This is a genomic window from Anatilimnocola floriformis (genome assembly GCF_024256385.1).
In the GTDB taxonomy this organism is placed as follows: domain Bacteria; phylum Planctomycetota; class Planctomycetia; order Pirellulales; family Pirellulaceae; genus Anatilimnocola; species Anatilimnocola floriformis.
The window spans coordinates 3112828-3168340 of the sequence record NZ_JAMLFW010000001.1; the positions used below are offsets into that span (position 1 = coordinate 3112828).

General features: G+C 56.1%; 59 protein-coding genes (2 of these 59 running past the window's edge). 20 read left to right on the top strand and 39 right to left on the bottom strand.

Features of this window, described 5'->3' with window-relative positions; translation table 11 throughout:
- The 3 genes from M9Q49_RS11920 to M9Q49_RS11930 all read right to left on the bottom strand — a co-directional run.
- On the bottom strand, positions 1 to 224 hold the 5' portion of the coding sequence (locus M9Q49_RS11920; protein WP_254508968.1) for a hypothetical protein. Its footprint begins 652 nt before the window's first position; 224 of the gene's 876 nt are visible here — the first part of the coding sequence; it begins with the start codon at positions 222 to 224; the stop codon falls past the left edge of the window.
- A gap of 371 nt (positions 225 to 595) precedes the next feature.
- Positions 596 to 1093 (bottom strand): hypothetical protein, encoded by a 498-nt coding sequence (locus M9Q49_RS11925; protein WP_254508969.1) that lies wholly within the window; start codon positions 1091 to 1093, stop codon positions 596 to 598.
- Between the two features lie 39 nt (positions 1094 to 1132).
- Complete coding sequence (locus M9Q49_RS11930) at positions 1133 to 1705, bottom strand: hypothetical protein (protein ID WP_254508970.1); 573 nt, start codon at positions 1703 to 1705, stop codon at positions 1133 to 1135.
- Positions 1706 to 2004: 299 nt separating this feature from the next.
- On the opposite strand from M9Q49_RS11930, the gene M9Q49_RS11935 reads away from it, so the two are divergent.
- Positions 2005 to 2226, top strand: coding sequence for a helix-turn-helix domain-containing protein (locus M9Q49_RS11935; RefSeq protein ID WP_254508971.1), 222 nt, complete (start codon positions 2005 to 2007; stop codon positions 2224 to 2226).
- A gap of 82 nt (positions 2227 to 2308) precedes the next feature.
- Here the strand turns inward: M9Q49_RS11935 and M9Q49_RS11940 are convergent, their stop codons facing one another.
- From M9Q49_RS11940 to M9Q49_RS11955, 4 genes are all read right to left on the bottom strand, one after another.
- A complete protein-coding gene (locus M9Q49_RS11940; protein WP_254508972.1) occupies positions 2309 to 3790 on the bottom strand; it encodes an AAA family ATPase in 1482 nt (493 codons plus the stop codon).
- Positions 3791 to 4089: 299 nt separating this feature from the next.
- Positions 4090 to 4287: a DUF2997 domain-containing protein gene (locus tag M9Q49_RS11945; RefSeq protein ID WP_254508973.1), complete on the bottom strand. Its 198-nt coding sequence runs from the start codon at positions 4285 to 4287 to the stop codon at positions 4090 to 4092.
- A complete protein-coding gene (locus M9Q49_RS11950; protein ID WP_254508974.1) occupies positions 4284 to 4655 on the bottom strand; it encodes a DUF1257 domain-containing protein in 372 nt (123 codons plus the stop codon). Before M9Q49_RS11950 ends, M9Q49_RS11945 begins: the two co-directional genes overlap by 4 nt.
- Before the next feature lie 47 nt (positions 4656 to 4702).
- Positions 4703 to 5254 (bottom strand): hypothetical protein, encoded by a 552-nt coding sequence (locus tag M9Q49_RS11955; RefSeq protein WP_254508975.1) that lies wholly within the window; start codon positions 5252 to 5254, stop codon positions 4703 to 4705.
- Positions 5255 to 5562: 308 nt separating this feature from the next.
- Between M9Q49_RS11955 and M9Q49_RS11960 the strand changes: the two genes are divergently transcribed.
- Complete coding sequence (locus M9Q49_RS11960) at positions 5563 to 7098, top strand: hypothetical protein (RefSeq protein ID WP_254508976.1); 1536 nt, start codon at positions 5563 to 5565, stop codon at positions 7096 to 7098.
- Between the two features lie 159 nt (positions 7099 to 7257).
- On the opposite strand, the gene M9Q49_RS11965 is transcribed toward M9Q49_RS11960, so the two are convergent.
- The 6 genes from M9Q49_RS11965 to M9Q49_RS11990 are packed head-to-tail and all read right to left on the bottom strand — an operon-like array spanning position 7258 to position 11452.
- Positions 7258 to 8460, bottom strand: coding sequence for an AlbA family DNA-binding domain-containing protein (locus M9Q49_RS11965; RefSeq protein WP_254508977.1), 1203 nt, complete (start codon positions 8458 to 8460; stop codon positions 7258 to 7260).
- 15 nt (positions 8461 to 8475) lie between these two features.
- Positions 8476 to 9066: a HEPN domain-containing protein gene (locus M9Q49_RS11970; RefSeq protein ID WP_254508978.1), complete on the bottom strand. Its 591-nt coding sequence runs from the start codon at positions 9064 to 9066 to the stop codon at positions 8476 to 8478.
- Positions 9023 to 9700: a hypothetical protein gene (locus M9Q49_RS11975; RefSeq protein ID WP_254508979.1), complete on the bottom strand. Its 678-nt coding sequence runs from the start codon at positions 9698 to 9700 to the stop codon at positions 9023 to 9025. Before M9Q49_RS11975 ends, M9Q49_RS11970 begins: the two co-directional genes overlap by 44 nt.
- A gap of 42 nt (positions 9701 to 9742) precedes the next feature.
- Positions 9743 to 10018, bottom strand: coding sequence for a hypothetical protein (locus M9Q49_RS11980; protein ID WP_254508980.1), 276 nt, complete (start codon positions 10016 to 10018; stop codon positions 9743 to 9745).
- Positions 10019 to 10025: 7 nt separating this feature from the next.
- Positions 10026 to 10994, bottom strand: coding sequence for an ImmA/IrrE family metallo-endopeptidase (locus M9Q49_RS11985; protein WP_254508981.1), 969 nt, complete (start codon positions 10992 to 10994; stop codon positions 10026 to 10028).
- Between the two features lie 38 nt (positions 10995 to 11032).
- Positions 11033 to 11452 carry a helix-turn-helix domain-containing protein gene (locus M9Q49_RS11990; protein ID WP_315861199.1) on the bottom strand — a complete coding sequence of 140 codons (420 nt, stop codon included), beginning with the start codon at positions 11450 to 11452 and terminating at the stop codon, positions 11033 to 11035.
- Between the two features lie 158 nt (positions 11453 to 11610).
- Here M9Q49_RS11990 and M9Q49_RS11995 point away from each other — a divergent pair, with 158 nt between their 5' ends.
- The 3 genes from M9Q49_RS11995 to M9Q49_RS12005 are packed head-to-tail and all read left to right on the top strand — an operon-like array spanning position 11611 to position 14715.
- A complete protein-coding gene (locus tag M9Q49_RS11995; protein ID WP_254508982.1) occupies positions 11611 to 12819 on the top strand; it encodes an SAVED domain-containing protein in 1209 nt (402 codons plus the stop codon).
- Positions 12820 to 12827: 8 nt separating this feature from the next.
- The gene (locus M9Q49_RS12000; protein WP_254508983.1) at positions 12828 to 14000 is read left to right on the top strand and encodes a nucleotidyltransferase domain-containing protein; all 1173 of its coding nucleotides are present in this window, start codon (positions 12828 to 12830) and stop codon (positions 13998 to 14000) included.
- Complete coding sequence (locus M9Q49_RS12005) at positions 13993 to 14715, top strand: SEC-C domain-containing protein (protein ID WP_254508984.1); 723 nt, start codon at positions 13993 to 13995, stop codon at positions 14713 to 14715. Before M9Q49_RS12000 ends, M9Q49_RS12005 begins: the two co-directional genes overlap by 8 nt.
- A gap of 288 nt (positions 14716 to 15003) precedes the next feature.
- Here the strand turns inward: M9Q49_RS12005 and M9Q49_RS12010 are convergent, their stop codons facing one another.
- Both M9Q49_RS12010 and mobF read right to left on the bottom strand, forming a co-directional pair.
- Positions 15004 to 19734: an ATP-binding protein gene (locus tag M9Q49_RS12010; protein WP_254508985.1), complete on the bottom strand. Its 4731-nt coding sequence runs from the start codon at positions 19732 to 19734 to the stop codon at positions 15004 to 15006.
- A 249-nt stretch (positions 19735 to 19983) separates the two neighbouring features.
- Entirely contained in the window at positions 19984 to 20568 is a 585-nt protein-coding gene (mobF, locus tag M9Q49_RS12015) for a MobF family relaxase (RefSeq protein WP_254508986.1), read from the bottom strand.
- Positions 20569 to 20719: 151 nt separating this feature from the next.
- On the opposite strand from mobF, the gene M9Q49_RS12020 reads away from it, so the two are divergent.
- The 4 genes from M9Q49_RS12020 to M9Q49_RS12035 all read left to right on the top strand — a co-directional run bounded on the left by M9Q49_RS12020 (position 20720) and on the right by M9Q49_RS12035 (position 25158).
- Positions 20720 to 21730, top strand: coding sequence for a hypothetical protein (locus M9Q49_RS12020; RefSeq protein ID WP_254508987.1), 1011 nt, complete (start codon positions 20720 to 20722; stop codon positions 21728 to 21730).
- A 1-nt stretch (position 21731) separates the two neighbouring features.
- The gene (locus tag M9Q49_RS35735; protein WP_254508988.1) at positions 21732 to 23183 is read left to right on the top strand and encodes a patatin-like phospholipase family protein; all 1452 of its coding nucleotides are present in this window, start codon (positions 21732 to 21734) and stop codon (positions 23181 to 23183) included.
- Between the two features lie 640 nt (positions 23184 to 23823).
- Entirely contained in the window at positions 23824 to 24729 is a 906-nt protein-coding gene (locus tag M9Q49_RS12030; protein WP_254508989.1) for an ArdC family protein, read from the top strand.
- A gap of 72 nt (positions 24730 to 24801) precedes the next feature.
- Positions 24802 to 25158 (top strand): hypothetical protein, encoded by a 357-nt coding sequence (locus M9Q49_RS12035; protein WP_254508990.1) that lies wholly within the window; start codon positions 24802 to 24804, stop codon positions 25156 to 25158.
- Positions 25159 to 25325: 167 nt separating this feature from the next.
- Here M9Q49_RS12035 and M9Q49_RS12040 read toward each other — a convergent pair whose 3' ends face one another.
- Complete coding sequence (locus M9Q49_RS12040) at positions 25326 to 25580, bottom strand: hypothetical protein (protein ID WP_254508991.1); 255 nt, start codon at positions 25578 to 25580, stop codon at positions 25326 to 25328.
- A gap of 349 nt (positions 25581 to 25929) precedes the next feature.
- On the opposite strand from M9Q49_RS12040, the gene M9Q49_RS12045 reads away from it, so the two are divergent.
- Genes M9Q49_RS12045 through M9Q49_RS12055 form a run of 3 tightly spaced genes read left to right on the top strand, consistent with a single transcriptional unit; the run spans position 25930 to position 26645 of the window.
- Positions 25930 to 26136 (top strand): hypothetical protein, encoded by a 207-nt coding sequence (locus tag M9Q49_RS12045; protein WP_254508992.1) that lies wholly within the window; start codon positions 25930 to 25932, stop codon positions 26134 to 26136.
- Between the two features lie 49 nt (positions 26137 to 26185).
- Positions 26186 to 26467 (top strand): hypothetical protein, encoded by a 282-nt coding sequence (locus M9Q49_RS12050; RefSeq protein WP_254508993.1) that lies wholly within the window; start codon positions 26186 to 26188, stop codon positions 26465 to 26467.
- Complete coding sequence (locus tag M9Q49_RS12055; RefSeq protein ID WP_254508994.1) at positions 26454 to 26645, top strand: hypothetical protein; 192 nt, start codon at positions 26454 to 26456, stop codon at positions 26643 to 26645. Before M9Q49_RS12050 ends, M9Q49_RS12055 begins: the two co-directional genes overlap by 14 nt.
- Before the next feature lie 556 nt (positions 26646 to 27201).
- Here M9Q49_RS12055 and adhP read toward each other — a convergent pair.
- The 15 genes from adhP to M9Q49_RS12130 all read right to left on the bottom strand — a co-directional run bounded on the left by adhP (position 27202) and on the right by M9Q49_RS12130 (position 38740).
- On the bottom strand, positions 27202 to 28236 hold the full coding sequence (gene adhP, locus M9Q49_RS12060; RefSeq protein ID WP_254508995.1) for an alcohol dehydrogenase AdhP: 1035 nt from the start codon (positions 28234 to 28236) through the stop codon (positions 27202 to 27204).
- Between the two features lie 105 nt (positions 28237 to 28341).
- Entirely contained in the window at positions 28342 to 28917 is a 576-nt protein-coding gene (locus M9Q49_RS12065) for a Dps family protein (RefSeq protein ID WP_254508996.1), read from the bottom strand.
- A 108-nt stretch (positions 28918 to 29025) separates the two neighbouring features.
- Complete coding sequence (locus tag M9Q49_RS12070) at positions 29026 to 29757, bottom strand: hypothetical protein (protein ID WP_254508997.1); 732 nt, start codon at positions 29755 to 29757, stop codon at positions 29026 to 29028.
- Between the two features lie 99 nt (positions 29758 to 29856).
- Entirely contained in the window at positions 29857 to 30117 is a 261-nt protein-coding gene (locus tag M9Q49_RS12075; RefSeq protein ID WP_254508998.1) for a hypothetical protein, read from the bottom strand.
- Between the two features lie 136 nt (positions 30118 to 30253).
- A complete protein-coding gene (locus M9Q49_RS12080; protein WP_254508999.1) occupies positions 30254 to 30904 on the bottom strand; it encodes a BON domain-containing protein in 651 nt (216 codons plus the stop codon).
- Positions 30905 to 31215: 311 nt separating this feature from the next.
- Positions 31216 to 33120, bottom strand: coding sequence for a heavy metal translocating P-type ATPase (locus M9Q49_RS12085; protein ID WP_254509000.1), 1905 nt, complete (start codon positions 33118 to 33120; stop codon positions 31216 to 31218).
- A 110-nt stretch (positions 33121 to 33230) separates the two neighbouring features.
- Positions 33231 to 33866 carry a general stress protein gene (locus tag M9Q49_RS12090; protein WP_390843873.1) on the bottom strand — a complete coding sequence of 212 codons (636 nt, stop codon included), beginning with the start codon at positions 33864 to 33866 and terminating at the stop codon, positions 33231 to 33233.
- 30 nt (positions 33867 to 33896) lie between these two features.
- A complete protein-coding gene (locus M9Q49_RS12095; RefSeq protein WP_254509002.1) occupies positions 33897 to 34601 on the bottom strand; it encodes a hypothetical protein in 705 nt (234 codons plus the stop codon).
- A gap of 170 nt (positions 34602 to 34771) precedes the next feature.
- Positions 34772 to 35020 carry a dodecin family protein gene (locus M9Q49_RS12100; protein WP_254509003.1) on the bottom strand — a complete coding sequence of 83 codons (249 nt, stop codon included), beginning with the start codon at positions 35018 to 35020 and terminating at the stop codon, positions 34772 to 34774.
- 182 nt (positions 35021 to 35202) lie between these two features.
- Entirely contained in the window at positions 35203 to 35853 is a 651-nt protein-coding gene (locus tag M9Q49_RS12105) for a BON domain-containing protein (RefSeq protein WP_254509004.1), read from the bottom strand.
- Between the two features lie 310 nt (positions 35854 to 36163).
- Positions 36164 to 36547 carry a TraR/DksA C4-type zinc finger protein gene (locus tag M9Q49_RS12110; RefSeq protein ID WP_254509005.1) on the bottom strand — a complete coding sequence of 128 codons (384 nt, stop codon included), beginning with the start codon at positions 36545 to 36547 and terminating at the stop codon, positions 36164 to 36166.
- Between the two features lie 80 nt (positions 36548 to 36627).
- Positions 36628 to 37161 carry a DUF1269 domain-containing protein gene (locus M9Q49_RS12115; RefSeq protein ID WP_254509006.1) on the bottom strand — a complete coding sequence of 178 codons (534 nt, stop codon included), beginning with the start codon at positions 37159 to 37161 and terminating at the stop codon, positions 36628 to 36630.
- 80 nt (positions 37162 to 37241) lie between these two features.
- Positions 37242 to 37856: a response regulator gene (locus M9Q49_RS12120; protein ID WP_315861170.1), complete on the bottom strand. Its 615-nt coding sequence runs from the start codon at positions 37854 to 37856 to the stop codon at positions 37242 to 37244.
- Positions 37853 to 38326: a DUF2294 domain-containing protein gene (locus M9Q49_RS12125; protein ID WP_254509008.1), complete on the bottom strand. Its 474-nt coding sequence runs from the start codon at positions 38324 to 38326 to the stop codon at positions 37853 to 37855. The genes M9Q49_RS12120 and M9Q49_RS12125 overlap by 4 nt, the downstream gene beginning before the upstream one ends.
- A 27-nt stretch (positions 38327 to 38353) precedes the next feature.
- Positions 38354 to 38740 (bottom strand): response regulator, encoded by a 387-nt coding sequence (locus M9Q49_RS12130; protein ID WP_254509009.1) that lies wholly within the window; start codon positions 38738 to 38740, stop codon positions 38354 to 38356.
- A 283-nt stretch (positions 38741 to 39023) separates the two neighbouring features.
- Here M9Q49_RS12130 and M9Q49_RS12135 point away from each other — a divergent pair, with 283 nt between their 5' ends.
- Positions 39024 to 39419, top strand: a complete 396-nt coding sequence (locus M9Q49_RS12135) for a DUF2294 domain-containing protein (RefSeq protein ID WP_254509010.1) — start codon at positions 39024 to 39026, stop codon at positions 39417 to 39419.
- A 26-nt stretch (positions 39420 to 39445) separates the two neighbouring features.
- Here M9Q49_RS12135 and M9Q49_RS12140 read toward each other — a convergent pair whose 3' ends face one another.
- From M9Q49_RS12140 to M9Q49_RS12160, 5 genes are all read right to left on the bottom strand, one after another.
- Positions 39446 to 39850 (bottom strand): TspO/MBR family protein, encoded by a 405-nt coding sequence (locus tag M9Q49_RS12140; RefSeq protein ID WP_254509011.1) that lies wholly within the window; start codon positions 39848 to 39850, stop codon positions 39446 to 39448.
- Between the two features lie 11 nt (positions 39851 to 39861).
- Positions 39862 to 40713: a Na-translocating system protein MpsC family protein gene (locus M9Q49_RS12145; protein WP_254509012.1), complete on the bottom strand. Its 852-nt coding sequence runs from the start codon at positions 40711 to 40713 to the stop codon at positions 39862 to 39864.
- Complete coding sequence (locus tag M9Q49_RS12150) at positions 40713 to 42989, bottom strand: hybrid sensor histidine kinase/response regulator (protein ID WP_254509013.1); 2277 nt, start codon at positions 42987 to 42989, stop codon at positions 40713 to 40715. Before M9Q49_RS12150 ends, M9Q49_RS12145 begins: the two co-directional genes overlap by 1 nt.
- Before the next feature lie 1041 nt (positions 42990 to 44030).
- On the bottom strand, positions 44031 to 45185 hold the full coding sequence (locus M9Q49_RS12155) for a tyrosine-type recombinase/integrase (protein WP_254509014.1): 1155 nt from the start codon (positions 45183 to 45185) through the stop codon (positions 44031 to 44033).
- Positions 45182 to 46369 carry a tyrosine-type recombinase/integrase gene (locus M9Q49_RS12160; RefSeq protein ID WP_254509015.1) on the bottom strand — a complete coding sequence of 396 codons (1188 nt, stop codon included), beginning with the start codon at positions 46367 to 46369 and terminating at the stop codon, positions 45182 to 45184. The genes M9Q49_RS12155 and M9Q49_RS12160 overlap by 4 nt, the downstream gene beginning before the upstream one ends.
- Between M9Q49_RS12160 and M9Q49_RS12165 the strand changes: the two genes are divergently transcribed.
- A complete protein-coding gene (locus M9Q49_RS12165; protein ID WP_254509016.1) occupies positions 46334 to 47077 on the top strand; it encodes a sulfatase-like hydrolase/transferase in 744 nt (247 codons plus the stop codon). The genes M9Q49_RS12160 and M9Q49_RS12165 overlap by 36 nt on opposite strands.
- A complete protein-coding gene (locus M9Q49_RS12170) occupies positions 47077 to 47898 on the top strand; it encodes a sulfatase-like hydrolase/transferase (protein ID WP_254509017.1) in 822 nt (273 codons plus the stop codon). Before M9Q49_RS12165 ends, M9Q49_RS12170 begins: the two co-directional genes overlap by 1 nt.
- Positions 47899 to 47917: 19 nt before the next feature.
- On the opposite strand, the gene M9Q49_RS12175 is transcribed toward M9Q49_RS12170, so the two are convergent.
- Together M9Q49_RS12175 and M9Q49_RS12180 are read right to left on the bottom strand one after the other, a co-directional pair.
- The gene (locus M9Q49_RS12175) at positions 47918 to 48817 is read right to left on the bottom strand and encodes a ThuA domain-containing protein (RefSeq protein WP_254509018.1); all 900 of its coding nucleotides are present in this window, start codon (positions 48815 to 48817) and stop codon (positions 47918 to 47920) included.
- A 33-nt stretch (positions 48818 to 48850) separates the two neighbouring features.
- Positions 48851 to 50248 (bottom strand): sulfatase family protein, encoded by a 1398-nt coding sequence (locus M9Q49_RS12180; protein WP_254509019.1) that lies wholly within the window; start codon positions 50246 to 50248, stop codon positions 48851 to 48853.
- Between the two features lie 136 nt (positions 50249 to 50384).
- Between M9Q49_RS12180 and M9Q49_RS12185 the strand changes: the two genes are divergently transcribed.
- Genes M9Q49_RS12185 through M9Q49_RS12200 form a run of 4 tightly spaced genes read left to right on the top strand, consistent with a single transcriptional unit; the run spans position 50385 to position 54724 of the window.
- On the top strand, positions 50385 to 50864 hold the full coding sequence (locus M9Q49_RS12185) for a TspO/MBR family protein (protein ID WP_254509020.1): 480 nt from the start codon (positions 50385 to 50387) through the stop codon (positions 50862 to 50864).
- The gene (locus M9Q49_RS12190) at positions 50846 to 52432 is read left to right on the top strand and encodes a sialate O-acetylesterase (protein WP_254509021.1); all 1587 of its coding nucleotides are present in this window, start codon (positions 50846 to 50848) and stop codon (positions 52430 to 52432) included. The genes M9Q49_RS12185 and M9Q49_RS12190 overlap by 19 nt, the downstream gene beginning before the upstream one ends.
- A gap of 54 nt (positions 52433 to 52486) precedes the next feature.
- Positions 52487 to 53749 carry a hypothetical protein gene (locus M9Q49_RS12195; RefSeq protein WP_254509022.1) on the top strand — a complete coding sequence of 421 codons (1263 nt, stop codon included), beginning with the start codon at positions 52487 to 52489 and terminating at the stop codon, positions 53747 to 53749.
- 39 nt (positions 53750 to 53788) lie between these two features.
- The gene (locus M9Q49_RS12200; protein ID WP_254509023.1) at positions 53789 to 54724 is read left to right on the top strand and encodes an extracellular catalytic domain type 1 short-chain-length polyhydroxyalkanoate depolymerase; all 936 of its coding nucleotides are present in this window, start codon (positions 53789 to 53791) and stop codon (positions 54722 to 54724) included.
- Positions 54725 to 54728: 4 nt separating this feature from the next.
- Here the strand turns inward: M9Q49_RS12200 and M9Q49_RS12205 are convergent, their stop codons facing one another.
- Positions 54729 to 55301, bottom strand: a complete 573-nt coding sequence (locus M9Q49_RS12205; RefSeq protein ID WP_254509024.1) for a DUF1990 family protein — start codon at positions 55299 to 55301, stop codon at positions 54729 to 54731.
- A gap of 123 nt (positions 55302 to 55424) precedes the next feature.
- Here M9Q49_RS12205 and M9Q49_RS12210 point away from each other — a divergent pair, with 123 nt between their 5' ends.
- Positions 55425 to 55513 carry the 5' portion of an NAD(P)H-binding protein gene (locus tag M9Q49_RS12210; protein ID WP_254509025.1) on the top strand. It continues 871 nt past the right edge of the window, so only the first 89 of its 960 coding nucleotides appear in the window; it begins with the start codon at positions 55425 to 55427; its stop codon lies beyond the right edge, outside the window.

Here is a 55513-nt window from a genome sequence, read left to right on the forward strand (position 1 = left end):
CCGCTTTCAGGATAGGGGAGGGAAACTCCTCTCCAATAAGCAAGCGCACGGTGCCGCACCGCCGTCACTGCCTTGAAGGCTGGGTGCGACGTGTCCAGCAACTTTTTGCCAGCAGACAAATAGGCCCGCTCGGCGCCGAACGTGTCGGCCGCCTGGGATTTTTGTTCCTGCGTTAACGTCTTCCGGCTACCGAGCCAGGTAAACATCACGCGCACTGCGGCCATCGTGGTTCGCAGTCGATCGGACGGCGCGCTTTGATTTTGTGTAGCCGGTAGGTCTAACAAGGCAGTCATAAAAGTCTCCATAAAGAAGCAAAGAAGTAAGTAAATGCGATGACTGGCAGCAGCACTGCAGAAGTTAGCCTTACAGGGGAAGGCCGCATTAAGGTGTCGAGCAGCCGGTGCCAGATCAGGTTTGGCCAGAGAAGCCCTCGGCGGCAACAAGAAAGTTCAAGCCACCCGATCTCTGGCGCGCCACTCAATTCGGTTCGATCTGCTCCGAAGTGTGGCGATTGGCATAATCGCCTCGCTTACTGTGGGCGACGATGCGGATTCATTGCTCGCCCGACAGAAGGCGGCATATCGGAGGTCTTGCGCTAGGGTACGGTGCTGAGATTGGCCCCCAATAGACCAACCTTGATCCCCGCCATCTGCAAGGCCGAGGTGGCGCGATTGGTGAAGACGTACATTACGGCCAAGCTGATGCAGGGGAAGAACAGCCCCACGGCAAAAAACGCAATGGTGTGGACAGACATCTCAAGCGCCCGTCCGAGCTTAAAGAAGCACCAGACCCCAAACGCTGCGTTACCGAGGAATCCCAGTATTCCCAACGGCCAAAGCCAAGTTGTTTGAAAACAATACCAAATCGGCAGTTGGCTGAGGATGGTGATCAGCAGAGCGTAAAGCAACAGTTTTTGTCGATAAGCAATCTCCTGGAGCGGCGAAGGTTCAGATCCTAGGGAAACACGGGTGGCCACTGGGGGTGGCACAACGGTCTGCGGCAAGCGAACAGCCAGCGGAAAGCCGCATTGCGGACATGCGGGTGCTTGGTCGCTTACCTGACGCTGACATTCCGGGCAGGCAATTAAAGGCATAGTCTTCTTTCTGTGAATGTGAGAGGTATTTCAGTTCAGCTATTTGCTCCGCGGCGGAAACTGAATACTCGCTGTAATGTCGAGGAGTTCCTGCTGGCGAATTGCAAAATTCTCCGCCGTCGTGAACGCTCGGATTTGATAATACGTGAGCGGTGTGTCCACCACCGTGTGTAGAAATGTGAAACGCGTACCGTCTTGACTGGCTTCAATTCGGCTCTGGACTGCCGGATGTCCGCCGACCATCAAATGCACGGCGGATGTCTGCGTTCCGTCCTGCAATTCCTTCACCAGCAAATCGCGCAGAGCTCCGCCGTAGGAATCGAGGTTGGGGAAGGAACTAGCCACGGATGCCTTCTCTTCGGCGAAGCCTACGATTCCCAGATCATGTGCTGGATGCTTAATGAAAATCGTGCTTCCGGGGATGGCGGCAGGGTCGCTTGACCATTCCGAAGTGGCGATTATTTGCACGCGTCCCTGCTCATCGGCAAAGGTCTTGAGGATCGGCGCGGAAGTTGGCTGAACGTGCGGTGCCGACTGTCCCCCAGGTTGTGCGGGAAGCGCCAGAACGATCACGTTTAGCAGCAGTAAGAAAATGACGGTGCCATTGAGCACCCACCAAATGGCCGGCGGGATGCTGAAACGGGCTCGCGCAACTGTGAAGGGTCCCGAACTATCACCACCACAGAAAGGGCAATTGCCGTTTCCAGTCGGGACCGAACGGCCACAGACCTGGCAGGTTCTTGGGGTCATCAAAACATCTCCATTGGGTGCTTAGGAATTTTTGGGAAGCGGGAGCAAGCTTTCGGCATTGATCAAAATGGACAAGTACTTCGGCAGTGTAGCCAGCGCGGGATTGAAAAGATACTCATAGTCCGTCGACCGATAGGCATCTCCCTGACCATGATTCGGAGATGGCAAAGACGGCCGACATCTTGGAGAACTTCGGCCAGCGAGTACGCTCTTTACGCACTGCTAAGGGCTGGTCGCAGGAGGACTTTGCCCATGAGTGCCAGCTCGACCGAACCTATATGGGCGGAATTGAGCGCGGCGAACGAAATGTCGCCCTGAGGAATATCCAGCGCATCGCCAACGCCTTGGGGATTTCGATTTCCGAGTTGATGAAAGGCCTGTGAGTTTGAACGCTCGGCACTAAGCCGCGCGAACATACTGAATCAGCCGGTGAGGGCAACTGCTCGAATTGCTTAACGCCCCGTTTCAATTCTGCGACGGTTCGCGCGAAACCTTACGCCGCGGCGAAGTTTCACACTTGAAAATACCAGGTCGATCTGCGCTCAAGCAGCGACCGCTGGCCCAGTTCCTCAACTTTTCAATTGCTTCGCCCGCAGTACGAGCGATCGGCACGACATGCTGGGCTGCAGCATTGAGCGGCAGATCCAGCAGAGCTGCGAGCCGGCAGCAGGCGCGGATTTCTGCGCCGGTCCACTCGTCGTCAGTGGGAATTTGCTGGGCAGAATCCAATTGAAATCTTGCGATGTACATTTCCCAAATCTTTCGTCGCTGCGATTTGTCCGGTAGATCAATGAATGTCACGGCATCGAAGCGCTCTGCCCGCGCAAATTCCGGCGGTAGTCGCGAAATGTCGTTGCACGTCCCAACTAAGAAGACGTCGCTCGTGCGGTCGTTCAACCAAGTGAGCAATTGACCGAAAATCCGCGACGCTACTCCGGAATCTCCCGCGTTGCCACTGACTCCCGCCAGCCCTTTCTCCAATTCATCTGCGAAAAGCACGCACGGCGCCATCGCGTCTACGATTCTCAGCGCCTGGCGCATATTCCGTTCGCTTTCTCCCACGAGGCTCCCCAGCAGATTGCCAATTTCGAGGGTTAACGTCGGCCGGCCAGTTTCATTTCCGAGACTTTTTGCAAAGGCGCTCTTGCCACAGCCAGGCGGTGACAACAGCAACACACCGCGCGGGCGCAATAGTGGGTTTGCTTCACCTTGCCGGCGCATCGCCCGCAAGCAGAAAGCCTTTAGTGCATCCAGTCCGCCGACGTCTGCGAAGGTCTCGGTGCCGCGGTGCAGCGAGATCAGGCCGCTCTTCTTCAACATCTGGGATTTTTGTTCCCAGAGCACGTCCGCGCGTAGCTTCCCGTGCCGCACGAGCGACAAGCTGAAGGCCCCTTCAGCTTCGTACCGTGTCAACCCTGCTGCGGCGTCGATCACGCGATCGAACTCTGCCGGGGCGGGCAACTCATCGTGCTCGGTGGCAATGCCGCGGGCAATCTCTGCCAGCTGCTCGCGTCCGGGCAGATCGTGCTCGATCACCACGAAATGCTTTTCCAATTCCGCCGGTACTTGGACGATCGGCGATAAGATAACGACAAAGCTGCGGTTCTGTTTGCCATGGGCAATCTGCTTGGCAAGCGCCTGCACGATTTCGCCACTCTGCAGGAACCGATGAAAATTCACGAGCACGAACAGCGCGGGCTGATCTGAAGCCGCGAATGCGGAGAGAGCGCGAATGGCAGCCAGGGGATCATTGGTACCGGTATCCGCACCGGGGTTTTGGCCCTGCAGTTTGAGCCCTTCTTCAATATCCCAAGTGGCCAGCCGCCATTCTTCGCTACGGCAGAGCATGGCGACCTCTGCTAACGCATCTTCATGTTCGTGAGATTCAATCCACAGGCCGGTGAAACAGGCCCGAACCAATTCTGACAATCGCTCGGTGAGCGACATAGGCATTCTCCTGGAAAACGAAAAATGGCCGGTGCGCACTCCCTGGGGGATGCGCATCGGCCGTGGAATCTGAAACACGTCGGGACTTGCCGTTAGCGGGCGAGATGGCGCTCCAAGCGGGCGATGCGAGCGGACAGCCGATCCACCGTGTTGAAGGTCCGCTTGAGCCTGGTCATCCAGCGCCGCAGCGCCACTCGATCGGCTTCAAGCTGCTGTTGTTGGCGCACTTAGCGATGAATTTGCCGTGCAGTGGGCGAGCGATTGGGGTACAGGGCACAAGACTCGCCGACGCACCTAACTCATGCCTGGCCCTCCTTAATCGTCTGGTCACGAGCCTGATGTTGATGGAACTCCGCCGTGAGCTTTTCGCGCGCTTGAGCCCCTAAGGCTTGCTCGATAAAACGACTTGCCTGACGACATTCGCCGCCGACAAATCCCTTGGTTTCAATTTTCGTTTCGCCCTTGGGCGATACAATGACTTCGATGATTTTCGTCATGCGGCACCCCCAGCCACCTGGATGGTGAGTTTGATCGAACCGTCGGCGAGCGTTTGCTCGCTAACCATGTGACCCTTCTTGCGGGCCTCGATTTTTGCTAGTTCACACGCATATGCTTGCAGAAACCGATCCAGTTCCTGCTGTTTTCCCCAGCGTTCATTAAAGTTGTCAAACTTCAGCTGGCCACTGGTGAGATCGCAAACAACTGGATACTGCCATCCGGGGAGCTGGACGGTCAGGCCCTCCGCGGTGCTGGTGAAGAGCTTGGCAACCTTATGGATGGGCGGTGCTAGACCCAGCCGGCGGCAGGCAGCCGTGACGGCCGCGGCATCGCGCACCTGCGTTTGAATCTGTACGATGTGAGACAAGTTGAACCTCCTTTGACTTGAGGATTGCGGAACCAGATCGCTACCGGTCAGTGAGCATCGTTGACTCGAGCGCCAGGAGATGAACTGAGACGCGGGACGGCTGGAGAAATTTGCGTCGTCGAAATCTCCGAGATCAGGAGACTGTTGACTGCGGCTTCGTCCGGGCCACCCCGGTTGAGCGAATACAAGAGCAGCCCGATGATGAGGAAAGGCAGCAGGGCGGAGATGAGCAGCGCGACACCGCCAATCGCTTCCGCAATGATTGGATCCCGATGTCGCTGGGCAGCAATCGACTTTCGCTCGGCCTCCAGTTGCGCACGAGCTTCGTCGATCCGCTGGTAACTCTCGGCGATCTCGGATTGCAACTCTCGCCGAGACTGGGTGAACTGCTCACGGGCTTCGGCTTCTGCCTGGACCAACTCGCGCGTTGTCTCGGCAATTTGCCGGCTGTTTTCGGCGACAGCCTCGCTCTGGCGACTTTGTTGCTCAAGACTCGACTGGGCGAGTTCCGTCAGGCGTTGATCGGCGGGCCGGCAGCCGCAAGTCACTAACCCGGCCACCAGCCTCAGCAAGACTATGGCAATCTGATGAGCTTTCATGATCGTTCCTCCATTTGAAAAGGGTTCGGACGAGTAAGGTCTGCATTGCCCGCCGCAGGCGAATTTCACGTACCAGCGCCACGGTGAGTAGCAATGCCAGGAACGCGGCGGCTCCGAGCACCTGGGCACAGGGCATCGATAGCTCCTTTCAGAAAATTTGGAAAAATGTACTTTTGGTCTTGTACTCCGGTCAAAAGTGGTGCAGGTTCAAGTTTGGCGCTCAGGAGATTGGCAGTAATCGCAGCGCTCCGAATTGTTTTGGCAAGTGAAGAAGCTTGCCAAGGGTCGCGGCAAACAGGGAGGTGAACATGGTCAGCCGACTAGATGGCGGTTACTTCGGTCGAGTAACAGTACAAGAATCAACCGCCGATGCTGTGGGGCTAACGCGGCTTGCTCCGGCGACTCCGGTCCAGCGAATTTGTTGGCAAGTGCCTGCAAGGCTGGCGCGCAGTGGGTTGCCAATGAATTCACTCGAATTCCTCGGAGTCCGCGATCACTTCGGTAACTTGCGGATCATGCCCAAGGATGCCGGCGAGTTGATCAACTATTCGATACCCATCGGTGTCGAGATTCTCCGAGAAGCGAAATCACTGAGAGGCGACGAGATTTTTAGCCTGCGGGCGCATGTTCTGGCTTACCGCTGGCTGCGCGCGCGTGGAGCTAAACTGCGGCGCAGCTTTTCATCACCGGCTGATCTGCGGCTCCAAAGACCTGACCTGGTTACTGCCGATCATCGAGACGTTCTGCCAACAGACCTCGGCCTAGATAATCGCGGCCGGGGCCGCAAATGGAACATCGTAGAGCTTATGAAACATGGTCGAGAAGCGGCTGCCGAAGCAGGGATTGAACGGCCAAACAATGCTCAGATCATCGCGCACGGACTGGTGGTTGCCGCGCTACGAAATCCACTTGATTCAGCCCCAGAAAGTAGCCGGAGCTTGGTCCGAATGGCGCTCTTCGCGGCACCCGAGGGAAATGCGACGGACGACGTTCGCGAGGAGATCCGGTCGCGGTTTTGTGAGGCAATCGAAGAGCATGCTAACGATACTCGGGAAAAGTTCGACCCCTGGTACTCCGGAGCTCACAGCAACCTGCCCAAATCACTGGCCAATCGAAAAACCGAGAGGTTCGGCAAGTTGTCGATTGACGAGGTGAAGCGCGTCTTGCAAGACCTGGGATGGGAGTCTCACCAAACCATCGCGAATTGCGTGCACGCGACCATGCGCTGGGTCGAAAACAGTCTTGCCGACGCACTGTCTCCAGGTGCCCGGGGTTGGTTCGAAGATGTCTATCTTTGTCAGCCGCAGTACGGAGATCTCTCGCTCGTTATGCTCATGGATAGGGCAGTTTTGCTGAAACCGATCGTACTGCGACTTTGGGAATCGCCAAACGATCCGGCGCTGCTCGGAGCGTTCTGCCGCTTACTGCATTTCTACGAGTCGATGGTCGATACACGCCGTGCGGCAGATCGAGAATCCAAGAAGGCTCAGCTGGGCGACCGGATGACTACTTTCAACGAGAAACCATGTGACCGCAATGAGAAGCCGGTTGCTGCCGCAGACAGATTACGTGCCATCTCCGCTGTTGTCAAATGTGCTCGAAAAATCGCAAAGACCAAAGGAATTAGCTGCGCGAACTGCGGGCGGGAACTTGATTTTCAACCTGCCAATTTAGTGCTGGAAGATGCGAATTTGATCGAATGTTATGGCACGTGCGCTTGCACTTCACGGAAACAGGTGATTGAGATCCCATGGGAAGAGGCGATTGCGGCGGTGGAACCCGCGAGTCATCACGGGGACGCTTTGGCGGCGCATACGAAAGCAAGGACACATCGGCCTCGCTAAACAATCTAGCTTTCTGCGATCCCTGTCGAGTCGCTCGAAATGCTAAACCAGCCTCATTTATATATGACGCGAAATCGACCGATATTTAGCAGGGCCGCAAGTCCCGCAGCTGGATTGCGCGTGAAGTGTACCGGCATTGGCCACTACATCACGCTGCAACTAACGTGGTGGTCGAAAGACGCCATTGACCGTGTAATCAAAACAACGCTCATGCCCAGCAGCGTTCCAGAGTGCATCGAACACTGGCTTTAGCACAGTAGCGAAGTCCAATCCCTGCAACGCCTTGATTTCTACTTTCGGTAAGTCAATCCGGTTGCGATCAAAAGCCATTCCTGGGTTATGGTCGCCGAAGACGCGGACGCCACGAAAACCAAGAAGGCTCATGTAGAACCACAGCGGTGGTTGCGTGCCGAGGTTTGCCAGCGCCTTGATGTAGCTTGGCAGCCTCTGTATCAACTCGAACTCTTGGTACGTCGAAAATGCAGGATGCTTCTTCTCGGTATCTCTGACGTCGTGAAATACGTTGTCATAAGCATTGATGACTTCAATGACGCCGTTGCGAAAAACCTGAACGTATCCAGCAACTGGCGGAACTGCCGGGTTGTCGCACGTCACATATCCATCCAGTTTCGGGACGGAATACACCGCGCGGCTGGCCCTCAGTGGATGAAGGTCGTGAAACTGCGTAGCGATTTCTGAAATTGAGTGATCGACTGCCGACGAGAATGATTCCGTGGGGATGATGTGACATGCAATCGTCGGTGCTTTAGCGAGTGGAACCGGCGTGTGGCCGCTCTCTATAGCGAATATGCGGTCGTACCTGTATTTCGTAATCTCGTCGGCGAGAGATCTGGAACCGACGAAGGCTCTACGAAGCTCCGAGACGTCCATTCGGTACGCGTTCGCATCGCTCCTCGCCCAAAACTGGCCGGGCTGCTTCTGGTAGACAACGCGGTGAGGTGCAATCGTACTCTGGTGGACGCGGATGACGAGAACAATTCGGCCAGTGCTGTGGGGCACGACTGCCATCGAGACGCTGATGCGCGGTTCTAAATGCTGCTGCAGGATATCGGCGAGTTGAAGTTTCAGTCCATCAGGATTCGAATGAGTGAAACCACAAACGTCAGTCGGTACGCCGTCCTTCGCTTCGACTCCGATGATCACGTCGCCGCCGATGGTGTTCGCAAAACATGAGACATCTTTCAACAGCTCCTCGTGCTGTTTCCGCTTCTCGTCTGGATCTGCGTGATTCAGAACATAGAACGCCTTCTTGTACTCAATAACTTTGCTTTCGGGCACTGCATCGGTGACAAGCTGCTGAAGGTCGGCAAGCGTCACGTCGTCAAGTTTGCTTGGCAACATTTTTCACCTTCAGCGTCATTCACGCGTAACCCAACTAGCGATTGAGAATAGGTCGGATGTGGCTCTGCTCAACAAATCTGCAAAACGGTCCCAATTGAGTTCGCGATTCCGGGAGAGAACGGCGAACTTGGATTTCTCGCTTAGCTTCTTTCGATCACAGAGTTTTTCGTTGTGAAGGTTCATCAGGCGATCCCATGCGTCCTGGGCGAGCGGAACAGGATATCGCCCGTCCCAAATCACTGCAGCCGAGAGAATTTCGAGCAAATCTTTCTCGTGCGAGTCGTACGACACTCCGGCGAGGTCGGCCAGCCTCTTCAAGTCATGTGTTTTAGGAGGCATCTGATTCTTCTCGATGAGGATTGCCTTGAGAATTGCCTCAAGAGACATGCCACAGAGCATGAAATAGATCGATCGGCTTGGTGTGCGAATCGTCGTTTCGCCGACCGCGTTCGGCTTCGGGCTGTCAATCGCCGACCAAATTAGTGCCGCAGCGTTCCGGAGGTCCTCGGACTTATTCCACCAATACGTGGAAATTCTCTGCTCGTCTGAAAATGATCCCATGTCACCAGCTTTCGTCGCCGTAGTAGTCGGCCATGTCGCGAGCATGGTCTTGCTCCATTTCAAGTTCCCACCGCAACCCTTCCGCTTTTGCTTCTTCGAGATGATCAGCCCAATAACAACAACCCTCCAGGTGCTTGGCGACCAATTCCATTCGTTCGCCGAATACTTCGACATTGATCAGGCTAGTGTCTTGAAGGAGACGTTTGCCTTTGATGTCCTCCGGATACCGAAACGCGTCGCCGCGAGGATCTAGCTCGACGAAGTCCTTCAGAATCGCCTCAACCTCATCTAGCCCTTCGTCGCCGGCGTCCAACTCGGCTAAATAGCGGCGCGCAATTTTCCAGTTGTCGATCAAATTATGCGTGAGTTTCACTTCCGCGTCGTCATCGCACAGTGAAGGTAAAACCCGTACAAGATGCTTCAGGGCTGTTTCGATGCCGTGTCGGTAGAGCATCACGAGCGGATAGATTAGGCTGTCCACGCTGACCGAGTTTTCCTTCAAACTTGCGACCAACCGAGCGCCGGCCTCAAAATAGCCGCTCGCGTAGCGATCAAATCCCGCTGGTTCCCGATTCCTCCCGACACAGGCATTCAAGCGCATGGCGGGGCCGGGGCGGAACAAACTATTGTGTTTGGTGCCGAATGGACCGTGATCAAAGGTGGCTTTGCGTTTTGCCATAGGAATAAAGATGCCTTCTCGTCCGTTGGGTTCGCGCGCAACTTAGCGGCTGGATTTGAGCTTCCCGACAACCTCCAAAAGACGTAGAGCACAAGCCTTTGCCTTCTCGGACGTGTCGCACTCCGAAGTATTCACGCGCTCGACGTGAGCTCCTTCGTGCCCGAGCATCGTCATTCGGTTGTGTGCCTCCAGCGGCGTTTCTTTGCGAACCCTGTCGCCGTCGACTTCCACGATCATGATGATGCCATCTTTCAAAACGACGAAGTCGGGCTCGATCCGCTTATACGTTTCACCGCCCCGGACGAAGAAGGGCTGCATGCCATTGCTATGGCGCATCGAAGAGACTAGGTCCCACCTGCTTCTGCTTGTTCTTGGGCCTTTTTACATTCACCGGCCGGAGGACGGCGACCACGGAGTTCTCGCCTTTGGCACCAAGTTGTTCGGTTGGGGTCCAAAGGGGAATCGCCCAGACTCGATACGTTCCGGACGCTTGTCCTAAGTCGAGGTAGCAGTCGCCATCGGCCGGCTCGCCGGTTGCGGCGGCCTGATAAATCGGGCTGTCTCCATCAACGGACTTATCTTTTGGCAAAAAGTATCCGTCGTTGATAAACGTCGGACTTGGAATCGAGTACTCAATTCGCAAACGAATCGCTTCGCGAATTTCCTGCTCGGGTTCGATGCCGAGCAGGTTCGTTTGGTTTTGTCGTCCAATTGTTCCAAGCTGAGTCGGCTTCAGCTTCCAAATAAAGAAGACGGCAGCAACCGATTCGGAGCACGTTTCAGCGAAACGACGGATGGTAGCCTCTCGCGAAGCGTGGTAGGTCGACGCGAGTCGAGCACAGTCCGATGCTCCGGCACACGCAGCGGCATCCCGGCTAAACCACGGCTGCGGAAACAAAAGCTCCGCAGCGCCGATGTCACACAGCATCTCAAGGTAATCCTCGGGATTTTGGCGGTCACGGTATCGGGCGTCGGTGCGGCACCACGCCTTCGATGTGTAGTCTGGGAAAAACGTGTGACTAATTTCGTGCGCAACGCTGAAGCGCTGACGGGTTTCCGGCTGGTCGGGATTCACCCGCATCGTCATCCCACCCTTCCCATCAGGAACCAATTCAGCGTCGGGGCTTTGCACCGGCAACTCGGTGCTGCGCGAGATTCCTCTCAGGCTCGCGAGCACGTCCATGCTGATTGGCAACGACGGTTCGCCAAACGATGCCGCATGCACGTCTAGAAGTTCCTTGGCCTTCATCCGGATGGCTTCAGGCGCGTCGCTGCAGCCGGTTGAGCGAATCAATTCATCGATTAGATCCCTCGTGGATCGTGCCCGTTGCGTCATGACGGCTTTCTCCGAACGGTGTTCGCAAGAAACAAATACAACTGATGCCACTGGTCGGCGGTCTGCGGCTGCGCGCCGCGAAACTTCATCGCAGCCAATTCTTGAAGATCGTTGGGACTCAGCGGCGTCGACTGCGCTGCCATGCGGTCGCGGAAATCGCGCAACGAGGGCGGAAGTTCCACGGGGCCCTGGGGTGCCTGAACTGTCGCGAGGGACAAAATCTCCGCTAGTGTGGTTGAAAGTGCGGTAGCAATTCTCAGCAGCACGTCCGCAGAAGGCTTCTTCACTCCGTCCTTATCGCGCTCTAGTTCCCATAAGTACGTCTTCGAGATATTCGCCTTCGTTGCGACTTCGTCGAGCGATAAGCCTTGGTCTTCCCGTAACTTGCGCAATCGATCTGCCAGGGCCATAGCCATCACTTCGCTCGGAGAATAGGTGGACACGTGGCACCAATGTACCACGTGCGTTCGCTGGAACAAGATTCCCCGTCAGTTATAGTTGACTCCGCCCTGACGGATCGTTATGTTCGCTATAGCTAACACGACGCTAGCACGCTTCCTGCAGGAAAGTCACGATGAAACCCGCCTCAAAATCACGACGAAAGGCCTCTCCAAAACGGTCCAAAACTGCTGTTTCGGACGACACTCTGCGCGACGTGACGCGGCATATTCTGCCGACCGTGGAACGCTTGCTCTGGGGACGAGCGGCGGCCCGATGTGAGTTTCGCGGCTGCAACCAAGCCCTTTGGAAATCCCCGGTCACGCAGGAGGCCGTGAACCTCGCACAGAAGGCGCACATCTATTCATTCAGCAGCGATGGCCCCCGGGGTAATAAAGGGATTTCCAAGCGGAAGCTCAATGACTTCGCCAATCTGCTGCTGGTCTGCCACGGTTGCCACCAGAAAATCGACAAGCAAAAAGATGGCGGCCGGTATTCGGTGGACCTCTTGCGACAATGGAAGGAAGACCATGAACGGCGCGTCGAAATCGTGACGGGCGTCGATCCTCGTAAGAAGAGTCACGTCGTCCTCTATGGCGCGAACGTGGGCGACCATAGTTCACCGTTACAGTTCGCGGAGGCGGCACAGGCATTGTTCCCGACGCTTCATCCGGCGGACGACAGGCCCCTGACGCTGGGGATGATCAACAACTCGTACAACGACCGAAACCCGAAGTTTTGGGAGGTCGAGTCAGAGAATCTGTCGGTCAAATTCGAGCAGCAGGTGAGAGAACGAATTCGGTTGGGTGCCATTGCGCACCTGTCTGTGTTCGCTATAGCGCCGCAGCCACTGCTCATCCTTTTCGGAACCTTAATGAATGACATCATGAGCGCGGAGGTTTTCCAGCGGCACCGCGAGCCGCAGACATGGAACTGGCTGAAGAAGGCACCGCGCCTAGAATTCCTCGTCGAGGCACCGGCTTCGTTCAACGGGGTTCCCGCGCTCGTCCTGGCCCTGAGCGCGGAGGTGACAGACGACAGGATCACTGGAGTACTCGGCCCAGACGCAAACATTTGGAGGGTGACGGTGGCCAGACCAAACATGGACTTGATCAAAAGTCGCAAGCAGCTGTCGGCATTCAGGACGCTCATGTGCGCACTGCTCGATCGAATCAAGGCGGCCCATGGGCAAACGACCACCCTTCACGTGTTTCCGGCGACCGGCGTGTCGTCGGCGATCGAGCTGGGCCGCGTGCGGATGCCAAAGGCGCATATGCCGTGGCAGTTGTACGACCAGGTTAACGCTCGGGGTGGCTTCATCCCGGCACTCTTACTTCCTTCTTGAGAAAGAACATGGACGCACTTTCACCCGAATTCGACCGATTGCTGCAGCTTGTCGTTGAGCACATCAGCATTCCAAAATCGCTCTACGAAAAGGCCGCAGCACGACATCGCTCGCTGGGCGAATTCTTGAAACGGGACGAATCCGGAATCAAGAAGTACGACCCTGACATTCGCCCTCAAGGCTCGTTTCGGTTTGGAACCGTAAATCGGCCGCTCAACGCAGATGACGAGTACGATCTTGACAACGTGTGCGTGCTCACGAGGCTCGGGAAGGCGGATCTAACGCAGAAGCAGTTGAAGCAGCTCTATGGGGAGGAAATCAAGGCGTATGCCCGCGAACGCGGCATGCTTGCCCCCGTGCATGAACACAATCGCTGCTGGCGCCTGCAGTATGCCGACGACCTGAACTTTCACCTCGACTCGCTGCCGTGCGTGCCCGAACTTGAGGCGGTCATTCTTCGCCTCGTTGATGCAGGTGTTCCGGAGGAATTGGCGGGCCGCGCCGTCGCCATCACGGATCTTCGCCATCCGCAGTACGAAGCAATCGCTCTCACCTGGCTGAGCAGTAATCCCCGGGGCTTTGCGCGATGGTTCGAGCAGCGCGCGGCGCTTGGGCGCAGTCTCATGACGCGGAACAAATCCGTTCAGGCAACCGTCGAGGACGTGCCGCCGTACGAATGGAAGACGACACTGCAAGGAAGTATTCAAATTCTGAAGCGGCACCGCGACGTCATGTTCCAGGAGACGCCCGATCTGGCCCCCATCTCGATGATCATCACCAACTTGGCGGCACGCGCATACGAGGGGGAAGTCACCATCGCGGAAGCTATTGCCAACGTCCTCGACAAGATGCCGATGTTCATCCAGAACAATCGGCCACGAGTGTCGAATCCCGCGGATCCTGCTGAGGATTACGCGGACAAATGGGCGTCGAACCCAAGACTCGAAAAGAATTTTTGGGAGTGGTATTACGCCGCGAAGAGCGATCTGTCACGACTGGCGTCCGAGCTAGATCGATTTTCTCTCAGCCGCGAGGTCGCAAATGTTTTTGCGGTCACGCTTACGCAGTCCGAACTGCGATCGCTGCAGGGCAATGTTCCAGCAAGGGTATCTGCGGTCGCTCGGGCGGCACCAACGCTCGTCATTCCTTCGGCCCCGAAACCCTGGAGTGATCATGCCTAAATCGTTCCGGCAACGGTACGAGGCGCTGCAAATTGAAGCACTCCTCGCGCAATATCCCGGCCTAAGAATTGTGCCTTCGCAGGATGAGCGATTGGCGCTGAAAGGGACTTTGGATTTTCATGTCATCGGACCGGCGAATGAAGATATCGCGGATTCCTACGAGATAACGTTGACCGTTCGACCAGGCTTCCCGAAGGTGCTGCCGGGTGTCAGAGAGACCGGCGGGAGAATCCCAAAGGACTACCACAAGCTCCACGGAGGCGAGTTGTGTGTTGGGGCGCCCACCGAAATCCGATTGCGACTTCGCGAAGTACCGACCCTTCTCACCTTCGTAGAGGGTTTCGTCGTGCCGTATCTATATGGGTATTCCCACCGCGAAAGACGCGGCACCATCCCCTACGGAGAGCTTGCCCACGGAAATGATGGTATCCGACAGCATCTCGCCACGATGTTTCGTGCGAAATCGATCGAACAATCGGAGGAGTTTCTTCGGTTAGCAGGAATGAAGAAGCGAACGGCCAACAAACTGCCGTGCCCATGTGGAAGCGGACGACGACTTGGGCGGTGCCACAATCGAAGCGTGAATCAGCGGCGCAAGGAGATTGGACGGCACTGGTTTGCAGCCGAATACGAACAGATTGCAGAGCTCTTGAAGTTGTATGACGACGTCGAAACGCCCCTCCCTCCATTGCGCAAACACCGGCTAGCTCTTTAAGCATTCGTCCAGCGGAACCTGTCAGCGATGACGGGCAAAACGATTGCAATGGCCAATCAGAAGTGGCATTCCTTCTCGACGTAATGTTTTCGCACAAGCTGGCATGGGTGAGTGGGAAACTGAAGGAGCAGTCACTCCCTAATTTCGGCAAAGATCCTGTCCTCTCCGTTGAATCATCCGACGCCTGTCCGCTTCAGACCAAGATTCTCAGGGCATTGAGAATCAGGTTAGCGAATGCGAGAAGTTCCTGCAGACCACTATGGTGTGGCCAATGGACTTCGACTACCGCTATTTCTTGCGTCTCTGTCTGCGAGCACGATGGACAACGCCAACAGGTCTATTGTCCAACTCGCGGACAGTCTGCACGGTCTCAGTGAATCCCCATTTGAGAAGGCGTTCGAAGAGATCGAGTCCCGCAGCTCGACGACGTTCATCCCGCTGCAATGTAATTGCGATGCTCGTCAGCGCTGAGTCAGCAAGGTCAAAATCTCTCCGATGCTCATCTTCCCGTTGTGCTTCCAATTGATCCAACAGCGCGCTGGCAAGTTTAAGTACAGCGTCAGGCATGGACGCCGCAAACAGTTCAAGCATTTCGGCGAAGTGGTATGCGCTAACATCTCGAATAAGGCTTGGATTTTCAGCGGTGACTTGCAAAATGCGTTTCGAGTCCTTAGTCGGAACAAAAGCCGTGTTGAGGAAAAGTTCCGAAAGAGCACTATTCGCGAAATCCGATCCGCGCTGGGCGATTGACTCGAAAACTGAAGTCGCCCGTGAACGGCACCGAGGATTCGCCCATAGTCTTGCTGCAGCGAATGCAATGCCCTTTAGCAACGGGCCATCCATGATCGACGCGGGTTTCATCGCCTCTTCGACCTTCTGATCGACAGATTCGAAGCCGTCCAGCATGATGTAGCTGACGCCGAACAATTCGCCCTTAGCTTGTTGTGCGAATGACCAGTCGCTTTTTCCTAGTTCCTCGCAATATCTCGCATACACTTGTGCGCCGAGGAGTTTACGTATTCCGGCGAGAAGTCGCGCGCCAAATCGTGAGTCGCGAACGGACGGATATTTTGCAAACAGTTCCTCAAGAAACGCAATGGCAGCTGAACTATTGCAGTATTGGAGCATCCGCAATTCGTGGCAGAATACTTTCCAAACTCGCGCGCTCTCAGCCCGACCGACGTGGGATTGCAGTACTTCGAGCCATTCCTCACTTGCGGGTGGTTCTCTGCGAATCAACCCGTAGGCCAACGCACATAGAATCCAATATGTACCACGAGGAAGTGTGTAGGTGCCGCCTCCGTCGAATACGACGCTCCGTGTCCGTTCATCGTCGGATTCGCCAATATCGCCAGACTCATCGGTGCGAAATACCCACTGACTCAACCAGGATTTCAGCAGGTTGCAAATGTCGGCCGGTAGACCATCAGCTTGTCCGGCTCGACGAGTGCAGGAGCTCGCAACTGAATCTTGGAAGTCCTGCGAATTGAAGCCGAGACCCACCAGTTCGTGAATCAGAGAGAAATAGTCGATGGACGGAAAGGCTGTATCCCCAATCGACCGAATGACAAAAGATGCGGGTACTTGGTGATCTGTACTTCGAAGCTGCTTCAATATTTTGGCAGCCCGTTCAGGACTCGATTTGGCGAGTTCAGCCAACGCCGTCGACGCCTCCACCGTTCCACCTACCCCGCTGTGCCTGGGATGCCAGTCGGCGCCATCAGGCAATTCGTCAAACAACTTCAGAACTTGCGCGTCCTGAGCGAGGTTCATCTGCTCGGTCGACATCGGACTCAAGACTTTGCCAAATTCAGTTTCAGATGTAACTTCTTCCATTCTTTTCTTGACTGTCGGCAGTGCAGTTTCTTCTGCAGTTAAGGAAGCCTTGGACTCGCTTGAGAGCAGCTCAGTAGGAATTGATAGCTGCAGCCATAGGCGGGCCTCACGGTCCCATTGCCTTCTATCGCGTCGGGTCTCTACGTCTTCATCGGGTATGTTTGGCTGATATTCGGTCCAGTTGGCAATGCACTTTTCCAAGTCTCGCAGACGCGATTCGCCGAGTTCTGGCGAGATCTTCGCAATCAATGCACGCGTTTCGCTATGTGGTTCTTGGTAGTCGCCTACCATGAGCCGTCTGGAATCAGACATTAGGTACTCAAACGACAAAGATGCTGACTCCGGTGCCAGCTCAACGAGAGTTCGGCAGAGCAATCGTTGCACCAGCATAGAGTCGCTGACCATTGCTTTTCGAAAGAATCGTTCAAATGCTGGAAAGTCATGCTGACCTAGCTCCAACATCGCGACCAGCACCGCGCTCATTAGAGGGTGCCGCACATCGGAGTTGCTGTCGAAGTCATAGTGCACATGCGACGACCTGTAGCGGTTGATGATGTGATGAACGCCGTCAAGTGTTAAGTCGATTGCCTCAGTGAGTGCCGGCCACATTTCATTTAGAAACTCCATCGGGGCCGCTTCAGCAATCGCGGGCATGTCGTATCGGCCATCAGCGGAGTCAAGCAACTTGCAAATCGGGTTGTTGAGCCTTCGCGTAAACTCGGCGGATAATCGCTCGGCCAGATCGGCATTGTCTGGCACGGTATCACTCTGTGATGCTGCGGCAGTTCGCACTGCATTCAGTTGTCGTCGGAATTCGACTGCCACGATCCGAGGCGCTAGTTTGGGGGTGTACGCGGCGGCCTTGCTTGCGATGCTGGTAACAAACGACTCGTTGATTGTCGACCTGGCGACGATTTTGCAGATGATGGAAATTGCTCGTTCATTCCAGTGCGCAAATTCGTCGAAAATCCGGAATGTCAGTCGGTCCATATCCGGATCTTGGAGCCAATATTTCTCGATGAGGTCGAGAACGCTGCCAGGTGAATGATTAGCCGCGATTGATAACAATTGCACGATCTGCCATTCCGCACCGTGCGGGGTCTGCATCACGTCCGCAATGTGGCTGTCTCGCAGTCGATCGAACCATCCTTTACTATTCGAAATCGCTAACAGTGCGCGTCGTCGAAAGTCATCATTTTCCAGCCAATTCGTTAACCATGCTTCCTCTTCTCCATCCGGGTCCTGCAGCCGTCCAATAAAGTCGAGTAGCAGGTGTTGGACGTGTAGTCGCAGGGATTCCGAGCATAGCCGGGTCATCTGTTTTCGGTATGCATCCTTCGATGCCTCTCGTAAATAACCAAGTGTGCTCCAGAGCGTCGGGCGAATGAAAAGCGCGTGCTGCCGCTGAATTACGTATTCCGCAAAATCAGTTTGACCTTGGACGATTGCTCGCGCCCTCGCATGGCTGAGCAGAGTTTGGTGCTGGAAACCAAACTGGAAGCGGTTGTCCGAAATCTTCAAAATTCCATCGGCCACCAGCTGGTTCAACGTAGCCCGTCGTGCATCAAACTGAGCAAGTGGCAGCCAGAGCACTTCTCTGTTCGACATTTCTTCCGAAATAGCAGCAAGCAAGATAGACTTTGCGTCCGCATCCGCAGATCGTGTTACTTTTCTGTACCAGAGCTCTTCTAGCATCTGTTGATAAGAATCGAATACGCGTTGTTCAGACGAGTCGGTAAGCTGCTCAACGAACAACTTGAGATTCTGCGGGGCTCGCAAGACCTCTCTGAAATTCGCGGGCCAATTCTCAGCCTGTGTCCCGCGTTTTTGGAGAATAGCAGCGATGGTCTCCCAGCTCGGCAACGAAAGTACGACCTCCTCGGCGTTGATCGTTCGAAATCTGGCATCATGAGCGAATTCAAACGTTCGGCTCGATGCAATGACATAAACGTTTGGAGTTTCGGCCAGTTCGTGAATCAGATTCAGAAGTACGTTCAATCGACCCGACCGCAGATCAACTAGGTCGGCCACGGCATCTAGCTGATCAATTAGAACAACTACCTTTTCGGTTGCGGCCAAGGTCTTGACACAATCCGCAACGGTGCCAGAAAAATCGAGCCGTTCGGCGAGTTTCCCAAGAGTGTCTACATGCACATCTAGAGTGTCTGCTTTGATTGCCAAGCAAGTCACTCCACTTTCCCGAAGAGAAATTCCAAGTTGGGCTAGGAGTGCGGACTTACCGCTACCTGGTTCGCCGAGCAGAACGCTTACGAGGGTTGGTTTGGATTGAATGTCATTCAGGAGTATTTCGACTTCGGGGCGTTCGATCCAGATCTGCGCACCGAGAGTCCGTGGCCAACTTAGTAGCGTTTGCGAGGCGCTGGCAATCTTCTTCCGAATGTCGTGGATTGGGAGCGTTGTTGACGGAATCTCTGCAGATTGCCTATCGCTACTTTGCAGAACGCTTCGAATAGGTTCTAGGGCAATTTCGAGCTCATCGCGGATGTCGTTTCGGACATCCGCGCGGGTTGCATCAACTACTTTGCGAACTCCGAAGAAGCTGTCTAGGAGTGTGGGATCGTGGGTAAAAATGTCTTGCGTGATTGCGAGTCCACCTTGCCGATCACCAAATGGCCACCATTCGTTTGCGAACTGCAGCAGATCGTCGGAGGGGGCTTGCTTCAAGAATTTCGAGAGGTAGTCCTTCGCGTGCCTAGTCCACTCACTTTGATATTGAATTAGATCCTGTGATGTTGCCGTCAGGTCCCTGGATACGAAAAAGACGACCTCATCGGGTTGCTCGGGAATGGCTTTCGAGAACACATTGACGTACACCTTCGCCATCTCTGAGGCGACCTCAGATATGCTGACATTTGTTGCGAAGTTTTTGCATTGAATGAGCCGCGTGCGGCCACTCGTGGACACATGGATTATGTCGCGACCCATGTCCGCAGTCTTGCCGTAGTAGTAAATGCGATCGCTGGGAAACTGTTTCCGAAGGAGCAAAAAGCATAGGACTTCAAATTCGTCACCGCTCAGCTTCGAGAATGGCAGTGCGTGATCGGCCTGCAGCCAATCTGGCTTACTTCTTTGAGTAGGCAGCTCCCGAAGTGAATCATCGGGTGATTCCGTAGTTGTTCTCGACATGTAGCTGGCCCAGAGGAAAGGCAGGGAGAGATTCACAGATTCTACGGCAAATGCTCTAGGATTGGTTGCGACAACGCTGCACGAACGAGCGGGTGTGAAGGAGCCGAATCAGCACGACGGAGCGTTCGTCGGGAAGGTCAGGCGGGATTGGCCAGAGTACGCTGTATTCCGCGAACTTCACCTGATCTTCAGCCGTCTCTGGACAGGGGAAATACACATGTTCAAGAAGGATTGGCCGAAGTACCACGCTGGGTGGGCCAGCGTCGGCCTGCAGACCTGCGAGAGCTATGTAAAGATCGTCAGCAAGGTGCTCGCGGAAGAGGTGAACTGCGCGGCCTTCCAGTGTTCCTCCTGCCCGTCGGAGGTCTGGTTGAATACAAAGCAGTGTGCATGCAGGTGCGGATCGGGAATGCCTTCGACCGGCCGTGCCGTGAGATGTACGAATTCACCCCAGGCAAGATTGCCGGTGACACGTTCGTCGTCCCGGCCGCCGGTCCGCACGCGGGTTTTTACTTCCGCTTCGATGTCTTCCATCGTTTCGCGCACCGCGCCCTGGAACGGGGCCTGTATTCGCTCGTCGCCCTGCAGCAGGTACGCCAGCGAGACGCCTTTGGGCACGCTGAAGTTGAAGTCGTACCCGATCGTCCGGTCGGATTTGGTTCGCGGGCTTAAGCGGCCGCCGAGCCTTGGATCAAGATTGTCGCACAGCGCTTCGAAATCCCGCTGCTCGGTCTGGCCTTCAAGCCCCAGCAGCGCAGCACCCTTCCCGCCCCAGTATCCGGCGAGTTCCTGTCCTTCGGTGTAATAGTCGGCCTTGGAGTAGTAGCTCTTGGCACCTGCTGAAGACCGGTTCTGGATGATGCGGAGCATACTCAGTAATTAGCGCGAACCGTCAATCAATACCAGAAAAAAACTATAAGTCCTCGCCCCCATCGTAGCGATTCGATACATATCCAGTACAATTGCTGTCACTGCTAGCACCTATGGCTCGCGTTTACCTTTGTTTTGCAGCGGGGGCGATATGGAACTGGTCCGGATTCATGCCTATGAGGTAATACCTCAACGCCTCGCCAAGACACCAACGCCGCCGCGCGGCGGAGCGATTAACGCGGATAAAGACTTCGAGGCCATTCTCAACGACTATTTCCAGAAATCGAAACTGGACGCGCGGCCGATGGTGAACCTGCGCAAAGCGAGCAAGGGAAGCGGCTCGACCCATGAACTACGCGACCACGCTTTGGCGTATTGCTTTAGCTCCGCGCCGGCTGCCAAGAGCGCTGCTGTCGCGATCGCCACCCGGCTTGGAGATTCGATGGATGATCGCTCTGATTCGACGCTCCTCATGCTGGCCGCCTATAAGGATGATCCCGTGCGCCGGCTCGTGATGTGGGCCTTCCCAAAAGAAGAGCCCTTCCAGTTTTCTTCAAGCCAAGAACGGGCGCGGATCAAGGTACTCAAAAACGCTTTCAGCCGGTCCTCGTCATTTAAAAAGGGAGCGTTGCTCCAGGGCCCCAACACAAATGCGGCTTTCTGGACCGGCCGTGTTATTGACAAGCAGGGTGAAAGCGGGCCCGGCACCGCGGCCGATTATTGGGTAAGCCTGTTTCTCGACAGCGTGCCTTCGCTAAACGGCACTGCTGGAACGAGGGTGCTTGCGAAATGCCTGCGGTCCACGTTCGATTCGCTGGCCGATAAATCGGCTCGCGACCAGCTCACGCATGCGATTGTGGCCGTCCGCGCATCCACCCGCAAGCAATGGTCCCTGAATATGTTTGCCAACGAGTACCTGACGGATAAAACCAAGACGGCGTTTCTCGCTCATGCGCCTGCAGAGGCGCGCAGATCGGTTTTTACACTCAACAAAGACGAGTTTACGGAGAAGCTCCAGTACATGGTTTATACCACGCAGGACAACGTCGTCATTGCCGCGCCGTTTGCCACGATCAACCAGTCGGTAAAGATTCAGGACAAGGCGGCGCAGCGCCAGATTAAATACCAGGGCGTCGTTGTCGGCGAAAAATTGAGGGCCTAGCGTGACCGATGAACTCACTGACGCCTACCGCCTCCGGCGTCCGCTCTTGCTCGCCGCCGCGGCCGAAATCCAGCAGGAACTGGCGGAGTTCCTCGCGGATCAAAAGCTGGCTTGCCGCGCCAGCGCCACCGTCGCCACGGCCGAGGAATTCACGGCCGCACTCGCCCGGCGGAAAGACCTTTTGTCGCATCCGCTGACGGATGCGGATGACCAGATTGTTGGGCGGATCGACGTCTACGACTTCCAGAATGTCGCCGTCGCCGAAGACCTGGTGGGAAAGCTATACACCGTCCATTCAGCCGATTGGCTGGATGCGCAGGCCGGAAAGGCACCCGTTCGCCGACTCAGCTGTGTCGTCCCCCTTCAGGCCATGCCGGATGGCTGGAGTTCCAGGCGTGACGTCCCTGTTTATTTTCGCCTCGATATTGAGGCGACGCAGCAACCGCCGCCTGCCCTGCGTCCGCTGCCGCGCGTGGTATACCCTCCGGACCCGCATGCTCCACTGGCGCTGATCATGAAGGGAGGCGGCATCAAGGGCCTGGCGTATGTCGGTGCGCTCGAAGAGCTGACGAAACGCTATCGCTTCAACTGGTTCGTAGGCACGTCCGCAGGCGCGATTACCGCGATCCTGCTGGGAGCGGGATATACGCCGGAAGAAATGAAGAAGCTCATGAGCGAAAAGGACTTTCGCGACTTCTTCGACGCGTCCTGGTACATGTATCCCTCCAATTTAATCTTTCACCAGGGGCTACATCACGCGAACGCGTTCACCATCTGGCTGGATGAGTTGCTCGCGAATAAGCTCAACAGCCAGCAACGCGTCCGGCTTAAGGACCTGCCGCACCGGGTCACCGTCTACGCGTCACGCCGCGGACGCCGGACCCTGAAGTTCGATTCAATCGATGCCGACGCCGATGCGGCTTACGCCGCCCGGTGCAGCATGTCGATCCCTTACGTATTCGTTCCGCAGAAAGAGCAGGGCATCCATACCTATGACGGCGGCATCCACCAGAATTTTCCGGTGGAAGAGTTGCTTCGCGACCATCCGGGCACTGAATTCGTCAGCCTCTTCCTGGGACCGGAAATCTACGAGACGCCGAAATCCCGTTTCGTGATCAGCGACCTGCTTTCGATCTGGACGGAAGGCGCTGACATCGAAACCGTATCGCGCTACCGTGACCAAACGGTTGTCATCGATCCGCGTCCGGTGGGCACCCTCGACTTCGACCTCTCCGCCGACGAGAAAGAATATCTGCTCGCCTGCGGCCGGACCGGCGCCCTTGCTCACCTGGCGAGCGAAGCGGAATGCACCGCCGCACGAACCGCCCGTGACACGCTGAAGGCGACCATCCTGCCGATACGCACGAAGCGTTGGCGGTGGAAATGGGCTCGACGCACCCTTTATTGTGCGTTAGCCGGACTGGCCTATGTTGCCTATCGCATCTTCTTTTAACGCGGCGCTAGAACGAAGCGCTCATCGGCAACACACAGGCGGGTTCATCGGCACGGGCCGTCAGGTTGTACGGATTCCCTGAAGCGTCTGAAACGCCGTTCAAGCGATCGGCTTGTTCATCGCACTAGCTAGGCGAACCTGCCGCCATGACTTCTGCTGTGTTGAGACTTAATACAACCAGCAGGCTTGCGAACACGCTCCGCGGCAGACTGCCTCGTTTCGCTTTGGCAGACATTTTATTGCAGGCCATTAATACTCCAACGCGACCCACTTTTAAGACCGGCTGCTGCTCGGTTCCATCACACCGATAGCACCCCGCCCTCCATGGCGGCCGGGTGACTTTCAGGCTCCGCGTTCGCTGCGGTCCCGAGTACGGGACGGACGCCCGTCCCCTTCCCGCCCCCTGGTGCATGAATACCGGGGGAGCATCCCCCAGGCCGTCAAGGCTCACGACACGCTCCCTGCGCGGCTCCTCCCCGATCTTCCGCGCTCGCGGGTACGCGTCGCTTGTGCAGACCGGGTGCCCCTCCGCTGCGGTCGGCCTTGACTGCCTTCCCCCTCGGTTCGTGGTCTTCGACCCCCGGCTCTCAGGAAAGAGCGCGGGGCTCTTTTCATTTCATTCAAGAGGAGACAGAAGACCATGACTACCACTTCCAACACCACCAAAAGGGCAGACGTTTATTCACGGGTAACCGATCGCATCGTTGCCGAACTAGAGGCGGGCGTGAGGCCTTGGCTGAAACCGTGGAACGCGGAACATGCAGCCGGACGGATCACGCGGCCATTGCGATTCAATGGCGAACGCTATAGCGGTATCAATGTTTTGATGTTGTGGGCTGAGGCGGAAACCAAGGGCTATGCCTGCCCCATCTGGATGACGTTTAACCAGGCCCGCGAGCTGGGCGGGTTCGTGAAGAAAGGCGAACATGGCTCCCCCGTTGTGTACGCCTCCAAATTCAAGAAGAGCGAAACCGACGACGCCGGGCAGGAAGTCGAACGCGATATTCCCTTCCTTAAGGAATACACCGTTTTCAACGTCGAGCAGATCGAAAGCCTGCCCGACTGGTACTACCAGCTGAAGGAAACCCCGAAGCCACAGCTGCAACGCATCGAGGCGGCCGACCGGTTCTTCGCGAACACGAAGGCCGACATCCGCACCGGCGGCACGCAGGCCTATTACGCCGCGGGCAGCGATCACATCCAGATGCCCCGCTTCGAGTGCTTCAGCGACGCAGAAAGCTACGCGGCCACGCTGGCCCATGAGCTGACACACTGGACCAAGCATGCCTCCCGGCTGAACCGGGAGTTCGGTCGTAAACGCTGGGGCGATGAAGGCTACGCGATGGAAGAACTCGTCGCGGAACTTGGCTCGGCGTTCCTTTCGGCCGACTTGCGGATCACGCCCGAAGTGCGGGACGACCATGCGAGCTACGTCGCTAACTGGCTGAAGGTCCTGAAGGACGACAAGCGGGCGATCTTCACCGCCGCCAGCTACGCAAGCCGGGCGGTTGATTTCCTGCATGGCCTGCAGCCGCAGGAAGGCTAACGCCCCCTCTTCTTTGCCAGCCGCCACAAGGCGGCTGGCTTTCTTTTGTTCGCATATTCCCTAGGAATCACAATGGACCCCTATCAAACCTATCTCGACATGTTTGCCGCAATGCGCGATGGCGAATTTGAAAACGCTCGCGAATTAGCGTTGGCCCTGAAAGACTGGTTCGCCAAAGGCGGCTTCTATCCCTACCAGGTTACCGAAACGGCGATGCACGCCTATATCGCTTCTGTACTTCGCCGCACTGCCGGACATGGCCCAGCCCCTGCCTTCTCATTGGTCTGCCGCTACTGCGACGCAGGCGACGGTCTCGCGACCGAAGCAGCCGCGATCGCCGAAGGCTGGAGTGAGATCGAACTCGCCCTCGCCTTGCCGATGGCGAATTACTGCGGGCTCTGCCCAGACTGCAAGACGCGGGACCAGTAACCGCTAACTATCACGCCGCATGGCCCTGGCAACTCTGCCGGGGCTTTTTTTCCCGGAGAACGGACGCGTGTCAGGACTGCAATAATCGGGACACGCGGCGGATTACTTGAGGCATCCCTGCCTCGATTTTTAGCCCGCCATCCATGGCGGGCGTTTGCATTGCCGCGCTAATAGCGCTCGCTGATGCCCTTCTCGGACACCTTCGAGAGGTTCTGAATATTCACCCGGTTCGGCAGGTCGGGGTTGTCCCATTCGATTTCAGCAAGCAGCGTCTCTTTGCCAAGCGGTACGAGGGCCGTAACGGTTCCGCGCGCAAACGGCACGTCACCCGTCTGCTGTCCCGTGCTCTGCAAAAACTGGCGGCTGTAGCAGACTTTGTCACCGACGGCGATCGCTGGTTTCGTATGTTCCTTCCAGTTCATCGCCTACATACACGCGGCGATCCGGCCGCTACTGACTCATTACGCAATTCCGTTGCCATCATGACCTCCGTTTCCATTGGTTGCCGCTAGCCGACGCTGATGCCAGCCATCTTCCACGGTTACACCCTTTGCCTTCTTCGCGCAAGAACCACTAGCCGCATGGCACCGCCCCAGCCACGTTCCGCAGCATACTTCTGACATTCGTTCCTGGCATTCATTCCGGCCACACCCGCGACCTATGAAACGGGCACCCTAAAGCCGCCATCGGGCCGCCCCGATTCGGCGGCTTTGAATCGTGTGCCGTAAGGCCGCGATGGGCGTGGCCTCAAACAAAGAAAGGAACAATTTTATGTCGGAAGAAAACAACACGAGCACGAGCGGCAAGGCCCCGAGCCACATCGCCTACCAGGTTCGCGAACGCGAGGGCAAGAAAGGGTTTTGGACCCGCATCGGAAGTGCCTGGGCACATAACGACGGCAAGGGATTCAATCTCCAGCTGGAATGCGTGCCGCTCGATGGCCGCATCACGCTCCGCACAGCGAACGAAGAAAAATAACCAGGCGGGCGGGCTTCGGCCCGCCCCCTTAACCGAAAGGAATCTACCTATGGAACTACACATCGAGAACATCGCCGCCCACCGCAATGGAGTGCACGGCGCACCATTTTGCACCGTCAACTTCCAAGTCGAAGGCGACCGCATGATCGGAATCGTCTTCGAGAAGGCAGCACATATCGCCGTCTTCCATCTTGGAAAGCTCGCCGAGGGCAACATCACCTTCGGCGAAAACAGCTGGCGAGGTGACCAGTACGAGGCAGCACTGCGTAGTGCAATTGCACTGGTCGAAGAAATGAATGGCTTCGACGGAGACACTTATGAAAACCAGTAATCAAACCGCACAAATCTCGCCCGCTCCGTGGTCCTACGATTACAGCCCGTGGCGGCTGCAAGACGGCCGCGACCTGCCCGCCTTTGAAATCTTCGATGCCGAAGGGGATATCCGACTTGATGGCTGCATCAAAGATGTCGCAGACGAAGAAATCCGGCTTGGGCCGCCGGTCAGGTAGCAAGGGCGAGCGCGTTGTGACGGGGGCAGGCACAGATTGCCGGTCCGCGTCACCCGAAGGTTCTGGTGGGCTTGGATAATACGCGAGCAGGGGCAGTGGCTTATTCATGAGCCCGACCATTCGATATTTCACCCACCATGTCAAGCAGTTTCGATATTTCGCCCACCGCGGCAAGGCTTTCGATAGTTCACCCACCGGCGGGGACATTCGATAGATCACCCACCGACCGCCGAGTTTCGATGGTTCACCCACCTTCTTTCGATGCTTTGCCCACCATTCTTCGATAGTTCACCCACCGGGGGTTTCAAATTCATGCGGAGACTCAAAGGCTTGCCGCGCGTCATCCACAGCGTAACTCTTTTTTAACATTAGTATTTAACACTCCGGCACAACATCTCGACTAATCGGCTCGTGTGCGTGCGGCGTCCGACTTGGCCGAGGAGAGAGGAGAGGGCATACGGCAGAGGACCGGTACCGTCCAGCCAACAAACGACTTACCCCGTGAGAGACGCTTTTCATGCACTTCCGTTAGCTAAACCGAACGGATGTCACCGATTCAACCATTCAAGAAGTCGAGCACAACGCGTGACGCCACATTGCCATGTTGAAGGCGCTCAAGGACCTGATTGATCGCGGACAGCGGTTGCAGCTCGATATCGGCTTTGACCTTGCCCTCAGCCGCGAACGCAAGCGCCTCGGCCATGTCTTGGCGTGTACCGACGAACGACCCTCGGATGGTGATGCAGTTCGACACCACGTCGAAGAGCGGTGTTGGGAATTCGCCCGGTGGCAGGCCGATCAGCACGCAGGTTCCACATTTGCGCGTCATACCAACGCCCTGCTTGAATGCACCCAGGGAAGGCGCGGTGATCACAACGCCGTGCGCTCCGCCGCCGGTCCCGTTCCTCACGGTCTCGACCGGGTCACCTGCCTTCGCATTAACAACGAGATCGGCACCCAGACGCTTGGCGTGGGCGAGCTTGCCGTCATCAATGTCAATCGCACAGACATATAGTCCCATGACCTTGGCGTATTGAATCGCCAGATGCCCCAAACCGCCGATGCCGGAAATGGCAATCCATTCTCCCGGCTTCGCTCCTGTTTCCTTGATCCCTTTGTAAGTAGTGACGCCGGCGCAGATTATCGGCGCTGCTTCCGTGGGTTTTATTCCGGACGGTATGCGGGCGACGTAATTTGGATCGGCCAGGATGTATTCGGCGAAGCCTCCATTCTTGGTGTAACCGCCGAACTGTGCTTCTCCACAAACCGTCTCCCGAGCTGACAAGCAGTACTCACAATGACCACACGCCGAGTACAGCCAAGGCACTCCGACCCGTTCGCCTTCCTTCACGGCCGTCACGCCTGACCCAAAGGCGACCACAGTGCCAATTCCCTCGTGGCCGGGTATGAACGGGAGCGTCGGCTTCGTTGGCCAGTCGCCGTGCCAGGCATGAATATCAGTGTGACATACACCGCACGCCTCGGTTTTGACCAGTATCTGCCCCGACCCCGGAATGGGAATGTCCTGTTCCCGAAGCACCAACGGCGCTCCAAACTGTTCAACCACGGCCGCTTTCATTCTTCGTGACATCGTATTGTTCTTAGAAGATCTCATTTGACCCTCGGGTCGATCGTGCCGCGATCGCAGTCCCGAGTGTCTTGTCCGGCAACTCCACTTCGGTTACCCAGCGGCTCATCACGTACATTGCACATGTTCTGCAACGAACCAGACTTGCAGTTCATTGGTACGAATGACATCGGAAACGATAATGTCATTGGTTCCCAAGTCGCCTTTATCCGCAGAGTTGCGGGCCATCGCCCGAGCTTCCAAGAGGATGACCTCATGGGCGTGAAGCAAACGTAAAATCTGCGACTCCGTTCCTTCGCGGTCTTTCGGCGCGCGTGGTACGAGCGTGGCCTCGGCGATATCGTGCGCCATCGCGAGGCAGACCCCGCCCAGCGTTTGCACACGCTCGGCGAGCAGGTCGACGAGTTCGGCTTGCTCCGCAAAGTGCTTGTCGAAGAGCAGATGCAGGCTGTAGAAGTTTGGTCCCGATGCCTGCCAGTGATGTTTCTTATACAAGTCTCGGAGCGTGCAGGTGTCGGCCAGAAGTTGGTTAAGGTTGTCGATACTGCCGGCGGCTACCGATGCATCCAACGCCAGAAGATTGCGTCTCGCGACGCTAAATGCTTGCGTCTCGCCTCGCTTGGATGGTGTCACCGGTTCTTTAAGATTTGAGATGACGGGCCGGGTAATCGTTGAGTTAGACATTTGATAATTCCTTAATTGACTCGCCATGAACGCAGCTCGGTGGCGAAGTTGCCCCGAGCCGCCAAAACACTTTTATGCGATTGCAGTCGTTCCACGCGCTGTGCGGTCCTATTTGATGTTCACAGGCTTCGATGCCGGTTCGATTTGCTTGTGGGGTTCGATGTACTTGCCGAGCTTCTCGACCTCATCGCCAACCCACGTCACGCCCTTGCCGGCCTCGTCCACCGCAAAACCGCCACCTTCAATCAACTTACCGGATAAGGTGCGGACCCCATTCGCAGTGGCCATCGCTCCAGTCTCTAGTTCGCGGCCTGCCCACTTAGCACCGCTCTCGACGTGAGCAACTGCCGAGGACAAGTAATGCCCCGTCTTCGCATGATTCTTATTATTCAATGCCACTTTTGCCTTTGCCAGATGATCAGCGGCCAATGCATGCTCCGCTCGCGCAAATGCGGCCTCCATATTCTTGACCGACTTCACCTTCCCGGTTTGCGTTTCGGTAGCCAGCGTTTCCAACTCGTGTGCGGATGCCATAAGTGCTGCCTTGGTTCCGGTCGCGGCGTTTTGCGCTTCGACCTGGAGATAACCCGCTGCCTTCCGCATATCGTGGGCCGCTGCTTCATACTCTTTCTTCGTGAACCGCTCGTGGGCCTGACGCATGCGAAGCGACGGCTCATCGATAAATCGAATCCAGACATCTTCCTCAATCACAACCCAGCCGGGGCTCGATTCCGGCTCAACCTTCTTCTCGGCGAGCTTGGCTTTCTCGTCGGCAAATGCAACCAATGAAGTCGTGCAAAGCAAGGCAAAGGAAGCGACGAACAGGAGCAGACGTAACATGAAACTATTCCTTGATGGGTGATGGGGTAACTGAAAATGGAATTGCAGAACCCACGGGCCAGCTAGACGCTGGCCCGCAGTTCATTAACGGGAAGCCGACTAGGCTTTCCCGGCCGCCGGAATGTGTTTCCCGGAATCGATGGCGGTGGCTACGGTCTTATCGTCTTTGTGTGTTGTCACGTGGACGGGGGTTCCAGCCTTGAGGTCGGAAGCCTTGCTGGCGTGACCGTCGCAAGTGACTTTGGCGTCCTTTGCGACAGTGTGCTGGTGCTCTTTGCCTTCACTGCACGTTGTCGTGAGTTTGTCGCCTGCGACCTTGACGACTTTGCCTTCATGGGCCTTGGTGGAAGTGTCCTTCATAACGTTCTCCTTCAATGCTAACTTTGAAACGTAAACTCAAGCAGACGCTACAAGCGACTACCACAAACTTCTCGTTGCAAACCGGGGACGACCAAGTTCGATCGCCAGAAAGTCAGCAACCACTATGCGTAGATACCTAAACAGAAACGGTGAGGTTGTTGACTACGTCAGTCACGCCAGGAGTGCTCCATGCGGCCGATCCCGCCTCTTCGCGTTCGTTCCAAGAATGGACCGATCCCGCGAGCGTTACTTTGCTGCCATCGGCGGACACCTTGACCAGACCAGCATCGATCTCGGCATCACGCTTGAGTGCCTTCTCAATTGCATCCTTAACTGCAGTCGCCTGGACAGTTGGCTTCAGAGTGATGTTGTTAAAAACACCTTTGACGCCCGACAGGTATTTCACGGCCTCAACGGCGGCGAACCGCTCGAAGCCCCATGTGACGGTGCCGGTGAGGGTCACTGAGCCGTTTTCGACCGTAGCGTGGACTTCGCTCGGCACCCAAATATGCCACTTCAGTCCATTCGCCACCGCTTGGGCGAGTTCAGTGTCGGTACGCTTGTGAATTCCGCTCAGGTTGATTTCCATCTCTTCGGCGATGGCCTTGACCCCTTCGACACGCTGCGTCGCCCGTTCGGCAGCGCTCTTTTCGGCGTAGTGTGGAACACTACCGTTCAGCGTCACGATTCCATCCTTGGCAATGACGGTGATGTCCGTCGCAGTCACGGCTGGATCCCAGCGCAGTGCCTCCATCACGTCCGTCTTCAATTGTGCATCGGTCTTCATTTCCAAACCTTTCGTCGCCAGTGGCGATAAAAAAAGCCGACACGATCCAACACCACCGGGTGTTCAATCATGTCGGCTTACTTGTTAACGAGCCTCCCAGCACGGCCGGGTTGCCCTTTATCTAGTCTTCCAACTACTCTGCACTACTGCAATAACTTCGGATAACGTCTTCAAGCAAACGGCATGCCTCGTCGCAAGTCGAGAGGCTGCACAAACTCTCACTTGGCTTCCGATTGAGAAACGCTCAGCTTGGCTTTATTCGCACCAGAACATGATTGCGAGTATTTCGACCGCACTTGTCGGAGCAACTCTTAGAGATCATGAATCACCTTCGGTGGGAAAGCCGCTCGCAATGCGTTAAGGACAGCCAATACATCAATCACCTCCTGAGTGACAGAACCCGCTACTGGCCCCAGATGCCCGGTAGCTGCGAAGCCCATTCCAAGCATGCTAAAAGCCATCCCTCCGACGGCACTTTGCAAAGCAATAATGCGCATTCGGCGGCTGATGTGCATGAATTCATCGACTTTGGTCAACGAATTGTCCATGATGACAACTCCCGCAGCCTCTGACGTGACATCGCTGTTCTGGCCAATCGCCATCCCTACGGTAGCTGCCATCATGGCGGGTGCATCGTTGATGCCATCGCCTACGTATAGGCTCTTCGCCTTTGCCGTTTCGTTGCGAACTATTTCGAGCTTTTCTTCAGGAGTCTTTTGAGCGTAGATTTCGGTGATGCCAACTTGACCGGCTAAGTACTTGACTTCCGATTCTCGATCACCCGACACGATCATCACTCGCTGAAACTGATGTTTGGGACCGAGATGCCTAATAAATGAAAGGCTCTCGGCACGTGGCGCATCGCGGAATCGGAGAGTCGCTGCGAATCGATGGTCGATTGCGATGACACATTCTAGGCCGCCCGCTAAAGGTGGAATTGCTTCCGCACCACTGACTTTCATCGCGATCAACTTATTGCGACTTGTAACAAGAAGCTTGCGTCCAGCCACTGTCCCGCGTAGACCTTCGCCAGGGACTTCTGCAACGTTCGTCGATTCTAACAAGGAGATCTTCGCCTCGCCGGCTGCCTTAATGATTGCGGTCGCTAGTGGATGCTTCGAATAGCGTTCGAGGCTTGCTACGAGAGTCAAAATTTCGCGACCGTCGAACCCATCAACATTGATTTGCTCGGTGAGCTGCGGTTGCCCGTAAGTCAGTGTTCCTGTCTTGTCAAAGATCGCAGTCCGACACTCGGCAATCTGCTCCAGGACTATTGGACTCTTGACGATGATCGCTCGACGAGCGCAGAGAGAGATAGATCCAATAATCGCAATGGGAATCGCCAGCAACAATGGGCATGGTGTCGCGATTACCAAGACAGCCAAGAAGCGAAGCGATTCCCCGCTGATCAGCCAAGCCAAGGCGGCAACGATGAGGGCCACAGGCGTGTAGACGGCGCCAAGCTGATCTCCTAGGCGTTGCAGTCGCGGACGCTTACTTTCCGATTCTTTCATCACCTCTATGATTTTTGCATATCGAGACTCGCACGCACGTTTCGTGGCACGAATAACTAATACCGATTCCCCGCTGATCGCTCCGGAGATGACATTTGAACCCGACGTTTTAGTGATGTGGAACGGCTCTCCTGTCAAGTAAGACTCGTCCATGTCACCATGCCCCTCGGTAACCACCCCATCCACCGGACATAATTCATGTGGATAAATGACCAGCGTGTCACCAACAGCGATCTGCTCCAGCGTCACGTCAGTAGTTTCACCGCCATTTTTGCGATGCGCGATCGACGGCATGCGCTTCGCCAGTGCGGCAAGAACCGAGGACGCGCTTCGCAGTGCATAGCTTTCAAGAGCAGCGCCACCCGCCAGCATAAGAACTATAATCGATCCTGCCAAATACTCACCCAGAAGCACCGAGGTAACAATTGAAATGCCGCCTAACACATCCGAACTGAACTCGCGTTTCCAGAGCTTCACTAAAAGGTCGAAGATCATTGGCAAGCCGCCTATCACAAGCGTGGCCAGCAATGGGATACGATTCCAATCCGGTGTGAGGTGGAAGCCAAACCGCAACACTATGTGAAGCAATATCGCGGTCACGGAAAATGCAGCAATAAACGTCGTTTTGCGGGTCCATAGCTGGCGCAAATCTTCCAGGAACGCATTGTGTTGCGATGACTCCACGGGCTTAAAGCCAGGCATGAAGTGCCTCCATCGCTCGATGCATTGCATGAGCGCGTGATCGTTCTTTGTAAATGCGTATCACTTGAATGGTTATCAACTCGCAATGTGTCATCGATGCAACCTGCTATTCATATAGCCGTAGCGATCGGCTCGGCGTGAATCGTTGTTGTGGCGTATGCCTTTTCGAGAATGCCTTTGGCAAGTTCGACTTCGTCCGGCGTCCCATGTGCGACGAGGAGGAGTTTGCCGGTCTTCACTTCGGTTTCGTACTGCACCACGCTATTCATGGGAATCCCGACGCTGTAAAGCGCAGTCGCTAGTGCGCTGAGGCCACCTAGGACCACCGACTCTTCCAAGGCACCAACGATCCACAACACCAGCGGGCCCCCGACCAACACCGGCCCAATGCCCGGCATCCAGAAGAATCCCGAGCCGACTAGCAATCCCCAAAAACCGCCACAGAACGCTCCCGTTTTGCCACAATACTGGATCCGGTCGCCGATGCTGTAGTAGCCGACTACATGTTCATCCGTGTGGTAGACCTTTCCCACGATCGAAAGGTGCTTCATGTCGAAGCCTCCTTTCTCAAGTTTGCGAACCGCGCTCTCCGCCTGGTCGTGTGTCTCGAATGCCGCGACCGCTGAATTCGTGTTGCGTTGCCAGGTGTTGCGACTGTGTGACGAGTTTCTCCGCAAAGGCAAATTGCCTTCGCGTTCGGTGCGCGTTTCCGCATCGTACTTTTCCTCGGTCCAATCCGTTGTCATAAGTCACCACCCTTTCGATCGTTCGCGATTTTAAACAGCCTTTGACGCGAAGAATTCTCGGGCCTGCGCTAGTAAGTGGTCGTCGGTCACGTGATGGGCATTGATTACCAAAGAGCCCACTACGTGCGCGGCGATATCGCGGTGATTGTCTTTCAATTCGGTAAGCAACTGCTCCATCGCGCTGCTCTCGCCGGTGCCACTTCCGAAAATCAAGATTTGCTCGGCTCCCCGCAGCGTTGCGGCGATTGCTTCGTAAAAGCTCTTAAGTTCGGGGCGTCGCTTTCCATTGCCCGCCTCTGAGTTGTATCTCAAGTGGCGACCGAATCCGTGCGGGTCGTACGGCACTAATTGTTGCGGAACGGCCCCATGCGATTCCGTGCGATAGACCTTTGCCTCGCGGTGTTCAATCACCACAAGCAATTGAGTGCCCGGGGCAGTCGGCGGGGGAGCCTTGTCATCGCCCAACTGTTCCAAGAAGCGGCGAATCGCGAGCAGGTCTTCAACCGTAGCAACGTCTTTATGCTTGGGAGCATTTAGTATTATTGAATGTCCGTTGCGTGCAAGATGGAGGGAGCCGTTGTGCCCCTCCGACACCTCCGCTACGACTTCCAGGAGCGATTTTACGTCGCGCCACTGTAAGTTATGAGCCGCTGGGTGACGGAAGATCGCTTCGTAGGTGTGTCGATCGTGCTTTTCCAAATCATCCGGAGCCTTAAAGCGATCTTGAGTCGTCATGGGGATTGTCCTGTGAAATGCTTTCTGAACTGGCTGCTCCGTTTGGAGCCGTCCCTCGACTGTCGCTACGATGCTGTCTGCGAGAATCGTTGCGGCTAGAGCGGGCCGCCGTGGAGTGGTTCCGGCGTCCCGCCGTCCGTGATTTCAACGGTCAAACGCTATTGTGTTTTCTAATTCTCGATCTTGGCCGGCTTGGTGATGTACGCCAATTTGACGTTGACGTGGTACTCCGCGATCTTGCCGTCACTAATCGTGGCGGTACTGTGCAGGATATCCAGGCCGGTAACGTGGCGGTGACTTGCGCAAGCTCGTGCGACTGCCTCCTGAGCGGCAGCGCTCCAACTCTCCTTCGAAACCCCGACCATTTCGACGACTTCAATCGTTGCGGGCGATTTCGCGTGATCAATCGTTTTGGACATGACTCATGCTCCTGGAAATAATGAAATAAAAGTGGACAGGATGCCTTCAGAGTTGTTCGGTAAAATGTTAGCGGGCTCGTGCCAAGATGTACCACTTGCCTGTCCACAAGCGGATGATCCAGAAGCCCGAAATCATGACGGCAGATGTTGCGATCTGCCGTCATGATGTATCCGCGCTATGCTTAATACGAAATTGCAAGGTTGTTTTCGACTTCGGTCACGCCGGGAGCGCTCCACGCGGCCGAACCGGCCTCGTAGCGTTCATTCCAGGAATGGACCGAACCCGCCAGCGTTACTTTGCCACCGTCCGTCGATACCTTGATATTCTTGGCATCGACCTCCGCATCGCGCTTCAGCGCCTTCTCAATCGCGTCCCTGACCGCCGTTGTTCCAACGTTCGACGTAAGGGTGATGTTATTGGAAATTCCTTTGACGCCACTTTGATACCGAACGGAGTCCTCGGCGGAGGTTCGTTGGAATCCCCAAGTAACGGTGCCAGTGAGCGTGACCCAGCCGTTTTCAACGGTTGCCTGAACGTGGTTCGGCACCCATACATGCCAGCGGAGGCTGTCCATGACGGATTGGGCGATCTCGGAATCCTTGCGCTTGTGAATTCCGCTCAGGTTGATTTCCATCTCCTCGGCGATGGCCTTGACCCCTTCGACACGCTGCGTCGCCCGCTCGGCAGCGCTCTTTTCGGCGTAGTGCGGAACGCTACCGTTCAGCGTCACGATTCCATCCTTGGCAATGACGGTGATGTCCGTCGCAGTCACGGCGGGATCCCAGCGCAGCGCCTCCATCACGTCCGTCTTCAATTGTGCATCGGTCTTCATTTCCAAACCTTTCGTCGCCAGTGGCGATAAAAAAAGCCGACACGATCCAACACCACCGGGTGTTCAATCATGTCGGCTTACTTGTTAACGAGCCTCCCAGCACGGCCGGGTTGCCCTTTATCTAGTCTTCCAACTACTCTGCACTACTGCAATAACTTCGGATAACGTCTTCAAGCAAACGGCATGCCTCGTCGCAAGTCGAGATGCTGCACAAACTCTCACCTGGCTTCCGGTTTAGAAGCGCTCAGTATGGCCTTAATCGCACCAGAACCTGATTGTCTGGAACTCTACCGCGCACCAAATCGCAATCTTAACGGAAACGTCGCGGTTCACCTCGCACCGGTTGATCGATCTCGTCATGGTCACTGCGGGCGCAACCGATACAATGCGCTGCATACGGAATGGCCTTCAGACGCGCCTCGTCAATCGGCTTCCCGCACTCCTGGCAAACACCGTAAGTTCCCGCCTCAATCCGCCCAATAGCGGCTTCAACCTGCTCGAACAGCAATTCCTCGTTCTGAGCAATCGCAATCTCGACATCCAAACCTTCGACGTCTTGGTCCGCGGGATGCGTGGGTAAGTGTGTGATTTCTCCCGGCTTTACCACGTCTTGACGTAGCGATTCTGCCGCCAAGGTAGCCTCTCGCCTCAGCCGCTTGCCGAGCTCGACCAATTGCAATTTGATGTCGGCCAACTCCGTGTTCCCCATCACACGACTCCTTCAAAATGTGGTTCAGATGTGATTTCATGTGCCGCCATGAGCGGCAAGCAAACTTACGCACCCGCGGTAACCGTCTCCGCATGAATCGTCGCTTTGGCGCGTGCCTTGTCGAGGATGTCTTTGGCAAGCTCGACTTCGTCCGGCGTCCCATGAGCGACCAGGAGGAGTTTGCCGGTCTTCACTTCGGTCTCGTATTGCACAACGCTATTTTTGGGAATCCCGATGCTGTAGAGCGCCGCGCCCAGTGCGCTGAGTCCACCCAGGACCACCGCTTCTTCCAAGGCACCAACGATCCACAACACCAGCGGCCCTCCGACCAACAGGGGACCGATGCCCGGCACCCAGAAGAATCCCGAGCCGAGCAGCAATCCCCAAAAACCACCCCAGAATGCTCCCAGTTTTCCCCAATACAGCATCCGGTCGCCGGTGTTGTAGTAGCCGACCACATGTTCATCCGTGTGATAGTCCTTCCCCACGATGGAAAGGTGCTTCATGTTGAAGCCTCCCTTCTCAAGTTTGCGAACCGCGCTCTCCGCTTGGTCGTGGGTGTCGAATGCCGCAACCACTGAATTCGTTTTCATTGTCATGTGTGTGCTCCAATTTCAAGTCGTTTCCAAATGCCGCACTTTCCAGCAGCACCATGCCCCGGTCGCTACGGCGGAAAAAGTCATTTCTGAAGATTCAAATCATCATTGCCAATGCATCTGACCGTATTCTCCGCTCGCAATCGTTGCACGCGGACCGTTTCCAGCTGGAGCAGGGTTTCCATGAGAAAGAGTTCGACGGGCTTGATCAGCAACAGGTCGATACCCGCTTCGATGGATTGACTGCGTCGTTGTGCGTCGGTTCGCCATGTGATGCCGATGATGAAGCATTCACTTCTTGGAAAGTCGAGTCGTAGTTGCTTGGCGACTTGACATCCATCCATCTGCGGCAGTTCAACATTCATCAGCACGAGGTGAGGGTGTTGTTTGGCAGCCAAACGAAGTGCGGATTGGCCGTCATACGCGACACGGGGATTGTGCCCGCCGCGATGCAGCGACCAGCCAAGTTCGTCAGCCATGTCTTGATCGTTGTCAACAATCAGGACGCGCAGAGACCGTCGCCCGAGCGACAAGCTACGTGGTCGACTGAGTTCTCGCGAAGTCGTAGGCTGCCGGCGCTGAACTTGATTCGCCACCACTGTGGCAGTCGGTGTCGCGGCATCCGCCGATCCCCAAGTTTTCGTGTGCTGAGTCTTCATTTTGTCTTCCTGAACTTTGAGCTTTCCCGTTGTGTTCATTTCTGAGCATCGGCTTCGGGGCCCAGATGGAGTCCGTCGTCATCGGCCCGCTCAATCTGAATCTCTTCGACATTGTCTGGTGGCTGATCGGAGGATGTGTTCGGCGTGAGCAGAAACACTTGGACCATCGCTCCGGTGGTGAATGCGTGAACGACAATTCCAGTTGCGGTTTCAACTTCCGTGGCCGCCTCACGCACCTGACGTCCTGTGATCCGGGTAATTTCTTGTCGCATTTCCTCGACGGAACTCGCAAACAGCTGCCGGTGAAAGTCTTGCACTTGGGCCGCACCTTGCGGCGTCTGCGAAAGTGCTTTCTCCGCCGGAGTGAGCGCCTCAAGCAACGTAATGACCAAGGTGTCTTCGCTAAGAACAACCGTAACCGACTGCGGCGCGTGTCCGGTCCGCCGTCGCTGAAAATCGCTGGCGATCAGCGCGACCTGTTTCGAGATTTCCGTTGCGGATTGTTTCATCAAAGTCTCTCCGGTGCTGAACACCACTTAACCAAGCGTCGCGTCGCAAACGAGCAAAGTTTGCTCGAATGCCTCGCCTACCTTGGCTTTCAGTAGCGCGAGGCCGCAGGGCTTTGTAAGACAGGCAAAGGCCCCCGCCGCTTTGGCTTCGGAGGCCGGATACTCGTAGCCGGACAACAGGATGACTTGCAGATCTTCCTGAGTCCGCCTTAGCCGCTGCATCAATTGAATGCCGTCAAGTTCCGGCAGGCTGAGGTCGAGCAGCGCGACCTGGAACTGTTGGAAACTCGCTGCTTCCAGTGCCTGGCGCGGATGAACAACGCCGACCACGTGCCATCCGTCACGGATAAAGCAGCGAGCCAGCGTATCAACTTGGTCCGAATCATCGTCGACGATTAAAAGTGAACGGTTCATTGTGCTTCATCCTCAAATCTTCATGATCGAGCGAACTCAGTCCAAAAAAAAACCGACCCGACAAGACACTCGATAGTGACTTGCCGGGTCGGTTTACTTGTTAACGAGCCCCCTGGCATGGGCCAAGTTGCTCTTTATCTAGTCATCCGAATTACGTTTGTGTTGCCGAGTGGAGCGTGCTCACGACGCGCCGCCCGACCCCGTGTAGAATACGCCTTCTCTTTGTCGGCACAAGGGGCCTGTCACGCCATGACGTACATTTAATGTGAATCGGAGACCATTCTTGAAGACTCAGATTTTGAAGACTCAGGGAGAAATTGAAGCCGCTGTTTGTGAAGGCATTTCGCGATTCGAGCAGGAATACATGGGGCGCGGTCCCAAGCACATCTCGTCGCATTTGCTTGGCGATCTGCTGGTGGTTCGCCTGCAAGGCGTTTTGACTTCCGCCGAGCAACACCTCGTGACAACCTTGCCGCCGGAGAAAGGCCGAGACCTGCTGAAACAGGTTCGAACGCAACTCATCGAAACCGCTAGGCAAAAATTAGATGCGATGATTCAAAGCATTGTCGGCGTCAAATCGCTAAGCCTGCACCACGATATAAGTACGGTCACGGGTGAAGAAGTCGTGATCTTTACGCTCAGTGAAGTGCCGCATTATCGCGAGGCGAAGAAAAGATAAGGCAGCAATTGCAGGCCTGTTGCGAGTCATCTCTCCATCACATTCATCCAAGTGATTGATAGCTGCAGAACTGTCGCCAGTGACACCCATATGAAGTACGGCACTTGGGCGATGGCAACCCATTTGAAGTGCGGCCAAACGACGACGACACACCAAATGATCGTGGCCCACACGATCAGAATATCCACCGCTGCTAAGGGCAGGCTCCGCATCCCGAACTGAATCGGCGTGAAGATCAGATTCGCCACGAGGTTGATGGCGAAAGGCAATACCACCATCCAACCGACCTTTCCCCGAAACTTCTGCACGAACACGTACCCGAAGCTGACGAGGATGATCGGGTAGAGAATCTGCCAGATAAGCCCGATTGTCGATGGGGCGGGCGTCCAGGAGGGCTTCGCCAAATTGTCGTACCATTCCATCCAGGGCATTGGGGGGCTCTTTATTCTAAACGAGGTGAGGTAACCAAAGTAAAGACGACTACTTCTTCGCCGGTCACGGTACTGATGTCGTGGTGCATGCTCCGAACTTTTACACCCGTAACCTCGTGGACCAGTGATTCCAACATCGGGCGAGCCAATTCGACCAGTTGCTTCCGTGTCTGTTTGATGAGATCACGGCCTTTCTCTGGAGATGCTTTGCCGAGTTGCCGCTCGGCTAATGTCAACGTCCCTTGGATGCGCACAACCAAGAGATCTTTGATGAAGTGGGAGTGGATCCGCTCCGCCCGCAACCCCATGTACTCCTCTTGAAATCCAAGAATGCCTTCGCAGATCGCGGCCTGACTTTCTGCCAGTGTCAAAGCTTTCGATTCACGCTCAGACCTAATTCGCCTGGCTTCGCCGATCAGCAGGCGGGATTGAGTTTCGGGGGTTCCTCTTCCACTTCGGAGATTTAGCGACTGCCGCGAAGATACGACCTTTAATCCGTCCAAGACGCCTTCGACGTCATTTAGTGAAACCGGCTTGGCGAGTACAGCATCGAACCCGGCCTTCTTTGCCATAGCTCGGTGTCCGATGTCGGCATGTCCGGTGATTGCAACGATCTTCGTACGAGCAAATGCCGGAATCTCGCGAAAGCGACTCGCAAGAACGCAACCGTCCATATCCGGCATGGCGAGGTCGACAAGCATCAGATCAGGCCGAAATGCCGTGGCAACATCGAGCGCCTGACTCCCGCCGTAGGTCACATGAACTTGGTTGCCGAAGGCTTCTACCAACAAGCCCAGGGCATCGGCCCCGTCTCGGTTGTCATCAACGATCAGTACCCGTAATGTTGACTCGGACGGTGTCATCAGATCGCTTTCTCCGGGACAGTCGCCAGAATTTCTTTGACCTTCATGAAGTCGGCAGGTTTGACCAGATGGTGATTGAACCCGGCGTCGCCAGAGCGCCGCAGGTCTGCCACATTTCCATAGCCGGTCATGGCGACCAAAACGATGTTCTTGAGCGCGGGTTGTTCACGGATTCGCTTGGCGACTTCATACCCATCGAGGTCCGGCAACCCGATGTCCAAAAGCACAACATGCGGTCGGTAATCGAGGGTGGCCTGCAAAGCGGTTGGGCCGTCGTATGCCAATTGCACATCATGTCCCGTCGCTTCCAGCAGCAACCCCAAAGATTGTGCCGAGTCCAGATTGTCGTCCACGACCAACACTCGCAAAGCTGCCCCGTGCGATCCGGGTACGATGTGTTTGGGCGATGTCGGTGAGATTGGAAGAGTCGCCATGATCGGGAGATGGACGACAAACTCGCTTCCTTTTCCCAGTTTGCTTTCAACCTCGATTTTGCCATCGTGCATTTCGACTAGCCGTTGCACCAAGCAGAGGCCGATGCCCAAGCCGCCTTGTGAGCGATCTAGGGATCGTTCGGCCTGCGTGAAAAGATCAAAGATACGCGGGAGGAGTTCGGGGGCGATCCCAACGCCCGAATCTCGCACCCGCAGCACCGCCTCATTTCCTTCTTGCTGAACAGCAATCGCAATTGTCCCACAGTCAGCCGTGTATTTGGCGGCATTTGTCAGCAAATTGACAACGACTTGTTCGAGTCGAGTGGGGTCGGCGTAGACCCAAATGGGCTGTGATGAAAGGGAAACCTTAAGTTCATGATGGTGCTGATCCATCAGAGGGCGGGTCGTCTCGACCCCGCGTTCAACAACTCCATTCAGTCCGACTCGTTCGAGTTGAAGGTGGATTCTTCCCGTATTGATTCGAGAGACTTCCATCAGGTCATCGATGAGCCGGGCCAGTTGTCCCACTTGGCGTTCAATGATGGTGCGAGCCTGATGCTGGAGCTTGTTTTCATGCTTCTGAAGGCTAAGGAGTTGCACGGCGTTGGTAATTGGGGCCAGCGGGTTGCGAAGTTCATGACTGAGCATCGCCAGGAACTCGTCTTTGCGACGATGCAAGTCTTCTAAAACCGCCGCCTGCTCCTGCATTTGTTTTTCTAACTTGCTGCGTTCGGTGATGTCGCGAATGTTGCACTGGATAACTCTGTGGTGGTCTTCTCGGTAGGCGTTGGCGACGACTTCGACCTCGACCCGCAGCCCTTGGCTGGTTTCCAGCGGAAGATGTTCGTAACGAATGTAGCCCTTGTCTTGCAGGGTTCGCACGGCGGCTTCGTTGGCTGCTTTGTCGCTGAATAGGCCGATCTCCCACAGTTCTTTGCCCAAGAAATGTTCGTGTGAATACCCCAGTAGTTCGCTCATGAACGGGTTGGCGTCCGTGATTCTCCCGGTAAGCGTATCAAGTATGAGAATGCCGTCTTTAGCCGTCTCGAATAGTCGCCGATAACGAACTTCGGAATCCTGCATCATTGCTTCAATTCGGCTGCGTTCTGTCACATCTCGCACAATGCTGGCGACCAAGATACCGTCGTGATCGAAAATGGGGCTGAGACTGACTTCCACAGGAAATTCAGAACCATTCTTCCGCAGCCCCCACAGCTTCAAGCCCGAACCCATTGGCCGTGTCGTGGGATTTGCCAAGTAGCTGGCACGCTGCTCGCGGTGCTTAACCCTGAACCTTTCGGGCAACAAAATTTCAACTGCCTGCCCCAGCAATTCATCTCGGCTACGACCGAACATCCTTTCGGCCTGCCCATTCACTCGCACGATCTTGCCTCCCTGATCGGCAATAACCACGGCATCAGGGGCCGCTTCGAGAAAACTGCTGAACTGTCGCTGGGCCTGCCTGCCACGGAGTAAGGAGTTGATCGAGGACAGCAACTCGACCGCTTCCACCGGATGCGTCAGGTAAGCTTCATCTCCTCGTTCCCAATGTCCGGCAAACTCACCACTCTCAACAGGGCCATCCGACAGATGCAAAACAGGGATGGCTGAGGTCGAGGCATGGGCCTTCAGGCGGCAGCAAACCTCGAAACCACTCATGTCTGGCAGATGGAGATCAAGGATGATGATGTCGGGGATTTCCGTTGCAACGCGAAGCCCTTCAGCACCGTTCGATGCGTCTCGGATTTTGAAGCCCGCTTTTCGGAGGGGCTGGTCAAGCGCGTACCGCCTCCCTTCGTCGGCAATGACGATCAGCGCCGTAAGTGGTGAGGCATTAGGCAAGGAATTTCTCGTTTCGATCAGTGCGAGTCCTTCGGGCTGCTCTTGCGGCACTTGGTCGTAACCGCCGTCGCTCCGTCTTCTGCCAGTTGATGAGCCTTCTTAATCGAACGAAAAAAGCCGATGTGGTCGCCCCCGCAGGGTAATCGACCACATCGGCTTATTCACTGACGGGCCACCCAGCTTGAGCGGGTCTGCCCTTCATTTAATCTTCCGAAGAAAACGCCATTCTACCGATTTCGGCGGACTTAACCAGGGTAACGCAATGCGGAGGTGAGAGGACTTGGTGGCGCGATGTGCGGCTCGGCCGTTCGCCGTGCTCCAGCCGAATAGAAAGATCGACCCGCGACATTCAGCCGAAAAGGCTCCGATCCAAAGACGACCGCAAAACCACTAGCCAGCTACGAATCAATATTGTTGTTGCCTAAGGGTAGCGCAAATAGAACCTGCGATTCCATAGTCGCCACCCAGGGCGTCCGATGATTCGCGCGGTATCACTCCGCTGTTCGCTGATTCTCGCTAAGCTCGTAGCCGATGTTTTGGATGCGGCTGAGAACCGTACACTGATCCTTTCGCGTTCGCTGGTATTGCGAGCGCAAATTGTAGGTGAAGCACTACGGTTTGCGGGTACACCAATTGGTCGTGTGCCACACGAGGCATTTGCGGTCGACGCCCCAACCCCACGGTGTCCAGATCGGACGGGTGTCGCAGAAGTGGCGTTGCTCCAGTGTCGGTTCGGACTTCCCTTTGTTGTAGCCGGCGTCGAGCAAGATCGTGTGCTTGGGATCATGTTCAGCGTAACGTCAAGCAAGCCTTTGCGATTTGCGGAGCCGTGGCAAATCCGTGGCAGGCGTGGCACAGCTAAGCCACTTTTAGTACAATGCAGGGACAACGTCTGACCGGGCGGATTTCGGCCGGAAAAGACGCAGGAATCACGCAAAGCAGCGGGAAAGTCCTAGAAAAGCCGAAGTGGCGGAATGGCAGACGCGCTGGATTCAAAACCCAGTTTTGCTTGGGAATGAATCTGAGCAACAACTTCTCATCTCAGTCGACCCCGATGGCCGTCCATAGTGGATCCTGGTAATGCTTGCCCCACTCACGACCATAGTGGGCAAACGCCACCTGGGGCGTGTTACCCATCAATTCTGCCAAGGTTTCGATCGTGCATCCTGCACCGTTGTTCCAATATCCCGACAGAAGGCGATGAGCGAAAGTATGGCGGCATGAGTAGCACGAATACGTATTTCGAAGCGGATCACTATCCCAACCAAGCGAACGCTTGATCTTCAGGAATCTCGCCACTCCAGTTACCTTCTTCCACACGTTGCCCTGCGCATTGGGGAACAGAATTGCTTCTTGATCTCCAGTTTTAAGCCGACTTGCCAGCAATTTCGAAACTGCCGAACTAATCGGAATTTTTCGGGTCTTCCGTGTTTTGGAAGAATACACTCGCCAAAGCATTGCGCCTCTCTGGACTTCGACGTTCCGAACTCGCAGTCCCGCGAGTTCGCAAAACGGCCGAAGCCCGGTGTGCAGAGCTGCGAACAAAAAGTTTCGAAAGGGTCCGTCGGTCGCACCATACATGGCCTGCTCGTCAGCGGGGCTGAGCGAATGCAAACGTGGCCGTGGACTAGGCTTTGAGAAGCCCCGCAACGGATTTCGAATACCGTAGCTTTCCCTAGCGAATTCAAACGCCGCGAGCACTGTGGTGATGTTGTTGCGACGTGTCACAGGCGAGCGCCAAGTCGGGTGTGACTCAAGCCAGTGTTCCAGATGAGCTTTCTGCACTTCGATGACCGGCAGAGCGCCACAATAACTTGCCAGATCGTTCAGAATGCGGCGCGCTTGATCACGGTGTTCGGCGCAAACATGGTTGCCAAGAAATCGTTCTGCGCAGTGCTCGATGTAATCGGAACAGAGCTTTCCCACGAGCAAAACTTCTGACTGTTCAATTTGCTTTTCCGGCGCGGGTTTCCAATCCGATATTGCTTTTAGTCGAGCTAGAGCCAGTTCCGCTGCTTGCTTGTTGGACTTCCCCTTGATTCGCCGGCCTGACGAGTCAAGCAAGGCTTCACGGCGCTTTGTGCCAGGTGGCGTGAAATACCAGCTGTCTGTCTGCCGCCAGTGCCACGCAGAACCGTGCGCTCGGCGACGTGTTTGTTTTTGGGTCGTATTATTTCCTTTCTTGTTAGCAGTCATGCATCCACCTTCTTTCGAAGCTTGACCGCCGATGGCTTCCGGCTGCTCGTTGCCTTGGGTTGTTCGCCAATGGCAGCCCACAGCGGAGCCTGATAATGTTGACCCCATTCTCGGCCGTAGTGATCAAACGCCACTTTCGGAGTATCACCAATCAGCTCGGCAACCGTCTCGATCGAACAACCCACGCCGTTCGTCCAATAACCAGAAAGCATGCGATGTACGAAGGTGTGACGGCAGCTATAGCACGTGTACTTTCCTCGCACAGGGTCGCCGTACCAGCCCAGCTTTTTTCGCAGATTCAAAAAGCGAACGACGCCGGCAGTTCGTTGCCAAGGATTCCCCTTAGTGTTCCGAAAAAGCGGCCGGCCGGAGCCGGCAGGTGCATCTTTGATCAGCTGCTGGACCAGTTTGGCGACCTCAGGCCGCACGGGAATCTTGCGAGTCTTCTTCGTTTTGCTGGAGTAGACTCGCCACATCATGCCCCTTGGCGTCTGTTCGACGTGTTCAGCTTTCACTTGGGCAAGTTCGCAAAAGGGCCTGAGGCCCGTGTGCAACGCGGCAAACAGGAAGTTGCGAAACTGCGGTTCGAGGTTAGCGTAAATGATCTGCTCGTCAGCGGGGCTGATCGACTGCAGGCGAGGTTTCGGCGTCGGCTTCTTGAGGCCCTTTAGTGGATTGGCGACGCCAAACATTTCTTCGGCCCGATTGAGGGCTGCCAGAACGACAGACAACACGCCTCGATGGGTCTCCGTACTGCGCCAAGACGAGTGCGTTTCAATCCAGGTCGTGATGTGCCCCTTCTTGAGCTGCGAAAGAGGCAAGGCGCCGCAGTACGCACAAAGGTCGTTGAGCCACGACTTCGTACTGCGTAAGTGCCCGGCCGTAGTAGTCCCTTTGGGAACTCCCCGTTCGCAATACTGGATGTAGTCGGAGCACACGCGGGCAACAAGCCATTCCGCTTCGGGAGTGAAACCCGGGTCGTTATCTGCGATCCCCACCTTAACCTTCGCCAACGCCCGTTCGGCTTCGAGTTTCTTTGCCAGGCCTTTGATCCGCCCGCCCTGCTCGTCGAACAAAGCCATTCGCTTCTTTGTCCCTGGTAACGTGTAGTACCAGGCATCCGTCTGCTTCCAGTGCCAGACGGAACCATGCTGCTGTCGCCGCACCTTTCGCTTTCGCCCCATAAGTCCGTCCTTCCTTTCTGCTTGATTGACCGCAGGTTCTTCGGCCGCGATATTGATCGCTGGCCGAACGCGTCGCCCGCGAGCCGCCAGCGCGGCTGCGATATCACTCACCGTTCCACTCGATACTTTATGCGTTTACTACACAGATTAGCTACACTGATCATTGCCACCGCCACCATGGATGCGGCATTTTCCGCTGAAAACGCCGACGAATCTAAGAAAACGGGCCGTGTACCTAATATAGTCTTTATACTTGCCGACGATCTCGGTTACGGTGATTTGGGTTGCTATGGGTCGCCAACAATCCGCACGCCGCACCTCGACCGCATGGCCGCGGAAGGGTTGCGGTTCACTGATTTCTATTCCGCTGCGGAAGTTTGTACTCCCAGTCGGGCTGCGTTGCTGACGGGACGTTATCCGATTCGCAACGGCATGTGCGGAGACCGACGCGTGCTGTTTCCCAACTCGAAGGGAGGACTCCCAGCGGCGGAAATTACGCTGGCGGAGGCCTTACGCGAGAAAGGCCACGCTTCGGCGCACATCGGCAAGTGGCATCTCGGCATCCATGAAGGCTCGCGGCCGCTTGACCAGGGGTTCCAGAGCAGCTTTGGTTTACCTTATTCCAATGATATGGACGCGCGGCCAGGTTTGCCGCGCGGTGCAACCGGTTCGCCTACGCCGCCCGTCGACGCTGGGATGTGCCGTTGATGCGTGATGGCAAGGTGATCGAGCAACCGGCCGAACAAACGATGCTCACGCAACGCTACACCGAAGAGGCCGTGAAGTTCATTCAAGAGAAGAAGGCAGCACCCTTCTTTTTGTACTTCGCCCACACCTTTCCCCACGTGCCGATGTTCGCCTCGTCGGACTTCAAAGGCAAGAGTCGCGCAGGCATCTATGGCGATGCAGTCGAGGAACTCGACTGGAGTGTCGGCCAGGTGCTGGGCGCCTTACGCAGCGAAGGGCTTGCCGAGCGCACGCTGGTTGTCTTCTCCAGCGACAATGGACCTTGGCTCATCATGGGAGATCAGGGAGGCAGCGCCGGCCTGCTGCGCGATGGCAAAGGGAGCACGTGGGAAGGTGGCATGCGCGTCCCTGGCATCATGTGGATGCCAGGACGAATTCGTCCCGGCGTTTCCAATCAATTGGCGGGCACGTTGGATTTGTTTCCCACGGCACTCGCTCTCGCCGGCGCAGCCCTGCCGGAGGGCGTGACGGTAGATGGAACCAATCTCGCCCCGGTCCTCTTCGAGAAGAAGGAATTGCCGGCACGGCCGTACTTCTATTACCGAGGCGTTCAGCTTTTCGCCTGTCGCATTGGCGAGTGGAAGGTCCATTTCAAAACTCAAACGGGCTACGGAGCCGCTCAGCCCGAGTCCCATGACCCGCCGCTGCTCTTTCATCTGGGTCGCGATCCGTCGGAAAAACGAAATGTGGCTGCAGAAAATCCTGCTGTGCTCGCGGAAATCCAACAGGCGGTGAAAACGCACGAGGCCAGCGTCGTGCCTGGTGAGTCTCAGTTGAAATGACTCCCTGACATCACGTCATCTAGGGCGCAGCCCACCGGACTGCGTTTTCAATGACGGTCAGATTTTCCGCTTGCCGGTAGACGGGATAAGTCTCGTGTCCAGGCCGAAAGTAGAAGACGCGACCTTGCTTGACCTGCCAAACGCACCCACTGCGAAATTTCTCACCCTTGTCCCAGCGTTCCTCGAAGATCACAGCATCCGGCGTGGGAACGTGAAATGGCTCGTCGTACATTTCCGTTTGCGGTATTTCCCACTTCACCGGCAGACCCTTGGCGATGGGATGATCCTGCAACAGCGAGGTGACGTGACTCGGCGCGCCGTCCGCGCGCCAGGAGGGAAAAACGCAAGCGGGCGGGGTTAGTCGCCACACACCATCGACTTTTTCCAGCGATGGGGTCAACTTAGCATCACGATTGACCAGGTTGCGCTTGAGGGGCGCGGAGAAGTCAAACTTGGCAGTTGCTCGTTCTGCCTCGGGAATCTGCTTGGGTGCGTCCGCCTTGGAGCGTTCGTACATCAATCGCATGAACGGCTCGGCAAAGTGGGCCGAGTGTAGTGCGATGAAGCCGAGTTTGCCGTCGAGTACGCGTTGAACGACCGCGTCGACCCGTTCGTTCTTGATTTCGCCATGCTTGCGGTGGCCCCACCAGACGATGACGTCTGTGGCGTCGAGCGTGGCAGCATCCAGTCCTTGTTCGGGCGAATTGAGATTCACCGATAAAGCCCGGATGCCAGGGCGTTTCCCATGATGATCCGCCAACGCGTTGCCGAGAAAGTTCTCATACGCTTTGGCTTGTTCGGGCTGTTGCTCGTCCCAAACGAGCAACCGAACCGGCTTGGGCGATTGGGCCCGAGTCGGTCCCAGAACTCCGAAAAACAGCGTCAGGGATAACAGACATCGAATGATCATTTGATCCATGATGATTACCGCAGGCAGAGGAGGAACTCGGAGCTACTTCTTCTTGGTCGCCGGTCTGGGCGGGGCGGTCGGATCTTCGGTAGGGCTACCATGCCAACGGGGCGCAATGTTCTTGGCATTCCATTGCTCCCAGTCCCGGCTGAGCTGGGCAACCAATTCAGGCTCTTTTTCCGCCTGATCAGTTTGCTCACCAACGTCGCTGCTGAGATCAAACAGCTGCCAGCCGCTATTCTTCTTGGCGTCGTGATCTCTCCAGTCCACCAACTTCCATTGCCCACGACGAACCGCTTTCTGAGGACCGAATCGCCAGTAGAGTGAGTCGTGTGGCAAGGTCTTGGCCTCCTCTCGCAGGAACGGCAGCAAGTTGACGCCGTCCAAATCGGCCGGTGAAGGCGCTCCGGCCAGTTCGAGGGCCGTGGGTAAAACGTCCAGCGTAATAACCGGATGGTCGTACACCTTTCCAGCAGGTAATTTGCTGGGCCAAGAGACGAAGAAAGGTACTCGGATGCCTCCTTCGAGAGTTTGCCCCTTGTCGCCGCGCAGCGGACTGTTCACGCCCGTGTTGTAAGCGAAGTAGGGCTTACGGCCCGAGCCGCCGTTGTCGCTAAAGAAAACGATCAATGTATCCTTCGACCGACCACTTTTTTCGAGATGAGCGGTGATGCGGCCGATGGCATCATCGAGTCCCAGCAGCAGCGAAAGATAACCGCGTCGAGCTGGATCGGTCACTTCGGCGGGGATGCGCTCTTTGTGCTTGTCGACGATCTCCAGTGGTGTGTGAACTGCGTTGTAGGCCAGGTAGAGGAACCAGGGCTTCTCGGCGTGGCGATCCATGAAACCAAGGGCCTCGTCGGTGAATAAGTCGGTGGTGTAACCATCGAGCTTCTGTACCTCACGCCCGCGATAGATCAAGTCATGCGAATGAGCACTGCCAAACACCGGCTTCGCGTCTTTGTGCAACAGGAAGTTATGCCCGCCGACCAAGAAGCCGAAGTAATCGTCGAAACCGCGTGACTGAGGATGATGGGCGTGGTCGAAGCCCTGATGCCACTTTCCGATCAAGCTGGTCGCGTAACCAGCTGCACGTAGATGATCCGCGATCGTGCGTTGGTCAAGGGGCAAGCCGAGCTTGGCTTCCTCACCGACGTGCGGATTGAACTCGTGACCGAAACGAGTTTGATACCGCCCGGTAAGGAACCCGGCGCGGCTGGGGCTGCAATAAGGACTTGAAACGTAACCGCTTGTGCAGCGGACGCCCGAAGCCGCGAGGGCGTCGATGTTCGGCGTCGGCACGGACTTACCGCCGTGCACGCTGATGTCTGCGTACCCCAGATCATCCGCGACGATCACGAGGATGTTTGGCTTATTGGCTGCGGCTGCGGCGCTGATCGAGAGGCTAATCGTAATGAGCACGGCAAGGAGTCGAGACATGCAATTTACCCGTCTTGGAAAGTCCGTCGCGCCGCCCAATGATACTGGCAACCTGCCCACTCGGCGTTGCCCACGATCATACTGTGAGCTAGCGGAGTTTACTTGAGCCGAGATGAATCAAGCAAAGGAGATCACATTGACGGACCGCGCCCGCTGGATAGGCCTCGTCATCTTCATCGCCATCTGCCTCGGTGCGGCGGCTCTCGGGGCCATCGCCACCACGCCGGAAATTGAGGGCTGGTATCGAACGATCGAGAAGCCTTCCTGGAATCCACCCGATTGGATCTTCGGGCCCGTCTGGACCACGCTCTTCATCCTGATGGGAGCGGCTGCTTGGCTCGTCTGGAGACCGGCTGGTTTCGCGGCTGCTGCGATGCCACTGACGCTTTTTGCGGTCCAACTCGTGCTGAACATCGCCTGGTCCTGGATCTTCTTTGGCCTTCATCAGCCCGGGTTGGCTTTCGCAGAGATCGTGCTCCTATGGCTAGCGATCGCGGCGACGACGGCTACATTCTTTCTGTCATCGCAAGTCGCCGGTTGGCTGATGACGCCGTACCTGGCCTGGGTCAGCTTTGCAGCCGTGCTGAACTTCGCGATTTGGCGAATGAACTCCTGAAAGGAGAAACGTCGATGCACACAGACTCGAAAGTATTCAGGCGCCAAGCTATTCGCATCTGTGTCGCCATGATGCCCGTTCTCGCATGGTTGAGTGGGTACTCGGTTGCGCACGCTGAGCTGAGGTTTGCCGGGATCTTCAGCGATCACATGGTATTGCAGCGGGAACGATCCATCCCGGTTTGGGGCTGGGCCGACAAGGGCCGAGTGGTCACGGTTCAGTTCGCCGGCCAAAGTGTTTCCGCGAAAGTGAACGACGACGGTACATGGCAAGCGATCCTCAAGCCGTTGGCAGCGAGTGACGAATCCCGGAAACTTGTTGCAGCCTGCGATAGCGAGACCGTGGTCGTCGCCGACGCCGTTGTGGGAGATATTTGGCACGCGAGCGGCCAATCCAATATGGCCATGAACGTCCAGGCAGTTGCCAAGCACTTTTCGAAGGCTGAAGCGGACATGGCAGCCGCGGAGCTCCCCACCATTCGCTTCCGGCGAATCGACGAGTCGGAATCCGCTATGCCACGGAAAGATATTCCTATCAAGGCCGGTTGGTCTGTTTGCTCGCCGAATACGGTTGGCGGCTTCTCAGCGGCCGCGTTCTACTTCGCGAGAAAATTGCAGGGGGAACTGGACGTTCCGATCGGCATCGTCGATACGTCGCGCGGCGGAACTCCGATCGAACCGTTCATCCCCCGCGCCCCGTTCAATGCCCATCCCACACTCCTACGCGAGTTGGAATTGGGAGACCAAGAAGATCTGCTCGGCATCTGGAAGCTGCCGGGCGGCGTTCGAGCCCGCGATGCGAATTGGCTGCCCGGACGGCTATTTCATTCGCGGCTTGCACCGATTATCCGGTTCGCGGCGCGCGGCGCTATCTGGTATCAGGGGGAATCAAACTGTGGCGATGGCGAAGATCCGCGCGACTACCGGCACAAGATGCGGGCACTGATCACCGGCTGGCGAACCGAATTGGGGAACGATGCTCTTCCTTTCTACTTCGTCCAGCTTCCCGGCAGCGGCGCTCGGGCCGGTTGGCCCTATCTTCGTGAACAACAGCGTCTGAGCTTGGGTCTGCCGCACACAGGAATGGCGGTGACCATTGACCTATTTCACGAAGACATTCACCCGCCGAACAAGTTCGATGTCGGGGAGCGACTCGCCCGGTTGGCTCTGGCCGATGAATACGGACGAAAGGTACCTTACAGCGGACCGCTGTTTGAGCGTGTGGAAATCGCGGATGGCCGGGCCGTTGTGTTCTTCACGCACGCGGAGAGCGGTCTCATAACGGCGATCAAGGACGGCCTGGCGGAACCCAAGGAAGATCGGGCGATCTCGCTGACGCACTTCGAATTGGCGGACCAGGCAGGAACCTGGCATCGAGCCGACGCGACGATTGACGGCGCGACAGTCATCGTCCGCAACGAGCGTCTGCCACGCCCCGCAGCCGTGCGTTACGCTTACGCAATCAATCCGCAACAGTGCCGCCTCTATAACCGTGACGGACTACCCGCAGCGCCGTTCTGTTCGCATCCGGAACTTCTCAAGTTTGAACCGGATTTGCCGCGAGAATAGCCGCTTACCATTCGGTTGCTCAGGCCGAGTTCGATGTTCAACTGGAGCTTTAAGATGGTTCGTTATGGAATTGTGATCGCTGCCTTCTTCACTATCAACCTGACAGCGTTTGCTCAGGACGCGAAAGGGCCTCTCGCCGAACTGCCCAGCAGACCAGGGGCGCACGTCGAGAATATCAAGGCGATGAGCGACAACGAATGGCTGAAACTCGGTGCGCCCGCCGCAGACCCGAAATGGGGAAAGGCACGAGGTAGTTCGTGGGGCGCTAAAGCCCTGATCCTCGCACCGGACAAGCGGGGAGCTTTCCTGTTCGGAGAGGGAGTCCACGGTTACGTGAAGCCCGATGGACACATCATGGACGATCTGTGGTTCTACGACATCAACGCTCACGCCTGGACTTGCCTCTACCCCGGTATGGACACGAAAACCTTCACGCAGCGAGTCAAAGACAAGCAGCTATTGATTGATGATGATGGGCAGTTGATCGACAACGATAAACAGCCCATTCCACTGCATACGCTGGTTCATGCCTGGGGCTATCTCACCTACGATTCCGACCGGAAGAAATTCGCCTTCCTTAGCTGGGGCACGGGCGACCAGATTCCCAGGTACTTCTTGGGCGGCGAGAAACAAATGGATGAGGGGCTGAAACTGCTTGAAGAAGAACTGAAGGAAAAAAAGAAACTGGTTCGCTCCCCGTGGTTCTACGATGTGGCATCGGGCAGATTTGAGCGATCCCTGGCAAACAATGCGATGGCCATCAACGCTGGAGGATTCCCTCAGTTCCACTATCTCCCCTCCAAGAAGCAATTCTTCGTCGTGGGGTCCGACACCGTGGCGATTTACGATCCGGCGAAGAACCAGTGGAGCGATGCCAAGCCAAAAGGCCCAAACCCCAAAGGGTACGATGCCTGTGGCTGCTACGATTCCAAGCGGAGCCGTTTCTATCGAAATGACGGTGATGATTCCAAGGGCGAAGGACTCATGGCGTATGACATCGAAAGCAATTCTTGGAGTCACCTAAAACCTACGGGAACAGCGCCGCCGCCGGCTAACACGAACGCTGCCTTCTACGAGTATGATGCTCGCCTCGACATCGTGGTGGCTATCCATTTCAAGGAAAAGTCGCCCGGCATTTTCGTTTACGACCCCAACACGAATTCATGGGCAGACCCCATTCCCTTTCCGGCAGATGGTCCCAAGTTTCAATACGCCGCCAATACCTTCTTTGACCGGGAGTTGAATGCCTACTTTTGCCACGTCGCCGGTGACAGCAGCGATAACGGCGTGATGTGGGTGTATCGGTACAAGAAATGATGTCGTCTTTCCGAACATGCGGCGGCAGGAGGAATAAACATGCAGAAATTGCTGATTGTGCTACTCATCGGTCTGCTTGCGTCTTCGGCCTTGGCTCAAGACACGCCATTGCTACCAGACCCGCTCAGTCCCGGCGATCACTCCCTCTCGTTGACGATGGGCGAGCAGAAGCGGTCATACCTCGTTCATGTTCCAAAGGATTACGATCCTAAGAAGCCTTCTCCGGTCGTAATTACTTTACATGGACTAGCGATGGATGGCTCGATGATGGTTTGGTTTTCCGGCCTCAACAAGAAGTCGGACGAAGCCGGCTTCATCGTGGTCTATCCAAGCGGTACAGGTTTGGGGCCGTTCTGCTCGTGGAATGCAGGTGGTTTCAGAAGAAAAATGGCCGAGGGCGGGGCTGACGACGTGGCCTTCATCGGCAAGCTGTTGGATGAACTCAGTACACTCGTCAAAGTAGACGAGAAGCGGGTCTACGCTTGTGGCATGAGCAATGGCGGAATGATGTGCTACCGGCTCGCCGCCGAGTTGTCCGACCGAATCGCCGCCATTGCTCCGGTGGCGGGAACCATCGCCATCGACGACAGCAAACCAAAGCGACCAGTGCCGGTGATGCACTTCCACGGCTCCAAAGACAACATCGTTCCGTTCGAGATGAAGAAGAGCAAATCTCCGTCCTTCATAAAATTGAAAGGAGTCGAGGACTCGATCCAGACCTGGGTAAAGCTCAACGGCTGCGACGAGACGCCGATATTCGAGACGATCTCCAAAGACGACGATGAGATGAAAGTGACCCGGAAGACCTACGGCGGCGGCAGGGATAAGGCTGAAGTCGTACTGGTTGTCATTGAAGAAGGAGGTCACACCTGGCCGGGCCGGCAACCGCCGGTGGGCTTCATTGGCAAGTCAGCGATGAACGTCTCGGCCAACGACTTGATGTGGGAATTCTTTCAAAAGCATCCGATGAAGTGACGCTTCAATGAACCGCCCGCCGCATGGCCGCCGCCGACTCTCGGCCAAACTGCTTCTGTGTTCGGCGCACCACCGGATAGCCAAGGCGGGTCAGGACGTGCTTCATGCGGGAGAAGGCGAGAATGTCGTAAAGAACTTCGTTCGATTCCTGATCCCATTCAACCAGGAATCGTTCCTCACCTGTCCCGGCATGTGCTGGCAAGGTTCCATAGGCAAACCCGAATCTGCTGATCGGCCCAGTCTCATCCATGACGTAAACGATGCGGCAAGCATTGAGCCACCAAAGACCAACCGCTCGTGCCAAAACGGCGACGACTTGCCCTGTTTGGATTGGAGTTTCTGTCGGCCTCGCCTCTAGCCAGCCGAGGTTGAACTGTTCCCAACGCCGCAGCGCAGCGGACGCAGACTGGAACACCTTCTCCCCCTCACCGAGCTTGATCCGAGTGCGATCCACGACATAACCAGCGGGCGGCGTCGTTGCAGTTGCTCCCACCGCGCGATACGTCAGGTCCAATTTGGCCTGTTGGTCAAGAAAGCGTTGAATCGCCTCGGTCGATGGCTTTTGCAGTGATAGCACGGTGGCTTTCCAGTTCCTCGCAAACAACGATCCTGGGCGACGAACCCACAGCGGGTAGAATGCCGCTAGTGCATGATAGGCGCAAAGCAACTCGCCGCTGGGCCGAGAGTCAGACAAAACACGATGCCGCTGCCGAATTCCGACGAATGTTCCCAACTCGATTTTCCCGTAATTCTGTTGACGGGAGCATCGGGTTACGTCGGCGGTCGGCT

What these genes read in the sequence shown, in the direction of transcription:
- adhP (WP_254508995.1), bottom strand. Translation starts at nt 28,236, where the DNA reads ATGTCACGAAGAATGAAAGCGGCCGTGGTTGAACAGTTTGGAGCGCCG.
- M9Q49_RS12175 (WP_254509018.1), bottom strand. Translation starts at nt 48,817, where the DNA reads ATGGATCAAATGATCATTCGATGTCTGTTATCCCTGACGCTGTTTTTC.
- M9Q49_RS11990 (WP_315861199.1), bottom strand. Translation starts at nt 11,452, where the DNA reads ATGGCTATGGCCCTGGCAGATCGATTGCGCAAGTTACGGGAAGACCAA.
- M9Q49_RS11935 (WP_254508971.1), top strand. Translation starts at nt 2,005, where the DNA reads ATGGCAAAGACGGCCGACATCTTGGAGAACTTCGGCCAGCGAGTACGC.
- M9Q49_RS11975 (WP_254508979.1), bottom strand. Translation starts at nt 9,700, where the DNA reads ATGGCAAAACGCAAAGCCACCTTTGATCACGGTCCATTCGGCACCAAA.
- M9Q49_RS12030 (WP_254508989.1), top strand. Translation starts at nt 23,824, where the DNA reads ATGACTACCACTTCCAACACCACCAAAAGGGCAGACGTTTATTCACGG.
- M9Q49_RS12170 (WP_254509017.1), top strand. Translation starts at nt 47,077, where the DNA reads ATGCGTGATGGCAAGGTGATCGAGCAACCGGCCGAACAAACGATGCTC.
- M9Q49_RS11970 (WP_254508978.1), bottom strand. Translation starts at nt 9,066, where the DNA reads ATGCTCGCGACATGGCCGACTACTACGGCGACGAAAGCTGGTGACATG.
- M9Q49_RS11925 (WP_254508969.1), bottom strand. Translation starts at nt 1,093, where the DNA reads ATGCCTTTAATTGCCTGCCCGGAATGTCAGCGTCAGGTAAGCGACCAA.
- M9Q49_RS12115 (WP_254509006.1), bottom strand. Translation starts at nt 37,161, where the DNA reads ATGACAATGAAAACGAATTCAGTGGTTGCGGCATTCGACACCCACGAC.
- M9Q49_RS12130 (WP_254509009.1), bottom strand. Translation starts at nt 38,740, where the DNA reads ATGAACCGTTCACTTTTAATCGTCGACGATGATTCGGACCAAGTTGAT.
- M9Q49_RS12035 (WP_254508990.1), top strand. Translation starts at nt 24,802, where the DNA reads ATGGACCCCTATCAAACCTATCTCGACATGTTTGCCGCAATGCGCGAT.
- M9Q49_RS12080 (WP_254508999.1), bottom strand. Translation starts at nt 30,904, where the DNA reads ATGAAGACCGATGCACAATTGAAGACGGACGTGATGGAGGCACTGCGC.
- M9Q49_RS11945 (WP_254508973.1), bottom strand. Translation starts at nt 4,287, where the DNA reads ATGACGAAAATCATCGAAGTCATTGTATCGCCCAAGGGCGAAACGAAA.
- M9Q49_RS12050 (WP_254508993.1), top strand. Translation starts at nt 26,186, where the DNA reads ATGGAACTACACATCGAGAACATCGCCGCCCACCGCAATGGAGTGCAC.
- M9Q49_RS11960 (WP_254508976.1), top strand. Translation starts at nt 5,563, where the DNA reads ATGGTCAGCCGACTAGATGGCGGTTACTTCGGTCGAGTAACAGTACAA.
- M9Q49_RS12105 (WP_254509004.1), bottom strand. Translation starts at nt 35,853, where the DNA reads ATGAAGACCGATGCACAATTGAAGACGGACGTGATGGAGGCGCTGCGC.
- M9Q49_RS12140 (WP_254509011.1), bottom strand. Translation starts at nt 39,850, where the DNA reads ATGCCCTGGATGGAATGGTACGACAATTTGGCGAAGCCCTCCTGGACG.
- M9Q49_RS12120 (WP_315861170.1), bottom strand. Translation starts at nt 37,856, where the DNA reads ATGAACACAACGGGAAAGCTCAAAGTTCAGGAAGACAAAATGAAGACT.
- M9Q49_RS12065 (WP_254508996.1), bottom strand. Translation starts at nt 28,917, where the DNA reads ATGTCTAACTCAACGATTACCCGGCCCGTCATCTCAAATCTTAAAGAA.
- M9Q49_RS12200 (WP_254509023.1), top strand. Translation starts at nt 53,789, where the DNA reads ATGCAGAAATTGCTGATTGTGCTACTCATCGGTCTGCTTGCGTCTTCG.
- M9Q49_RS12055 (WP_254508994.1), top strand. Translation starts at nt 26,454, where the DNA reads ATGAAAACCAGTAATCAAACCGCACAAATCTCGCCCGCTCCGTGGTCC.
- mobF (WP_254508986.1), bottom strand. Translation starts at nt 20,568, where the DNA reads ATGCTCCGCATCATCCAGAACCGGTCTTCAGCAGGTGCCAAGAGCTAC.
- M9Q49_RS12095 (WP_254509002.1), bottom strand. Translation starts at nt 34,601, where the DNA reads ATGACGACTCAAGATCGCTTTAAGGCTCCGGATGATTTGGAAAAGCAC.
- M9Q49_RS12005 (WP_254508984.1), top strand. Translation starts at nt 13,993, where the DNA reads ATGCCTAAATCGTTCCGGCAACGGTACGAGGCGCTGCAAATTGAAGCA.
- M9Q49_RS12155 (WP_254509014.1), bottom strand. Translation starts at nt 45,185, where the DNA reads ATGACTGCTAACAAGAAAGGAAATAATACGACCCAAAAACAAACACGT.
- M9Q49_RS12100 (WP_254509003.1), bottom strand. Translation starts at nt 35,020, where the DNA reads ATGTCCAAAACGATTGATCACGCGAAATCGCCCGCAACGATTGAAGTC.
- M9Q49_RS12125 (WP_254509008.1), bottom strand. Translation starts at nt 38,326, where the DNA reads ATGAAACAATCCGCAACGGAAATCTCGAAACAGGTCGCGCTGATCGCC.
- M9Q49_RS11940 (WP_254508972.1), bottom strand. Translation starts at nt 3,790, where the DNA reads ATGTCGCTCACCGAGCGATTGTCAGAATTGGTTCGGGCCTGTTTCACC.
- M9Q49_RS11995 (WP_254508982.1), top strand. Translation starts at nt 11,611, where the DNA reads ATGAAACCCGCCTCAAAATCACGACGAAAGGCCTCTCCAAAACGGTCC.
- M9Q49_RS12165 (WP_254509016.1), top strand. Translation starts at nt 46,334, where the DNA reads ATGCTGCTGTCGCCGCACCTTTCGCTTTCGCCCCATAAGTCCGTCCTT.
- M9Q49_RS12040 (WP_254508991.1), bottom strand. Translation starts at nt 25,580, where the DNA reads ATGAACTGGAAGGAACATACGAAACCAGCGATCGCCGTCGGTGACAAA.
- M9Q49_RS12090 (WP_390843873.1), bottom strand. Translation starts at nt 33,866, where the DNA reads ATGACAACGGATTGGACCGAGGAAAAGTACGATGCGGAAACGCGCACC.
- M9Q49_RS12020 (WP_254508987.1), top strand. Translation starts at nt 20,720, where the DNA reads ATGGAACTGGTCCGGATTCATGCCTATGAGGTAATACCTCAACGCCTC.
- M9Q49_RS11980 (WP_254508980.1), bottom strand. Translation starts at nt 10,018, where the DNA reads ATGCAGCCCTTCTTCGTCCGGGGCGGTGAAACGTATAAGCGGATCGAG.
- M9Q49_RS12195 (WP_254509022.1), top strand. Translation starts at nt 52,487, where the DNA reads ATGGTTCGTTATGGAATTGTGATCGCTGCCTTCTTCACTATCAACCTG.
- M9Q49_RS12070 (WP_254508997.1), bottom strand. Translation starts at nt 29,757, where the DNA reads ATGTTACGTCTGCTCCTGTTCGTCGCTTCCTTTGCCTTGCTTTGCACG.
- M9Q49_RS12145 (WP_254509012.1), bottom strand. Translation starts at nt 40,713, where the DNA reads ATGACACCGTCCGAGTCAACATTACGGGTACTGATCGTTGATGACAAC.
- M9Q49_RS12085 (WP_254509000.1), bottom strand. Translation starts at nt 33,120, where the DNA reads ATGCCTGGCTTTAAGCCCGTGGAGTCATCGCAACACAATGCGTTCCTG.
- M9Q49_RS11965 (WP_254508977.1), bottom strand. Translation starts at nt 8,460, where the DNA reads ATGTTGCCAAGCAAACTTGACGACGTGACGCTTGCCGACCTTCAGCAG.
- M9Q49_RS12045 (WP_254508992.1), top strand. Translation starts at nt 25,930, where the DNA reads ATGTCGGAAGAAAACAACACGAGCACGAGCGGCAAGGCCCCGAGCCAC.
- M9Q49_RS12160 (WP_254509015.1), bottom strand. Translation starts at nt 46,369, where the DNA reads ATGGGGCGAAAGCGAAAGGTGCGGCGACAGCAGCATGGTTCCGTCTGG.
- M9Q49_RS11955 (WP_254508975.1), bottom strand. Translation starts at nt 5,254, where the DNA reads ATGAAAGCTCATCAGATTGCCATAGTCTTGCTGAGGCTGGTGGCCGGG.
- M9Q49_RS12075 (WP_254508998.1), bottom strand. Translation starts at nt 30,117, where the DNA reads ATGAAGGACACTTCCACCAAGGCCCATGAAGGCAAAGTCGTCAAGGTC.
- M9Q49_RS12180 (WP_254509019.1), bottom strand. Translation starts at nt 50,248, where the DNA reads ATGTCTCGACTCCTTGCCGTGCTCATTACGATTAGCCTCTCGATCAGC.
- M9Q49_RS12000 (WP_254508983.1), top strand. Translation starts at nt 12,828, where the DNA reads ATGGACGCACTTTCACCCGAATTCGACCGATTGCTGCAGCTTGTCGTT.